The sequence below is a fragment of the Sporotomaculum syntrophicum genome, from assembly GCF_009932395.1.
In the GTDB taxonomy this organism is placed as follows: domain Bacteria; phylum Bacillota; class Desulfotomaculia; order Desulfotomaculales; family Desulfallaceae; genus Sporotomaculum; species Sporotomaculum syntrophicum.
In genome coordinates, this window is record NZ_LSRS01000002.1 from 86,199 (window position 1) to 142,158 (window position 55,960).

The following is a 55,960-nucleotide window of genomic DNA, read 5'->3' on the forward strand; positions in this document are numbered from 1 at the left end:
ATCAATAATGGGGCTAAGATCGAGGGTATGAAAAATCTTTTCTAACCGGGTTTCCGGTTGCAGTTTCATAATTTCGTCAAAGGAAAACAGGCACTGTTGTTGAATATACAAGTAACTTCACCTCTGGTTTTTGTCGTTTGTTATTAGGTGCTACTTGTAATATTCGGCAAAACAAGGGGTGAAGTCCTTTTTTGTGGCCTTGAAACCCTTGATTCTATTGGCTTATGGATTATGCAAAACACTTAAATAACTGAACGAAAGGAGAATTACATGAACCGCTCAATATTAAATTTTGGGGAAGTATTTCCTTTGATTATCATGCTGGTCTTGGGGAAGCAAAACCCGGAACCCTGGATGCGCCGGTTAATTGACCTAATTGATAGCATTCAACATACAGTCATTGATATGCAAAAGGGTATAGAAATGATGCAAACTGCTGTTTATCAACTTGTGATTGCCCCAAATAACAACCTACCGCAGGAACCATCCGAGAGCGAGCTGGATATTAATCTACCGTTAGAAAAGCAGCTTCCTCTCGAGCAGACCCTAAAACCAAACTATAAGAAGCCTGATTTAATTTACCCGGAACAGCCCCTAGACAATAATTCTGCTCAAGGTTCAGCAACTCCGGGAGATCTCGATAGCCCGCCATCTACGGGTATTAATAAAATAATCAGTTCAATAGAAATTACACAGCCTCCAGCAGTGCTCCCTGCCGGTGTGCGTCATTAGGCACCTATTAACCACTATCACCAAACACTGTCAGTCTAGCTAAGCCTGGATGCATTTACGTCATTTAACCAACCAGGACGGCCTTCTCGGCCGTCCTATCTATTTTTGAGTGCCATCAGTAGGTACCCTACCCTTATGGCCTCCGAACATACCCAAAAAAGGCACCATATCTTGGGAACGACTGGTACTGCTTCCCTGTACACCACCTTCTGCCCGCATCTCCAGCAGGTTGACAATACCAATTAAATTAATTAGGCTCATAAATAATAAAAATTTTTCATTATCCAGGTTATACTTATCTTTTATTTCTAAAAATTCGTTCATTCTTTTTTTCAGGTCATCGCCGGGCATAATACTATACCTTATTAGTTAAATCAAACCCGGCACAGTAGGTATGGCCAAACCACCCGTAATTTTAGATAATTGCTCTCGCACCATTTTCTTAGATTCACGCATACCTTCGTTAAAAGCGTTTGCAGTTAACTGGGCTAACTGGGCAGGATCTTGCAGCAAAGCGGGTTTGAAATACAGCTGCACTACCTCCTGGTTGCCGTTCATTACTAACTCCACCGAACCTTCACCCGCACTGACTTTTACCGTCATACTTTTCAGCTGTTCTTGTAACTCCTGAACAAGCGGCATGAAGTTACTCATATTGTTCATCATAGCTTTTCCCCCTTCGTTTTCTAACTCTAATCAAATATATGCTTAGCCAGTTGAAATAGTTAACAAAACAAATAACAATAAATCCCTATCAGGTTGAGCAGCATTCTATTAGCGAGAAATAGATATGCTGTGCCCAGCAGCCAATTAAGAAAAAAGAGATGGCCTTAAACCATCTCTTTTGTTAGCTTATTCACAACTTTTAATTACTGCTTAACCCTGGGTAAATTGCTCATAATACCGGTCCTGCACCCGCATGCACTCCAGTTTGACATTGTCAATGACCACAGCGCTGGTGTTTAAGGCATTTGGCTCAAAGGTAAATCTCACCAGTGCTTCCCGAGCTTCTTCAGGAGCAGTAGCATTGAAGCAGAAGTTTGAAAAATCACTATCCATAATTTGCCCCGCATTAAAGCTCCTGCTTTCACCGCTGATCAGGTTACCGTATAGATCATAGAACAACAACTCGGCCGTTAAATTAAAGGAAGCTGTGCCACCTAAAACTGTCCTAAAGTTTGGTATTTCTGAGGCATCAAAGCACAACCGGTACTCTCCTGTAGGCACAATATTGTTATTGTTGGCACCGTGCCGATTAACCGTTTGGAACAATGAAGCCGGCTCATTAGGGATATTGCCCATTAAAGCACCGTTATTATAACGTAACACATTACTAGCTCCCCAAAATACCGGGGTGGTATTGGTGCCCCAGGCCTCAAAGTTGCCGTCCTTAAGCAAATTGACACCACGAACGCACTTGCGGTCTAGCTGAGGGCATACCTGTACGAAAATCTGCCTTTCCTCTACTACCTTAACCTGGAAAATCATTATCCCTGTCTGGTGAACCCGGGAACCTCGCCGCAACTCCCAGCGCATATCTATTTTTTTGTGGTGCAATTGAACGTGTACATCGTCCTCATTCACCACAGGCTGTGCTACATCCAAAGTCACATCATCGGCAAAGGGGATATCCTCACCCACATGCTTGACGTGGTCATTCTTATCCACATAATAAATCTGCTTGTGCAGTGTACCACTGACTAACACCTTGCGCACTACCGGCATGCGGTGCATATCACAGTGCCAGCCAAAACGCTCCCAACCCTCTTCCTCAATTACACTAACCCAGCGATCACCATTTTCATGTAAAAATACCGGCCGGGCATCAAAGTCATCTAACCGGGCATCGATATGATCAATTTTCTGGGCAAGCTCGGGCAGTGCGGCTACGTTATCGACAATCACCTGCACTTCTTCTTCTGCCAAAACCACCGGAACCTTTATTTTTACGCATAAAACGTTATCAGGCTCGCTGTAAAAATATTGTATTGGCATATCAGAACCTCCTTTAGTAATTTATTAATTAACCTTTAGCTCCGCAGGGAATCCTAATTACCTGGCCAACTTGTAAATTTTTGGGGTTTATCCCCGGGTTTTCAGCCAATATCCTATTCACGGTGGTACTGTAGCGCCGGGCTAACTCGAAAAGAGTTTCACCAGACTTAATTGTGTAATCAATTACCTCGCCAACGGGGCATTCTTCCTCTTCCTCTTCCTCGTCTTCGTCTTCCACAAGGTCGGCACACACAGACCGGCGTAGTGTTTCGGTTACCCGAACCCTGATCTTGATGACAGCCTCGACATTGACATCGCAATCGTCCGCTGCTTCGGCATTAATGTATTCCACCATGGGCTTGACATCGACATCCATACCGTTAAGGGCTCCTTTAATTTCCACAAAGGTGCGGAAATTAAGCCGCTGGTGCATGGCATGCACCGCCTGATCAGGCTTAGCGGAAACGTAGACAATCTTAACGTCCACATATCCCTTGGTAATTACTTTGTCTCTTATAATTTTTTCTTCTGTTATTTTGATTTCTTCTATAGATATATTGAGAACCTTTTCCGGGCAGGGCTTGGGGTCCGGGGTTTCAAAAGTTTCCCGCACTACTACCTGTGCAGAATCATCGCCAACAACATGCTCCACATTTAATTCAACTGTTTTTACCGTAGAGCCTGTGCATTCGGTAACGACTCTGACTTCCCGCGGCTCAGTAACCCGGGCTTCCAGTTTTATCACACAGTTTGCGCTGAAGAATGGGTCTCCTTTAATCTCGACATCACAATCTTCTACTATGGCATCTACAACCACATCCATTTCCGGGTCAGCCCCAGGCACTTCTATAAAATCTGTGAATTTTATTGTTTTGTGCATATTATGCACAGATTGTTCCGGCACCGCACCTACATACATTATCTGTAGAGTTAATTCGCCATCAACAATTACCTTATCTGAGACAATACGGGTGTCTGTGATCTCGACAGTAGAATCCACATCCAAAATCTTAATCGGCTCAGGTTTTTCGTCTGGCTCATCAAACTCATCACTTACAATAACCTGCTTGGATTCACGTCCTACCACGTCATCAATATGAATAACGTCGTAGGTAGCATTGCTATTGTCCGGTGCCTGGGTAAGCACTTCTACTTCCTGGGTCTCGGTCACTTTGGCCGATATATCCAGCACCGCTATCACATCAAACTGCCGCACATCCCTACTGCTGGTATTAAGCTTAACATCCTCCACCACAACGTTTACTTTGACGTCCATGTCGGGCAGTGCACCCGGCAAATCAACGTAGGCGGTAAAAGGAACCTGCCCGTGCATATGGTGTACTGATTGATCTGGTTCGAAGGCCACATATACAATTTGCAAAGTTAGTATTCCTTCAACCACTACTTTATCAGGCAAAAGTCTGGTTTTTTTGACGCTAGCCGTCTTATCCGTGGAGATAATTTGTTCCACGTCCGGTTTGGGGTCAGGTATCATGAATTTCCCACGCACCACTGTTTGCTGGGAATTTTCGCTAACCACCTGGTTCACGGTAATAGTTTCCTTAACCGGTGTCTGGGCAGCAACCATACAATCTCCTCCTTTCATGAGAGTTCTATAATAATATATGAGGGAATGTCTAAAATGTGCAGACAATATTGTCTATGTAAATAAAAATAAAAAAAAGGACCTTAGAAATCCTTTTTCCATCCCAGGCATCCAATTCATGGACAGTTGATACTAATGATACAATATGAGTTATGTATAGTAATTTGGATAAACTAGGCTAGTTTTCCCATAAAATACGGTAAACAAATAGCATTTGTAATGAAAAATTTAGTTATCACAAATAACGGGCCAAATGGTATAATATTGTACCGGGTGTTGTTTCACCCGGTACTTTTGCTATTATTATTCCTCATCCCGGAGAATAAAGTACTGCGCCCACCCCTTCAGTAAGAGCAAGGCATACCACATTATCATCTTGATCGTTAAAAAAGCAGGTTAAAATGAATAATTTTGTTTTCAGTCCTTTTTTAAAACGCAGTAGCATCAACTCATCCAAATTACTCAGAGTCTCTAAAGCCATATCTGAACCCCTTAATATCAATGTATAAAGACCGTCAGTTTGCTTTAAAAAACTAATGCGGCAGCGCGGGTTACCCTTTTCCCCCCTGGCTAGCTTATCAATTAATTGCATGTAACTTTCCGCCACTTTAATGGCATCTTCCTTATTTGGTAAGCGGGGGCCAATAGCAGGAATATCATTAAAAAAAGAGAGGGCTACATCGCTACTCTGGTATACTATCACCTATCAAACCTCCTCCCTGCATTACTCCTTAGCCCCCGTTCCGTACTAAAGTTCAATCTCCAATAAATTAATTACATTTTGTATACGGTTGAATATACAATGAGAATTTGAACCGGCAAACAATAAGCCTACTGCTTTGTTTTCTTTATCTATAATCAACGAACCACTATCACCAGGCTGACAAAATAAGTCGGCTACGACCTGATCACTAAACCAGCCTGACTCTTCATCCGATAGGCTTACTTTTAATGTAACACCCATAGCAGTAACATGCCCGGAGGTAACTCCCGTAGTCCGTCCGCTTTTTTGCACCCACATATTTTCCTGAACAACCCCTACCCCGGACACCGCACCTAACTCAACTATATCCTCGCCAATTAATTCGTCATTTATCGGCTTAGCCACTGCGCAATCCACTATGTTAGTTGTACTGCTATATTTATAAAAGCGCATTTCATATGCCGGCCGTACCAGCTTAATAAACCAGTTACCAATATTGGCAATTCCAGCTGCTACCGGACAATCGGAGGGCTCGGCAGCTCTAATTAATGGAACAAATCTGACCAGTTCTGCAATCTTGTCACTTTGCCTTCCTCCGTCATAGGGTCCCGGCTGTAAGATTGCATCACCCAGATTTGCCCGGCCGTCGCTGCCATTTGAGCCATTAGCCAAGATATGATTGTTAGACAGAATTAGCTTTTCCCCGGATTTTTTATCTTTAACAATAACTCCGAATGTCCCGGCACTAATTTTATAATGACCTATACTGCTACCAGGAAGAGCAGGGCGCATTTTCATATTCCTTTCTAGCAATTTGACCCGGCCAATTTCGATAACATCAGTCTCCAAACCGTTTATCTTCTTAGGTAATTTTTTACTGCGACTTAATTCAGCCGCAGGTAATTTTTTTTCTACAAAAACAATGATCGCAGGTTTTTCAGTTCGTGTTAGGCCCACCTGTTTATAACCTACGCCTACACCAACAACATTAGGCATTCTTAAAATACGGCTCTGCACCTTATCAAGGACGCGATAATGCCTTTCCATGATTACACCTCCTTATTGATGGCATTTTATTCATGGCAGTGGAAAACGGTTACTGCTTAGTAAGGAGATCGAGGAACCCCCATACGGTACCTGCCTCTAGTTTCCATGCCACCAATACCATCAAATCCGGTTATGGTGCCTGTTATAATGTCCTTCAGTGATATTGGATCATAAATAGATGTGTAGGCGATTTTTTCCATAACAAACACCGGATCAAAGGCATGAATCAAAACCCGCTTGGGAGAACTGGCAAAATTGGCCCCTGCCTCAAGCAGCGATTCATAATGAGATTGACAAGCTCCGGCAAAAATGACCAGATCATCCCTGCTTTTTTCGTAACGACGCGCTTCTTTCACAGCAGTTACGAAATAACTGGAGCTATGATAATTATTTATATCTGAAAAATCCTTGGTGCCTTTTTTAAAACCGTCATGTCCGGTAAGCACCAGTAAATCAGGCCGGTGCTTTACAAGTAAGTCATATACTTTTTGTGCCTGCATATTTTCTGGAATGTTATAACCCTCAGCAGGTATTTGTAGCTGACGGTATGTGGTCATACACAAATCAAGATAGTCACCGTCACCATCGATATGCAGCACCCGGCCTGGAACATCAAAGCTTTCCAGTTCCTCTTTTTCTTTCCCAGGTACCGACCGCAATAATAAAGTTTCCCGGTCCTTCTGGCGTCGCATAAAAACTCGACGCATGGCATCGTGATTTTTGCTCATCGTCATCCGCCAGTAATCCGCCAATTTTCCTGGTTCAATTTTAACTAAATCGGAAAGCGGCCCATTCGCACAAAGCCTCATGTCCAGACCATTTAAACGAGCTATTTGGTTACCATTTTCATCCTCGTAAATATCCATTACCTTAAAATAAATATCCAATCCGTATGACATTCGCCCTACTACATCACCAACTTTTATATCCAGCTTTGCTCAGCCCCTCCATTGTTTTTCTACATCTTATGAATTAATAGGGCTAAGGTGTGAATTACCGGGCAAATAAAATGCCGTCCCATGGTTAAGAAACTTTAACCATAGGACGGCATACTCTAAATTACCATATAAAAACACTAGTGTTCTCTATGCTCATAAAGAGGAGGCAATACAATGTTTGTTGCAGTAATACCGGCTAAAAACGAAGCAAAAAGCCTGGCAAACGTTATAAACAATTTGCCTGTTGAGTATTTAGATTGCATTATGCCCGTGCTTAACGGCTGCACTGATAATTCTATGGATGTTTTAGAACAATTAAATTGCCCTCTCCTTGCCCCATTATATTTTGCCGAACCACTAGGTATAGATGTACCCCGTGCAGTAGGTGCAGTAGAAGCAGTACGGTTGGGGGCTGATGGGGTATTGTTTGTTGACGGTGATATGTACGGTGCCAATAAAGATATGCTGACCAAATTAGTTTTAGCTGTTCAGAAACAAGGACTGGATCTAGCCTTAACCAATTGTTACCCAATAAATGCAAAACTTGATATTAGCCCTCCAGCTGCACGTCTCCTTAAAGTGAGGGAAAGGCTAAATCGTAACTTGCAAATATTCAATATTATTGGTACGGCAACACCATCTCATGGTCCCCATGCCGTTTCCAGCAGACTGCTCCGGTTGACAAGCCCCGTTGATTTTGCTGTACCTCCTATGCTATTGGCCAAGGCAGCCCGGGCTGGCCTGCACATCGGGATAGCAGCGGAGATTATCCATACGCAGTTAGGTTCACCCCTGCGCAGCGCCGACCACACCATCAAAATTACGGAAACCATTATTGGTGATTGCCTGTCCGCTCTGCACGCTAATGACGGCCAAATTGGCCCCAGGTCTTTAGACGGCCATGTCTATATCGGCTATCACCGGGAACGGCGCTTAGACTTGATTGGAGGGTAGGCATTAACCTTATTTAGTATGCCTATCCGCCACAGAGGATGCACCGTAAGCATCGGGTTTAATTTTAGCTTGAAAGCCACTGCCAACAACCATACCCACAACCTCTTTAATTAAATCACGGGTTTCACCTTGAGCCCCCACGTCAATATGAACCTCAACCGGTAATTCAGCAAAACCACTTTCCGAGAAATATGCAGTAATTTTACCACCTAGTTCCAGACTGAGGGCTGTTTCATAAAATATTTTTTGACGCAGGCTCTTAATCTTGCGCTGTATTTTTTTTCGATAATAATACCTGGCCCCCTTACCCAAGCGATGCACCACAACGGCAGTTACAAAACAAGTTTCATTTTTTACCATAGAATCAGTGCCAATGATAATTTTGTATGATGAACTAGGCAGACCCTTGATATAAGTGATTACATCATCCATCATTTCAACAAAAGACAACTTCCCCCTGGAAGGACTGATGAAAAACAATTAGTCCATCTCCTTTATGTTTACCTGTTAATAGTATAGGCATCGGCTAAGCGGGCAAACTCCTGTATATTTAGCGTCTCACCTCGACGTACCGGGTCAATATCAGCCTGCTTAAAAATGTCAAGCCATCTGTCCTTCGGCAAGTCTTTATCCATGCTGCTCAATGCATTAAGCAGTGTTTTGCGTCTCTGTTGAAAGGTTGCCTTAACCAGGGCAAAATAAATATGCTGATTTTTAACATTTATCGCCGGAACTTCCCTTACCGTCATGCTTACTACTGCCGAATCCACTTCTGGCCGCGGCAAGAATACAGTGCGAGGCACCTTGAAAGCCATCTCTACCTCCGCATAATAATTTGCAGCAACAGTAAGAGCCCCGTAATCCTTAGTACCCGGGGAAGCCGTAAGCCGCCTGGCAACCTCCTCCTGAACCATTACAATTATTTTTCGAACGTTGGAATGTCGTTCTAGTAAATGCATAATTAAGGGGGTAGTAATATAATACGGCAAGTTTGCTACCACCTTATACCCTCCTGCTATATTACCGGTTCTTTCCTGTACTAACTGGTCGAAGTTAATTTTTAAAGCATCTGCCTCAATCAGCGCCACATTCTCCAGTCCATCCAATGTTTCGCTCAACAATGGCAGCACAGCGCGGTCAATTTCCACGGCAAACACCTGCTTGGCTACTTTAGAGAGTCTATAAGTAAGAGCACCCATCCCCGGGCCGATTTCCACCACTTTATCCATATTATTCAAATCAGCCGCATACAATATCTTATTTATAATATTACCGTCTATTAAAAAATTTTGCCCAAATTTTTTTTTAATTCTAAACTTGTGACGTTGCAATAAATCTCTTATGACACTTGGTGATGTAGGGTCGAACATACAATACCTCCGCAAATTTTTTATAACAAATTTACTTCTATCATATCAGTTTAGCCATGAAAATAAAAAAAAGAGGCATTAGCCTCCTTTTTATTCAAGTAAATATACTTTCACCGAACGCCTTCCCCAGCCTAATGCCTGACTTTGGGTATCCATAAAAACATCAATGCGATTCCCTTTAATGGCCGAACCTTTATCCATCGCCCTGCCGTAACCATACCCTTCCACATACAGTCGGCTGCCCATTGGAATAACCGACGGATCCACTGCCACAACCCCCACATAGGGACTTACCCCAGTAGAAGTATTATTGCCGGTATGGGTATAAGCAGTTGCTACCATGTCATAAGCGCGCGAGAACCTTAATGTATTGCCTCCCCTGGAAACAGTCCGCATAGTACCCACCTGAACCACCCGGTCTACAGGCTCATGCAACACACTGCTGGCCAAAAGCCGTTTTTCCATCATTATACCGTTTTTATACACTTTTTCCCAGACTTTTCTTTGCAATCCTTCTTTGCCGCTGTTAATTACCTTCATAGTTCCCCTAAGCAAAGTTTCATCACTTTTCCGCTGAACCTTGTAGGGGATAGCTACTTTTTCTTCAATTACCTGACTAGTAATCCGGTCAACTTGAATACGCGTTTCTTTTTCCAGCTTGGCAGTAAGGCCGGGGGTAACCATATCCCGCGCCCCAAGCACCACACCTTTTTCCTTAAGTAATTCTCCAACCGTCTCAGCAGAACTCATTAACCGGTACTTTTCATAACCCACTTGCAATTGCACCGGCACAGCCCGGCGCACTATAACCGTCATGCCATCCTCAAGAACCGCAGCCGCACCGGGAGTAACCCTGTCCTGTTCAGCAAGGACCACTCCCTCTTCCTGCAAAAGTCCATCAACATTGTTACTAAAAGTATGCACTTGCCATTGTTTGCCATCCACCAACAAGTTTATTTTCTTTTGAGCTCCCTGATATGCTGAAATGATAGTCACAACCAACAGTAAAACAGCTAGCAAGGCTGACGCAACCCTTCCATTAAAGAAGTTGTCGGATGTGGTACACTCCTCCGTTTGTTTAATAATTATCCCCTCCGTCAAATTATTGCAACTTGAATCTTTACCGGCACAAAGTCCTACAGTTACAATCTGTACTGTAAAAAATTTTATACTCTTATAAACTATGATTAAATATAGTTTAAAGTTAAAATAAGTGAGAGGCTATCACCGGTAATACTAGGATATATATATATTCTCTGCCTGTTGTCTTTTTCCTGCAATGATGATTAAATTGTTCAACACACTCACCTTTATTTATTCTATGCAAACTGTCCAATTATTTGTTACATTAATTTCATATATTTTTGTATCCTTAATTATTATAAGGCTAAAAAAACAGCTGCTAAAAGCAGCTGCAATTATTTTCCATCAATATTAAGCACTTAAAACTCAATACCCTTTTGAGCTTTAATACCTGCGGCCAATGGGTGTTTTACTTCTCTCATTTCGGTTACCAGATCAGCCAACCTTACCACCTCGTCATCTGCATAACGCCCGGTAAGCACTAAATGCAAACCAGGTGGTTTGCTTTGGATAATATCCAGAACAGACTCCACATCCACAAGGCCATAGTACATAGCGTAGTTTATTTCATCAAGTACTACCATATCGAACGAACCTTCACGTATAGCTTTTTTCGCATTTTCCAGTGCGTGTTGGGCAGCTGTGCAGTGCACCTCCCAATCCTCATCATTGGCACCGCAAATAAATCCTTCCCCCATCTGTAGCAAGACAAAGTTAGGACCTAGCTTTTCAGCAGCTTCTAGTTCACCGCATTTCCAGCCGCCCTTAATAAACTGTAAAACCAAAACTCTCATACCCTGACCCCATGCCCGCAACGCCATACCCAACGCTGCAGTGGTTTTTCCCTTGCCATTACCGGTAAATACGATCGTTAAACCTTTGGAGGCACCAGATATTTTTGCAAACAAAGCAGCCACCTCCTATTTACCCCGCAAACCATAATTTAGTACTTAATCCACACGAAAAAGCTTCTTAGCGTTATCCGTAGTCAACTGGGCAAGTTCCTCCAGCGTTATATCCCGTAGTGTCGCAATATGTTCCGCCACATAGCGCACATATGACGGCTCATTGCGCCGTCCCCTAAAGGGTTCCGGGGTCAAGAAAGGGCAATCGGTTTCTATCAACAAACGTTCTTTCGGTACTCGCACAGCAATTTCCTGTAATCTTGGGGCTTTTTTATAGGTTACCGGTCCGGCCAGGGAAATATAAAACCCCATTTCCATAGCCTCCTTGGCTACCTCCCAGCTGCCGCTAAAACAGTGAATCACTCCACCGGCCTGACTGATGCCATCCCGGCGTAAAATATTCATCAGGTCACCAAAGGCATCCCGAGCATGAATGATCACCGGCATTTCAAGCTCCCGAACCAGGGCCAGCTGTTCCCGAAATACCCGCTGTTGCACCGGCCGTGGTGAAAGATCCCGGTAATAATCAAGGCCGATTTCACCCACAGCCGCTACCCGGGGATGGCCGGCCATATCGGCCAGCAGGGATAGGTAATCCGGAGTTGCATCCTCAGCATCGTGCGGGTGCACACCCACTGCAGCCGCCACGCCAGGGCGGCTTTCCGCCATTATTACTGCTTGCTTAGAAGAATTCACATCAAAACCCACGCACATTACCCGTTTAACCCCAGCTGCGATCATTCGGCTAAATATCTGGTCAAGTTCTGCGGTAAATTGTTCATCGTACAGGTGAGCATGGGTATCAAACAGCTCGCCAGCTAACGTCTTACCCGTTTCCTGCTTTATTTGTTGAGTCTCTAAATCCATTATGCTTCCTCCAAAAGAGCTGTATCAATGCGCGGAAACAGTGGTTCTCCACGCTTAAGTTCTGTACCGTTTGGTAGTTGTCCCCATTGCAATGACCCCCAGGTGAAAAGGTGAGGCTGATTTTCAATGCCTAATAGTGGCCAAGCCCTTTTAGGCAACCCAGGCATAAACGGTGTTACCGCTACTGTGGCAAAGCGCAAAGCCTCTGCTACATTGTAAAGCACTGTATTTAAGCGGTCCTGCTTAGCCGGTTCCTTGGCTAGCGCCCAGGGCGTAGTTTCTTCCAGGTACTTATTGGCCCGGCCTACCAGGCGCAATATAGCCGCCAGAGCATTGGAAAATTCCCGGCGTTCCATAAACTCCTCCACCTCTAACGGCATTGACTGGGCTAACTGAATAAGTTCATTGTCCGGCCCCTCGGGAACAGATGGTGTTTGCAAGCGCCCTTTGAAATATTTGTTAACCATAGCGCAGGTACGGTTGAACAAATTGCCGAAATCATTGGCCAAGTCGACATTAATGCGGTGTACCAACGCTTCCTCTGAATAAATCACGTCAGCGCCTAAAGGCATTTCCCGAAGTAGGTAGTAGCGGATAGCATCGACACCGTACTTGTTAATCAGCACCAGTGGGTCTATTACATTGCCTTTAGACTTGCTCATCTTCCCACTATCCAGCAGCACCCAACCGTGCCCCACCACCTGCTTGGGCAGAGGCAGTTCCAAAGCCATCAGTATAATAGGCCAAATAATGGTATGAAAACGCACTATATCTTTACCCACCAGGTGAATATCAGCCGGCCAGAATTTTTGAAACAGCATATCGTCTTCCTCGCCGTACCCCAGGGCAGAAATATAATTGGTTAGGGCATCTACCCACACGTAAATGACATGCTTTTCGTCAAAGGGTACAGGTATACCCCAGTCAAAAGTAGTGCGGGATACGCATAAATCTTCGAGTCCGCTTTTAATAAAACTGACCATTTCATTACGCCGAGATGCAGGTTGAATAAAGTCTGGGTTATCCTCGATGTACTTAAGCATACGGTCGGCATACTTGGAAATCTTAAAGAAATAACTTTCCTCTTCCAGTTGTTCTACAGAGCGTCCGCAGTCGGGACAGCTGCCGTTTTCCAAGCGAGCCTCTGTCCAAAGTGTTTCGCAAGGCGTACAGTACCACCCTTTATAACTGGCCTTATAAATATCTCCCTGATCGTATAATTTTTGGAAAACTTTTTGTACTACAATTTTATGTCTGTCTTCAGTAGTGCGAATGAAATCATCGTAGCTGATGTTTAAACTATGCCAGAGATTTTTAAAACCTGCTACAATTTTGTCAACATATTCTTGTGGTGTCTCACCTCGCTCACGGGCAGAGCGTTCAATTTTCTGACCATGTTCATCGGAACCCGTCAAAAACCTAACTTCATAGCCGGTAAGTTTTTTAAACCGGGCCAGTGCGTCGGCCGCCACCGTGGTATAGGCATGGCCAATATGAAGGTTATCGCTAGGATAATAAATCGGTGTAGTTATGTAAAATGTTTTACTAGTTTGCATGTAATGCTCCTCCCTGAAAAATTAATTAATCGCAACTGTTTTCTAATAATAGCTATCTAGTATACGTAGCTTTAAAACAAATAACGCCCCCGGTTTACCCAGGGGCGAAAAATACTTCCGCGTTACCACCCTTATTCCACCTTTTTAATATAAAAAGGCCTCATTTTAGTATAGGGAAATTATTCCCAAATACCTCAAGCTGATAACGGCGCTTAACCGGTACGACCTACTATTGCATTCAGCCAACAGCTCCGGAGCCATGTTCAATACGGTTTCCCCGATGGGCTCACACCTACCCCACTCGCTGGGCGGTTATTCCGTATTTACTCCTCTCCATCATAACCTGTATCATTACAATGATTTTAAAGTAAAGCAGTCTATCTTGTCAAGTTTTCCCTAAATCAAGAGCTTTTATACAAAAAAAACCATTAATTATTAAAAATATGTTGACTTTTACTGCCATCACTGGTACCATTTACTTGTGGATTTAAATCAATAAATGTCGAATATGTTTTGTTGTTAAGGAGGGGAAGACATGAAATCAACTGGTATTGTAAGAAAAGTGGACGAGCTTGGCCGCGTGGTAATTCCCATTGAATTACGTCGAACACTAGGTATTGATGAAAAAGATGCTCTGGAAATTTACGTTGATGCAGAAAAAATTATCTTAAAGAAATATGAGCCAGCCTGTGTATTCTGCGGCAATGCTACTGATGTACAGCATTACAAAGGCAAACTGGTCTGCCGGAGTTGCGCTCTGGCTATGTTTGAAAATGTAAAAGAAGATGCAAAAGCGATGTAATGCTTGATACATAAGTAAGTGAATATTTTTTATTGGGAGCTATTTATTTCTTTGTACAATTCCCGTCGGGGGATATTCCTCAGGCGGGATACTATTTTTATCGCTTTACTGGGAGATACTCCTTCCTCCTTCAGCATATGGACGAACTCCTCCGGCGACAAGGCAGAATTTCTATATATTAATTGTTCTTGCTCATCTTTTACGGAACAGCCTTCGATAACCAACACAAACTCCCCCCTAAGCGACTGTCTTTTAAAGTGCTCTTGCAACCGGTCTAATGTACCACGCTGTACTTCCTCATGCATTTTAGTCAGTTCCCGGGCGGCACATGCTTGCCGCCTACCAAAAGCATCAATCAATTCACCTAACGTTTTCAACAACCGGTGAGGCGACTCATACACAACAATTGTTCTGGGTTCCTTGGCTAGTTCAGACAGCCGCTTGCTACGCTCTTTGTGCTTGGTAGGCAAAAAACCTTCAAATACAAACCTGTCCAGTGGCAGGCCGGATACAGTCAGTGCAGCCAACAAAGCACTGGGTCCTGGCAGCGGTGTCACCTCGATGCCATTTTCCAGAGCCGCCTTTACCAGTTCTTCACCCGGGTCGGAAATGCCTGGCGTTCCCGCATCACTAACCAAAGCCACATTTCGGCCACCGTTCAACTGTTCTATAATATAGCCACCCTTGGCCTGACGATTATGCTCATGATAGCTGGTTAGAGCAGTGTGAATACCATAATGGCTAAACAACTTGCGGGTACGACGTGTGTCTTCAGCCGCAACCAAGTCCACTTCCCGCAATACTTTAAGTGCTCGTAAGGTAATATCTTCTAAATTGCCGATCGGTGTTGCACAAAGGTACAAGACGCCACTGGTTTTCCCTGTCATGCTCAACCATCACCCCTGTTCGCGATGTAAAAAAGCGGCGCAAAATAAACACTCGCTTTCCCGCATTTGGCCAAAATATACATTACATATGTGAAAACCCTGGTTATGCAGATTAGTCAAATTTTGTTGCCCTGTTACCTTATGTGAGACACCCGATAAGACTTCATTCCTATCTTGCTTATACATCTGGATTAAGTGTTGTCGTAGCCTTGCATTTTCTGTTTCGAGCAATTCTACAACATCTTTCAGATTTTTGATTTCTGACAACAGATCTTGTGTCCTGGACTCCAGTGCTTTCATTTTTATCGTCAGGGGCTTCAACATGATCACCCTCCACGGATTCCATTTCGATTAGGCTGCATGGATACTCTTTGACCAGCTTACTTTCCCGTAGCTCAACATTAACCGTTTGCTTAATAATATTAATACTACTCACCCGGCCATTGCCATCGGGAGTAGTTACTTTTTTACCAAGTTCGGGAAAACCTTCTCTGGCCTGCTCGTAAACCTCATTTTCAAATTTTAGGCAGCACATTAATCGGCCACAGATACCCGAAATTTTAGTTGGATTTAGTGAAAGGTTTTGTTCTTTGGCCATTCTAATGGATACCGAAGCAAAATCGGCCAGCCAAGTAGCACAGCATAGCTCCCTACCACAGCAGCCCAACCCGCCAATCATTTTGGCCTCATCTCGCACACCAATCTGACGTAATTCAATACGGGTTCTGAAGATCGCAGCTAAATCTTTGACTAGTTCACGGAAATCTATTCGCCCATCAGCAGTGAAATAAAAGATAATTTTATTACCACCGAAGGTTTGCTCAACATCCACCAGCTTCATGGGCAGCCCATGACCTTCAATTTTTTCCAGGCAGATCTCCATAGCCCGGGCTTCTTTCTCGCGATTAGCCAGCAGCTGTTCCAAATCATCATCATTAGCTCTCCGCAGAACCATTTTTAACGCACCTACTACTTCTTCATCAGGCACTTCCCGAGGACCAATCACCACTGTTCCATACTCAATACCTCTTGACGTTTCCACAATAACCCCATCGTTTACCGATAAATTCAGCTCCCCGGGATCAAAATAATATATTTTACCCGCCGCTTTAAAACGTACCCCTACTACAGCATACGGCAATATCCACTACCCCCGATCATCATCCCACTGGCCGGTTATTTTAAATAATAAAGAGTCAAGCACAAGGCGCTGGTTTACATTGCTTGCTAGATAATCTGACGATTTTTCCGCCGTTATCAGTATATCCATTACCTCTGGCTTTACATAAGTACCAGCCAACTCGATAATATCTGAATGCCGGTCTACATTAATTAACAGTTCTGCAGAGCCGGTTAATTGCCAAATTAAGACGTCCCTAAAGATAAGAATCACACTATTGATGAACTCCCCCAAATCTTCCCGTTCTGTCAGTTTGTCCACCGGTAAAAATGCACTGCCTGGACGTCCGCGCACTATACGCATTAACAACTCTATCCTAGAAATACGCTTATTAGGATCCTCAAGCATTGCCAGCGCCCGCCCCGGACATCCTTCGGACAACTCTGCAGCCACCTGGGCACTTTCTACACTATAATACGCCCCGGAACCCTTATTAGCTAAAACCCGCAACACTTTTTCTCTAGACAGACGACTAAAGCGATACTGCTGGCAGCGGGATAGCACTGTTGGCAGCATACCGGCCGGCTCATCAGTAATCAGTATAAACACTACTCCGGCAGGAGGTTCTTCAAGCGTTTTCAAAAAACAGTTAGCGGCAGCTAGAGTCATTTTTTCAGCTTGTAATATCAAAAAAACCTGTCTGCCCATACCATAAGCGGTAATAGAGGCACTCTCCTGCACAGCCCGCAATTGGTGAATTTTAATGGAGTTTCCCTCCGGGCTGATAATGTGTAAATCAGGATGCAAGCCCCGTTCTGAACGGTTACAATCGTCACACTCACCGCAAGCATCTCCCTGGTTACAGCGACACAATAATGCCCGGGCAAAGGCAAAACCGACAGATTTTTTGCCCAACCCCGTCGGACCGCTAAAAGTATAGGCATGATTGACAAAATTATTAGCCAGGGCACTTTGTAGGCTTTTAACTACCTGTTCATGCCCCACTACGTCCCGCAGAGACAACATCTCTTTTATCCTCCAAACAACAAATGCCTATGTTCATTAGACCGGCCTATCTACTATAAATCGCTGAGCGTTTTCAAAATGTTCCTATGCACCATTTCAACCGCTCCATCTCCTCGTAATACTCGAAAAATTTTTGGCAACCTAGCGGCCTGCTCAAGATAACCTTCCCGCACCCGCTGGAAAAAAGCTTGTTGCTCAACCTCTAACCGATCAGGAGAGCGATGTTTTAATACCCTGCGTAAACCGACCAGCACTGGTATATCTAAAAGCACTACTGCATCCGGTAGCAACCCATCGGTAGCCAGTTCATTTATTTGCTGCAACAATGCTATTTCCATACCCCGCCCCCAACCTTGGTAGGCAACGGTAGAATAGATAAAACGGTCACAAAGCACCGTTACCCCGCTGTTTAACGCAGGCCTTACTATTTCTGCAACATGTTGAGCCCTATCCGCTGCGTAAAGAAAAGCCTCGGTACGGTGACTCATGTTATGGCAGGACCGGTCCAAGAGCACCTCGCGAAGTCTGCCCCCAATCTGAGTACCACCGGGTTCACGGGTACACAACACCGGTATGTCATTGTTATGGAGAAATTCAGCCAAAAGCTGCATCTGTGTGGTTTTCCCTGCTCCATCAATACCTTCAAATACAATAAATTTACCCGCTAACAATTGCCTTTAGCTCCCTTTTTATCGAATGGTTAATGTTGAATACCATAGAAACTTACACATCAACGACTAGCAATGATGTAAGCGTAGGATCCGTGGCACCCTGAATATGCACATCCATTTCCCGCACTTGTTGTAAGTATTCTATAATTTCAGGGGTAATTTCCTCCCCAGGATAAATTACCCCTATACCAGGTGGGTAAACTGCAATTAATTCTCCACTTACTAATCCCCGTGATTCATCAAGCAAAACTTTTTTTTGCCCCGCCAGCCAAGCTTGTCGCGGTGTCATAACCTGTGGCGGCAACAATTGGCTCCAATCAAGTCCCTGCTGTCCTTGACAATTCTGGCCAATATGATGTCCAGCCCCCATTGACCGGCTAATTTCGGCTAAAGCATTCACCAATTTTAGCACACCCGCCTGACTTGTGCCCAGTGATAAAACTGCCACCAGGTTATAATAATCGGACATTTCCAGGTATATACCATATAAAGAGGCCAACTGCCGGGCTATCTCATACCCGCTTGCTCCCAGCCCCCGAACCGAAATAACCAGACGGGTAGGGTCATACCCAAAGGCACCTGGCCAAACTAAGTGTTCATTACCCAGCACAGCCAGGCCCGGAATTTCGTTGAGCCTCCACGCTGCCTCACTAGCTATGTTTAATAATTCATCAAGCTTATTCCGGCCATTTAAAGCCAGCTGGCGCCTAGCCGCGTCCAGTGAGGCCATTAAAATATATGAAGGGCTGCTTGTCTGCAGCAAGCGTAGCGCATTCGCTACTTTTTCCTGAGCTATTCGATCACTGCCCAGGTGCAACCAGGATGCCTGCGTCAGCGCGCCCCCAGTCTTATGCACACTCTGCACCACAGCATCAGCGCCCAGAGACAGTGCGTCAGCAGGCAGATCAGGGTGCAGACGCAGGTGTGTGCCATGGGCCTCATCCACCAGCAAAGGCACCCCGTACTGCCGGCAAAGTTTAACTACGCCGGCTAAATCACCCACCACCCCATAATAACAGGGATGTACAGCTAAAACTGCGCCTGCCTCAAAGTTTTGTTGCAAGGCGTCCTCCAGTTTGTCCGGCAAAAATCCAGCCGCAAAATTAAATCCAGGTACAATAACCGGCGCTATAAACACTGGACGGGCACCACTAAGCACCAAACCGCCTAGCACCGACCGGTGCACGTTACGCGGTAAGATTAGCGCCCGAGCTTCACTGCAAGTAGCTGCAATCAAAGCCTGCAAACCAACCGTAGTGCCATTCACTAAAAAAAAAGTATATCGGGCGCTGTATAGCTCTGCAGCTTCTCGTTGAGCTGCAGCGATCACTCCCGCCGGGTTGTGCAAGTCATCCAACCCGGCTAGTTCAGTAACATCCCAGCCCGGCAGATTACCTTGCTGCATTGCTAGTGGCAGTCCCGGTCCACCGCCGTGGCCGGGTACATGTAAACGTACAGCCTCATTTTGGTTATATTTTTTTAATGCATCTACTAAAGGAGTGTGTACCTGCTTGCTCGACAATGATCTACTCCTGTAAAATTAATAACATATTATTTTATCATATAGTCAACTAACGAGCCACAAGTTATACCTTTTTTGGCCCTCAATTTCATTACATTTACATCATAAAGCTGCTGACAACGGCTAAAATAAGAATATGAAAGGAGTGTGAAAATGGTGTGAAGGCAACAAATATCAACACAGCCAAACTTTCTCAAAAGTACCGAACTAATGTTCCAAGCTTAATCCGGGCCTGGAAAAAGGGTAGCTCTGATATGGAAATTTCATTTCGCACAGGGATTAATTTAGCTACCCTTAGTCAAATTAAATACGACCTAGAAATGGCGCACCTCAGAGCCCGGCTGGCTCAAAAACAGGAATTACCGGAAGCTGAACAGTTCTCCAACAAACACCATATTCTTTTAAACCCATTTCTATAAAACTCATAATTTAAACTGTCCACAGTTAAATGACAAATTTTATCCTCACAGTTCGAGCAAATATAGTATCCCCGAAAATAGATACCTTGTTCCACAACCAGGTCAGATCCGCAAAAAAAACATACGCACTTGCTCATCACATCACCCTTATCAGTATATGTAATGAACTAGGTACCGGTCCCTGCCATATAAAAAAGCTGCTGGGGAATTGCTCCCCCTGCAGCTTTCATATATTACTATCTCTTTTTTTCCACTACTATAGCGCAGTCCGGGCAGAAATTCTGGCAAATACCGCAGGCAATGCACTCATCGTTTATCTCCACCGAAGGCGTACCATATACCCCCAGTACATCGGACCAGCTCATGCATTTTTTGGGACACTTTTCAATGCACAGGCCGCATCCTTTACAAAGGCCTGGAAACAGTGTCCAAAAAGTCTTTTTCACTTCCAAGGTTCGTCCAATAAAGGTTTGAACCATTTAACATACCCTCCTCTACAATATGCTGGCCTACCAATTCAACACCGCGCTCAAGAGCCCGGTAATTCAGTTCGCGGAGCTTAGGATCCTTTTCGAATTTATAACCTAGCAGTTGCTCCAGAGCCACCTTAGCGTTCTTTACAGTTACCACTCCAGAAGCTTTTAGCACCGCACCCATGATAACGATGTTAAAAACACGAGGATGCAGCTCTTTCTTAGATACCTCAATAGCTGGAATACCCAATACTTTTTTGGCGTTCTTGGGTAGTTCATTTTCAATATTCTTTATACTGGTATCGTAAACAAACAAGGTATCAGGTCCTGCATACTGCTTGGTACGGCGAACCGCTCGGTCACTGAGTGCTATAACAATATCACCGGTCAAAAACTTGGGGGCTCCAATGGGCTCATCGCCAATTTGCAGGTAAGCCACGGATACACCACCCCGCTGCTCTACACCAAAATTAGGTATATATAACGCCTCGCGACCTTCTTCATTAGCCGCCTCGGCAATAATTTCAGCCACTGATTGTACTCCCTGACCGCCCTCACCAGCCAGAATAATTTTTACCGGCTTAGCCATTTATTAATGAACCTCCCTTAACTTACTATTAATACCAATTACTTAAACCAGCCTTTTATCTAGATTCCGTCTCATCATCCGGGTGTTTATATCATAATCAGAAACATTAACAATCTGTCCATGCTTACCTTAACCTTTTATCCCTTTCACTTGAGCAACTACTTCCTCGGTAGTTACACCCACACCTGGTTTAAACAAGGAGAACATCTTCGCTGTACTGCCATAAATAGCTTCTTTAACCAACCTGTCCAGCTGACCATTGGAGGATTCAACCACCAGCAGCTGTTTGGTTTGCCCGGCTACCTCCCGCAGCTGCTCTACCGGCAGCGGGCGCAGGGTGATGGGACGGAAATGCCCCACTCTGTAACCTTCTTCACGCAGCTCTTTAACTGCTGCTTTACAGGCCCGGGAAACTACACCATGTGAAATCACTACCAGATCAGCATCCTTGATATCAAAGGCCTCGTATTCTGCAATTTTCGGTGCTACCCTGGCGTAATCTGCCAGATATTTCTCAAGCACCTCGTAAAGCTCTTCTTCCACATTATATGTATTTCTTAAATGGACCGGCTCCCTGTCCACTCCCGGTATGCCATCCCGTCCTACAAATGGTTCAGTAGGCACCATGGTAATGCCCCTTAGTTCCGGCTCATATATGGTTAGCGACTCTCTCATCTTAGCCTGGTAGCCGTCGCCTAACACAAAGGTGGGAAAGCGGTATTTCCAGGCGGTATTAAAAGCTTTAATGGTATAATCAAAAAGCTCCTGGTGAGTGGCCGTAGAGTAAACTACTCTTAACCCCTCACCGTTGCCGCCCAGAGTAGTCAGGGTAACTTCCTGTTGGGAGTAGATTACCGTAGCCGTGGAGGGACCACCGCGCTGCTGAACAATCACTACTACAGGCAGCCGCATGGCTTCAGCCATGCTCAAAGGCTCTTGCATTAAAGTGTTACCCGGCCCGGCAGTAGCCGTAAAGGCTCTCCTACCCGCCAACACACCTCCCGCCGTGGTAAATCCCGCCGACAACTCATCCTCGGTCTGTAAAAACTTAAGGCCATACTTGGGTACCAGCCTGGTCCAGTAATGCATAATTTCATTCTGGGGTGTTATGGGGTAACCGTACATGATTTCAGCCTGCGCCGCAACCGCAGCCCAGGCAACCACTTCGTTACCGGTCATAAACACCTTTTTTTCACCCTGAATCAGTTTTTCCGGCATTCACTTGACACCTCCTGAATCTTAACTCCTCTGAGTTACTTAACTTACCAAAAAGTACGCGGCATATACCTAGCCAATTTTCTTACCGGGTTTCCAGTCATATCCACCGGCCCAATCAACGACGCTATTTCCGTAACTGCCGTTGTAGCCACCACCGGCAATTGCAGCTGCCGAGCCGCTTCATATACCATCTGAGCCCCCTGCTGAACAATGTCCAAATCAGTTTCGTTTCCCAGATGGCTGTTGTTTATAATACCGTGCACTTTACCCAACTCCCGGGTGTAATCCACTATCTCCGGGACACTGCCCGTCATTGGCCTAGTAATGTTTATCACAACATATATCTTTAAATCAGGATCAGAATTCGCCCCTTCCAACAGGTTTAAGGTTTTAGCTCCTTCTGCCCCATAACCAATATCCAGCACAATATCCCCGGTCCTGCGTAAAGCCCAGCGATTTTCAGCTCGGAGAACATTGCCTGCTTCACCTAACCCTATAGTATCTCTGGTTTCCCAGGCCAGCACGGTTACCCCTTTTTGCCGCAGCCCGTTTTTTATGGGTCGCAACGTATAACACGGTTCAACAATATCTAAATCCACCAGGGTAACCTTCCGGCCAATGGCAGCCAAATCAACCGCTCTGTTGACGGCCACTTCGCTTTTCCCGCTGGCATATTCCCCAACGTAAGCTTCAACCAACCGAGAGCTTATTATATTCACCCCCGCGAAATCGAATTTTTTATATCTTTGCTATAGTTTTTATTATCTAGAAACGTTTTATGAATTTTTTATTAAGCAAATCGGAAATAATCTGGCCTCAACCTTTGTTATCTTTAAGAGCAAAAAAAGAGCATAAAAAAACTTCCTCATTATCTTGAGGAAGAGCATCTCATAGTTCGAATTTATTATTTATTTTCATGCAAACCACTGGCTCATAAAAACTAACACTACTAGGCCGGGTAATCGCAGAATACCAGCCACTAGCACAGTAAAGGGGTTATAAGCCACATGCATCTCCAAATACCCCAGTCCCCAATTAAGCAATACTAACAGTACTGTACCGATAAACAAGTACCCGACCAAACTAAAAAGCCATCTCAACGTTTTAGAAATTATTGTTGCATTAACATACAACCCCAGTATAAGCAACCCAATAACTAATAAGAACCATTCCACGTTTAACACCCCAATCATTATAATAAATAATATATGGGGTAATAATGGAAAAAATTACTTTTATTCTATTTCCCGCCGTCCTTCAATTGCCTTACCCAGGGTTACCTCATCAGCGTATTCCAAGTGTGCACCTACCGGCAGACCATGGGCTATTCTGGTCACTTTTATACCCAGTGGTTTAATCAACCGGGCCAAATACAGTGCCGTAGCATCCCCTTCCACATCTGGATTAGTAGCCAAAATAACTTCTTGCACAACACCATTAGCCAGACGAGCTAATAAACTTTGAATGTTTAGTTCCTGCGGCCCTACACCCGCCAAAGGGGAAAGAACTCCGTGCAGCACATGGTAAACGCCCTTATAACCGCGATATTTTTCTATGGCCGCTACATCTCGGGGATCCTGCACCACGCAAATTACGTTCTTGTTGCGCATATCGCTTGCGCATACAGCGCAGGGCTCTACATCAGTAAGGTTACCGCACTCAGAACAGCGTCGCACCTTTTCACGAGCCTCCCTGATAGCCTCAGCCAGATTGACGGCTACCTCCGGGGGAGCGCTCAATAAAAAAAAGGCCAGACGTTGTGCAGTTTTTGACCCAATCCCGGGTAACCTTGCCAATTCACCGATTAAGCGTGTCAATGCACTAGCGTACTGCAATCGTTTCACTTTTAAAATAACCCGGGTATATTAAGCCCACCGGTTAATTTGCCCATTTCCTTGGTCATCATATCCTGAGCAAGTTTTAAAGCTTCATTGACTGCTGTTAAAACCAGATCCTGAAGCATTTCTACATCTTCCGGATCTACCGCTTCGGGCTTAATTTCAACAGAAACGATTTCCTGGCGACCATTGGCCACTACCCGTACCACACCGCCGCCAGCAGTGCTTTCTACTGTCCGGTTAGCTAGTTCTTCCTGCATTTTAGCCATGTCCGCCTGCATCTTTTGTACTTGCTTCATCATTTTAGCCATATTTCCACCCATATCAAGTACCTCCTTATTTATTATCTAATCCTTTTCCAGGGATACCACTTCTCCCTGAAACAGGCTTATCGCTTCTTTTGCATCCAATTGCTCAGCACTTTTTAGCCAGTCCTGCGGCGGTTTATCATAAAAACGACAGCGTATTTGCCAAGACAAATGGGTTACTGAATTTAGCGTTTGGGTTAATAATTGTCTAATGTCTGGGTCCTCAATCATATTTTTGATAAATACATCTCCCCGGGGCACACCAAGCACTAAACAATGCTCGTTAATTTCTGCTGGCCAAGTCTGACATAAACAGGTAAAAGCAACCGGGTTGGTCTTTTTAACCACCGCCATTATTTCCGGCCACCATTTCATAACTTGTTCCATATTATAATCAAAGTCATTAGGCGTATTATTGCCAGCAATTTTGACGGGAACAGATGCAGCACCACAAGATTCAAACGGAGCTATTGGAATTTCTGGAAACGATGGTTCAAATGCCTGCTTTGTGGTAGCCGTTATCAAACTCGGGGTTTCACTATCTGGTTTTTCTAAACTTGACACAGAGGGATTAACCTTAGTATTACCCATTTTGGTCTGCTGACCATCATCCCGGGAGTTGAGCTGGTTATTTTTTTCAACCACCGTAGATTTAAGCGTTGGTTTGATGTTTTGCCTATAATCGTCACTTGGTTCCGGCGCGGTATTTCTTGGCTGTTTCTCATTGGCTAGCATTTGTTCAAGACGCTCAATTCTGGGCAACAATTCATCTGCAGCTAAATTATAGCTATCGTCCATAACTCGCACTAGTGCCAACTCCAGCACAACCCTCGGAGAAGCACTGCGGCGCATGACCTGTTCTGCTTCTACCAGGCAATCTATTGCTTTAATTAATTGTTGGCGCGTAAATAACTTTGATAATCCTGCCGGGGGCATGCCAAATCCTGTTTCCCCCGTCCCTTCCGGTGACAACATAGCTATTAGCAACCTGCGCAGGTATTCCGTCAATTCCCTGGTTAATTGTCTTAAATCTTTACCCTCGGCAACAATATCAGCCACCTGCTTTATTACTGAAGCCGCTCTTTTTCCTGCCAACCCTGTAGTCAGTTCAAGAAGTACATCATCAGCTACCGTACCCAAAATATTATGCACCGTATCAGTGGTAACGGCAGTTTCTCCGCAGAGTATAAGCGCCTGCTCCAATACACTTAAGGCATCACGCAAACTGCCTCCGGCAGCCCGGGCGATCACCCGCACCGCTTCTCCGCTTACCTTAAAATTGCTTTTCTCCGCTACCATCTCCAGATGCTGAGCAATAAGTTCATCCGATATAGGATGAAAATCAAAACGCTGACAGCGGGATAGTATAGTAAGAGGTACCTTGTGCGACTCCGTTGTAGCCAGTACGAATACAACATGCTCCGGCGGCTCTTCCAATGTTTTTAACAGCGCATTGAACGCTTCATTGGTGAGCATATGCACCTCATCCACTATGTATATCCGTTTACCGCCAAGCGAGGGATAAAATTTTATATTCTCTTTCAACTCCCGTATTTCATCAATGCCACGGTTGGACGCAGCATCAATTTCAATTACATCCATAGTTGCGCCTGACAATATCTCCTGACAATTTCGGCACTGGTTGCATGGTTCTCCATTTTGTTGTTCAAGGCAGTTTATCGCCCTCGCCAGCACCTTGGCCGTACTTGTTTTGCCTGTGCCCCGGGGCCCGCAAAATAAATAGGCGTGGCTCACTTTGCCTGCCATCAATGCATTGCGCAGCGTCTCTGTAACATGCAGTTGTCCAACAATATCAACCAGCTGCTGCGGTCGCCATTTCCGGTACAAGGCTTGGTAACTCACCATCCACACCCCCTACATAAATTAACCAATATATTAATTTCGCCGCTGTACCCGCTATTTCCTTTCATATAAACCTTCACTGGTTTACTTCTTCAATAAACAAATCAGGAAACCGACCTAATAGCCGGTTTCCTGATTAAAATAATAAAATTAATGGCCGTGCACCCGCCGTCGAATATTAGCTTCCAAGCGTTACTTCTGCAGGTAGCTCGGACCAGGCACCCTTGCGGCACCCGGATAAACTTTCTTAGTGCTGCTTCCGTCAGGACCTGACACGGTTCAAAAGCCTCCGTCGCGCAAGACCCAATCGTCAACACCCCTTACAAAAGCCAGACCTCACAAGCCAAACCCTCGGGTAGGAATTCAACCCCGCTACAGCGGATTGCGGGTACAGGGCACCGCTACCTCCCCATCTAGCACGGCCAAGAATAAAATCGTCTGTTTAGGAACAAGGACAGACCCGTTATAACAGCCAAGTCCGTCCTTATACCTAATTAATGGCGGAGAGAGAGGGATTCGAACCCTCGAGACGGGGTCAAACCGTCTACACGATTTCCAGTCGTGCGCCTTCGACCAACTCAGCCATCTCTCCATGATCTACATTATGCATTGTATTAAATTATAGCGCTTTCAACCGCGCATTAATTATTATACATATCTTTTAGTTTAACCGCAAGACCTTTTAATTATAATTATACGCTAAACCATCAATATAATATTGGTAGGCTTGGCAACTACCTGTACATAATATGAGAGAAGGCGTCGGACCTTCTCTCATCAGCAACCATCCTTACAGGTTTTCGCAAACAATCAAACAATATAATTCTCCACTTGTTTATTCTTACGTTCATATGCAGGTAATAACCTTGCTTAACCAAATTTACAGAATGCCTAATCAAAACTTCACCGAACAAGTAACCGACATAAAATTAATTTCCACTTACTTTAGCAACACACCTAAAACAAAATACACTACCCATAGACTGGCTTACTTATCGCAATGAACCCGAACCACAAAATCCGACGCTTCTTGCATACCGTACAACCTGAGTCACTGTATGGATGGTGCTTAATGAAATTATAGCAAAGTAATTAATATTTCGCAATAGTTAACTTATATCATTATCTGGTAACTTTAGGTTATTGGTGTTGAGGGTTCTAAAATGACCGGCTACTTGATCGTTTTTTTCTCCTGAAACCATCACCGGCTCCTGTATTGTTTTTCTTTCTATTAGGAACGCCATAATAGCCCCTTTGACCGGCGTGTAAATTTTTGTTCTTCTTCATTTTTATAGGTACTTCCTCTGTTAATGCCACAGGGGTCTGATCCGGTTCCTTAGTGAGTACTTTTAATGCCGCTGAGAGTAGAGTAACCGAATCGGTCTCTTCCAATAATCCCTCGGCTAGAGCCCTGTAGTTCTCGATATTCTCTTTTTCCACAGCCGTCATCAACCTTTCCACCGCAATGCGCTGTTGCCCTTCTATAGCATCTTTTAACGTTGGCATGGGACGGCGTGTAATTTTGCCCCTGGTCATATTTTCAATAACTCTTAAGTGGTGAATTTCCCTGGGTGTCACTAAAGTAATGGCTACGCCCGCTTTGCCTGCTCGCCCGGTTCGTCCTATACGGTGCACATAACCCTCCGGATCCTGAGGAATATCAAAATTATATATATGGGTCACACCGGTTATATCCAGCCCCCTGGCGGCAACATCAGTGGCCACCAACACTTCGATAGTACCTTCTTTAAATTGGCGCATTACCTGGTCACGCCTGGCCTGGGATAAATCTCCGTGGATACCTTCAGCCGAGTAACCGCGTTTATTCAAGCCTTCAAACAGTTCATCAACACGACGCTTGGTTCGGCCAAAAATAATCGCACGTTCAGGGGCTTGGGTGTCCAATAAGCGGCACAGCACTTCAAATTTTTGTTTCTCCTGCACCTCAATATAGCTCTGCTCGATTATCGGCACAGTCATTTGCCGGGATTCTACCTTAATAACCTCCGGACTGTTCATAAACCGCTCGGCCAATGCACGGATTGGAGCAGGTATGGTAGCTGAAAAAAGCATTGTCTGCCTTTCCTCGGGAATATCTTTAAGGATATTCTCGATATCCTCGATAAAACCCATATTTAACATTTCATCTGCCTCATCTAAAACCACCATGTTAACCTGGTTCAGGCGTATCGTTTTACGCCCCATGTGGTCCATTAAACGCCCCGGCGTACCTACGATAATATGAGGCTTTTTTTTAAGTGCTCTAATCTGGCGGTTAATATCCTGACCACCGTATATAGGTAATGTGCGAATACCCTTGTATTGCCCAAGTTTATTTAGCTCTTCAGCCACCTGGACAGCTAATTCACGGGTGGGTGTTAATACAATTGCCTGGATATATTCTCGTCCAACATGTAAAAGCTCCATCAAGGGTATACCAAAGGCCGCTGTTTTACCAGTACCGGTGTGAGCCTGCCCAATTAGGTCATATCCTTGTAAACCCACGGGTATAGCCAGCTCTTGTATCGGCGTTGCCTCCTCAAAACCCAAGTTATTAAGCGCCTTTATCACAGGCTCGGTTAAATTAAAATCAGTGAAAACTGCCATACTACTATTCCCCTTTACTGCTTGATTTATTATTTATAGCATACCCACGGCATTAAAAGTAAAAACAAATGAATGGATTGGCCGGACTATCCTACGTAATAAACACCTAATCTCAGTGCTATTTTTTTATCATAACACAAGTAGACCTTACTTTGGAAATTTTTACGTTTCATATCCATTAGCCCAGATTCTTTGCAGTAATCTCCGATTGATATTTATTTAATTGGACTTTTTATCCAATAATAGTATTATTAAATTGCTACTTGGGATCTCGTACTTTTTATTAAATCGGAAGGCGGAACAGCAATGGATTACGATTTGATAGTCATTGGAGGCGGTCCTGCAGGCATGCTAAGCGCAGCTACTGCTGCAGCTAAAGGACTGAACGTTATTTTGTTGGAAAAAAACGAAAAACTTGGTAAAAAGCTCTATCTAACAGGCAAGGGACGCTGTAATGTTACAAATTACGGGGACATAAATGATTTTTTCGATAACGTCACAACCAATCCCAAATTTTTATACAGCGCTTTTAAATCTTTTGATAACTACGGCCTGGTTGAACTACTGAACTCATTGGGCGTGCCAACCAAAGTCGAGCAAGGCAATAGAGTTTTTCCCGCCTCAGACAAATCAAGCGATGTTATTAAAGCGCTACAAAAACACCTGCAAAAGAACAAAGTAGAGATAGAATTGCTTATAAAAGTTAAAAAAATAACGTTTCAGAATAAACAGGTAACAGGCGTGTTTTTAAACAGCGGCGAACAAATAACAGCACCAAAAGTAATTATTGCCACGGGTGGTATGTCCTACCCTCAAACAGGATCTACCGGAGACGGCTATAGTATGGCCCGTCAGCTAGGCCATACTATAAAAGCGCCTAAACCGGCTTTAATTCCATTAGTAATTAAAGAAAACTGGGTTAAAAAGTTGCAAGGCTTATCCTTGAAAAATGTGTCCATTAAAGCACTGCTCAATAACAAGGTCAAAGCAGAACAATTCGGAGAAATGATATTTACTCATTTCGGCGTATCCGGCCCCATAATTTTGACTCTAAGCAGCCTCATTAGAGATTATATTGCTGAATCGACCAATAAGCCGGTGCAGTTATTTATTGATTTAAAACCAGCATTGACCTTAGAGCAGCTAGATGCCCGATTACAAAGAGATTTTAATAAATTCAGTGGTAAGCAACTTAAGAATGCCCTGGATGATCTGCTGCCACAGAAAATGATTTCCGTTGTTTTATATTTATCTGGTATTAATATACACAAGCAGGTAAACCAGATTAATAGAAATGAGCGGTTACTATTGGCACACACGTTAAAAAATATCCCTATGACCGTTACCGGCACCCGCCCACTAAGTGAAGCAATTGTGACTAGTGGCGGCATAAACGTGAAAGAAATCAACCCTTCAACCCTGGAGTCCAAAATTATAAAAGGGCTATATTTTGCAGGTGAAGTAATTGATGTTGATGCTTTAACAGGAGGGTATAATTTACAAATCGCTTTCTCCACAGGTTTCCTGAGTGGAGTTAGCGCCGCTGAAGCATGATAGACTCGTGCTGTTACGGAAAAAATAAACATATTGTCAATTATTTTAACATAAATTTGTACATTGCTTTTTTTATTGCGAAAAATTTGATATTTTCGCCTTTTTCAACAAATAAATAAAGGATATTATTCCCCGGCATAGAATTTTTTACATTAGAATTAAATATTTTTTAAGGGGATAAAAGATGGCTAGAATAAAAATTTTACTGCCGGGTTTGCTGCTCTTGCTTTTTTTAAATAACAATCTAGCTTGTGCAGCCAGCCATACTGTGGTGCAAGGAGATACACTATGGCAACTTGCCAAAAAATATGGTAGTAGTGTAGATAAATTAAAAGCAATTAATAATTTAAAAAATGATAATTTAGCTATAGGTCAAATAATCCAGCTCGACAATATATACCGATCGTCAAATATTACAGAAACAACCACAAGTTTAACTACCAATTATACACCTCCGGGCTCTTACCTGGTAAAAGCAGGTGATACACTTGGGGGCATTTCCCAAAGGTTTGGGGTTAGCATTGATGTCATGCGTAATTTAAACAATATTCAGGGCGATATGATTTTCGCCGGGCAAACTCTGGTCTTAAACAGCAGCAGCGTTTCTAGAAGTTATGTTGACCGCCCACAGGCAATGCAGGCGCAGGTAGCAGATAGTTCAACAAGACATGGCCGGTTAGTCGATTGGTTTAAAGAAGGTATAAATTTATTAAAACCAGGCCAAAAATTTACAGCTATTGACACTCAAACCGGTAAATCCATGCGTTTAGCAGTTTTGGGCGGGTCCAATCACTGCGATATTGAGCCGTTAACCAAAGCGGACACCGACACCATGTTAGCCCTTTTTACCAAGTGGACCTGGACACCCAGACCAGTATGTATCCAGGTTGATGGACAAGCCATCGCTGCCTCACTGTCCGGTATGCCCCACACAAATATAGAAAATATCACCGATAACGGTGTAACCGGACATTTTGATATGTATTTGTATAATAGCCAGCCTCACGGCTCCGGCATATCTGTATCCTATGTACAGCAACATCATGATGCTGTCTTAAAAGCTGCAAATTAAGTAGTTAAATAACACTCGCATTTAGATCCAGGTGAGTTTGTAATACAAAAAGGCTGCTGCAACGAGTTCTATAGCCCGGTTTGCAGCAGCTCTTTTAAGCCTTAGATTTAATCATCATATCCTTATAAGCAATTTACATTTGCCTTATCTCTGATAAGGTGTGACGATCCATTTCAAGCAGTTATCCTTCTTATTACCAAACACATCATAACCGGTGACAATATCATTTAAGGGAGCTCTATGGGTAATCAGAAAGTCGGTGCTGATTTTCCCTGCCTGAATTAGTTTGATTAATTCCGGAATGCGATTGGCATTAAGCAAGCCCATGCTAATTTTAATATTCTTGATCCATAACGTATTCATAGCAAGTTCCTGGGGTTTTTCAAATACACCGATAAAGGAAACGTTACCGCCCGGCCTTACAGCATCTATGGCCATATCATAGGTGGCTTTAAAACCATTGGCTTCAATAGTTCTGTCAGCGCCCATACCGCCGGTCATTTCTTTGATTTGCTCGACGGCATCTCCATTCAATGGATTAACTGCAACATCCGCTATACCCTGGGCTAACGCGACATCCAATCTTTGCTGGTTGATATCAACAGCGATTATTTTGGAAGGGCCCCATAACCTGGCTGTAGTCATGGCGCACATACCCACAGGCCCACAACCCATCACCGCTACAGTATCCCCTGGTTCAATCTCGGCATTTTCCGCACCGAAATATCCGGTGGATAAAATATCGCCTACAAATAAAACGTTTTCTTCGGTCAACCCTTCCGGGATAGAGAACATTCCTAGATTAGCGTGAGGAACTCTTACATATTCGGCCTGGCAGCCATCAATCATATAGCCAAAAATCCAGCTGCCGGTGGTGCAATGAGAATAAATGCCGCGAACGCAATAGAAGCACTCACCACACTGCGTAACACAGGAAACAGCAACCTTATCTCCAACCTTCGCGTTTCTGACTGCCGGACCTATTTCAACAACTTCTCCCACAAACTCATGACCAATTACTCTCCCGGGTTCTACTTCCGGCATGCCTCCATGCCAAATATGAATATCTGTCCCACAGATAGTAGATGTAGTAACCCTAACAATGGCGTCATCCGGCTCGATAATTTTTGGTACCGGCACATCCTCTAAGCCAATTTTTTCTGGACCGCGATAAACCAATGCTTTCATAGTGTCACTCATTTTATTACCTCCTCTTTATATTTTTAACCCTATAGGTTATTACTGCCAACCATATAACAATTTCCAAAGTCAAAAGCCTATTATCTTTCTAATCATAAATTAAATAAGACCAATATTATAAAGGGAACACTTTTCCGAGTTTCCCCTAATAACATTGGTCTTCCGCGAACTACCCGAAGGTCTTTCTTAAGCCTACCAAACATTATATATTCAATTAGGCGTAATTATCTATCAAAAAAATTACGGTCAAAAACTACAGCATGCATCCAAAAGTCGTTTTCCGGTTCTATGTCATAAATATGATGAATAACTTTGGCGTTTAATTTTTCTTCAATATATTTTTTGTTATCATGCCAGTGTTGCAATACTACGTGAGTCCTAGCTGCCCTGATGGTTTTCCTACCGGATGAGGTCTGGGCAATAAATTTTTCCGGCTCCGTTAAAAAACCTTCCCCCCTGATAATAAGCATATCTTCAAAAATAGTAATTTTAGTATAGTCAACGCCTTTACCTAATTTCTGTTTAAAATACTGCTGCATATATATTTTAATTTCATGTTGCAGCTGCTTACGTTGTTGCTCGCTAAACCTTGATTCAATTTTTTCCCTACTACATGCATTAACTAGCTTACCCTCCATCCACTTCGCCCCCAGAAGTTGCTTCAAGTAGCCATATTGTTTTACAATTAGGCGATGCTTTGGCAACATAACTATAATTTGAATAATTTATCCTGCCAAAAAAACCCACTAAATTATGATTCCAAGTTACATAAATTTATATTAATTTGTTAGTTGATATCCGTACTATACAGCAAACATATAAAAATTCTAACAAATAAGTTTAAATTAAATAGTGCTTTTGCTAAAGAATAATATATTGTAAGTTGCATGTCAATAAATTACTATAAAACAAAAAAAGACCTTTATCTCCTTAAAATTATTAATTTCAATCTAATTTTGTCAGGTCTTATCGAAAATTAATCATTTACCTCGGTCAGATTAAATATATCTACAAAAACAGCCTATCATGTCACATAAAAAAACAAAAAAAGAAGGGTCTACCAATAGGTACTACCCTTCTTTAACAGTATCAATTTGTGGCTGTATATTACTTTTGAACATTCGCAGCTTGAGGACCACGATTGCCTTCAACTACGTCAAAAGTAACAAATTGTCCTTCATCAAGAGTCTTAAATCCTTCCCCAAGGATTGCGGAAAAGTGAACAAATACATCATTTCCTTCACTTGTTTCAATAAAACCAAACCCTTTATCGGCATTAAACCATTTGACCTTTCCTTCCAATTTTTTAAAACCTCCTTTACTATAAAATCGATCAAAAAGCTTTGAACCAAAAACCCTGACCAATAATATAAATCAGAGGCCTCAAAAAAACGGTTTCTCAACTTTTTAACGCAATAACAATCATACCATGATTTATAATAAATAGCAAATTTTATAGGAAAATATTAATTATCTCACTCTTCATAGAATTTATCTAATATTTATTTACTAGCTGATTAATAAATCGACAACTTTCAATCAAATCATTACCTTGCTTAAATAAACCTCCACCTACTAGAAATATAACTTCCCTTCCATAAACCTCTAATAGCTTCTCAATTCGGTCCAGGCTAATGCCCCCTCCCGGACTTGGGAAGATGCTTTTAATATGTTCCATTGCTACACTTGTACCCATTACTATGGCTTCACATTCTTCACGATTGAAGGAAAACCTCCCGCCATAATTGGGATAAATGATTGCATCAGCTCCGGCTAATCGGGTAATTTGCCCAAATAGAGCAAAGTGAGAAATACCGTTGTTTTTAGCTAGTACATAGCTTCCCTGAAAAGCCGGATGACTAAAGATCGGCAGAGCAATTTCATCGTTATTAGCTAAAAACCGCATTGCGTCCAACCCAACAATGGCAGGTGAAACCACCAACCCTTTAGCCCCCATTGCCTTAGCTGTCTTGGCACGAGCTAAAAGCTTATCCATGGGTGCTGTTATATTAGGAACATAAATGCAGCGCAAACCAGTTTCCCGGTTGGCTTTCTCCACTGCCTCAACGCAGCGATAGACCCGCTCATTAAAGGGTGCAAATACTTGATCCGTTAAGCCATGGTCGTCCTTAATAATATCAATGCCACCTAAAGCGCATTTGTAAGCCATATCAGCAAATTGTTCGGGGTTTAACCCCAATGGCTTTAATGCAGTAAATAATAGCGGCCGGTCTTTAACGCCAAGATATTCTCGCAGACCTGCACGTCCATACCGAGGTCCCTGGAATTGGCTCAACATACTATGAGGCAATTCTAGCCGTTCAACCCGATAACCCGGTTTAATACTTATATTTCCAAATACAACATTAATTAGTTGAGTAAATTCATTTGCAGTTAGTTCGTTTGCATAACTTATCGTAACCTCATAAACGTTGTTGCTCACAGGCAAAAAGTTCTCAATCCGGCCAACTATTTCATCTTTAATCATCCCATCGGGGATAAGTTCTTCCGGAAACTCCACTGTCTGCTCTAAGCAGATATCCCGTGCCTTGCGATAAGCTTCCTTCTCTTTTCCTACCAGACGGTAGATTACTGAAAATCGTTCTCCTGATATCATTACAGAGCCTCCACCTTAGCATTGCTGTGTATGGGCGCAACGTAAGCACGAGCCAGCTCATCTTCATCTATGTTGAGATCATGACCGATCAACTTGCCCACCTCTTCAATCAGCGCCGCCGCATCCAAATGATATTCGCGCATCAAGTAAGACCTGCTGGCTCCATGAATAAATGTATCCTTCAAACCAATCCGCACCAGTTTCTTGCCTATCCCGGATTCAGCCATTTGTTCGCCAATAATTGTACCTAGCCCACCTATAATAGAATGATTCTCCATAGTGATAACACCATAATGAGAATTAGCTATTGCTTCCAATACTTGATCATCACTAAAAGGCTTAAGGGTTGTAATATGCATATGTTGTATGGATAGCCCCACCCTTTGCATGGCTTGTATGGCATACATCGCCTCTTCTGTACATATACCGGATGATAATACCGTTATATCATTTCCTCTGCTGATAGTTCTTGCTTGGTTAAGCTGCATCTTGTCTTGTTGAGCAAACAACCGAGGTATTTCCCCCCGCAGCATACGAACATAAACCGGTCCATTAATACTATGGGCTAAATCCAACACACTTTCCACATCTGTAGCATCACCACACTCAAGTATAGTCATATTTGGCAAAGAGCGCATTATGGAAATATCTTCAATTGATTGGTGTGTCGCACCACCAGGAGTAGTTACTCCTGGCAAAAAACCAAACATTCGCACCGGGAGGTTTGGATATGCTACGGAAATAGCAATTTGGTCATATGCCCGCCGGTATATAAAAACAGCAAAAGTATGGATGAAGGGATATAATCCTTCCCGTGTCATACCCCCTGCAAAACTTATCATGTTTTGTTCTGCTACCCCCATGGATAAAAAACGGTCTGGATAAGTGTCGCGGAAAAGATCAATTTCTGTTGAATTTGTTAAGTCAGCCGAAAGAACGTAAACGTCCGGTTTATTTTTAGCCCACTCTACCAAGTTTCGCGCGTGAACTTTTGATAGTATTTCCATCTAGTTAAACTCCTTTTTAACCTATAAGCTTTTTAATATGGCAGCGTATTGTTCGCGTTCTTGTTCGGTAAAAAAACGCACGTAATGTAACTTTGGATATCTCTCTTTTAAAATTTCTATACCTCTCCATGGAATGGTATCAGCTATTACGATCAGTGGCTTACCTTGCTGAACAGGTTCTAGAATAGGTTTCACAAGCATATCCAAATCATGGCCATCAACTCTGTATACCTTGGCTCCAAATGCAGTTAAGCGATCAGCAAAAGGTTCTATATTCATGACCTCGCACATGGCACCATCACATTGCTGGCCGTTTGCATCTATATAAATACCCAGGTTATCTAGTTTGTAAAAGGATATTGCTTGCAGGGCCTCCCAATTTTGGCCAGATTGCCATTCACCATCGGACATAAAAACCCATACCTTACCTGTATCTCCCCTTAATTTTCTAGCCATAGCTATACCGGCCGCCTGGCTTAAACCCTGTCCCAGGGAGCCTGTCATAACCTCCATACCAGGTGAGTGCATCGCACCAATCATTTCCACTGTATAACCGTCTACATTAAATTGATGCAGTCCCTCCGGTGCCATTCTGTTCACCTCAATTAATAAAGCATATAATACCAATGCATACTGAGATGGTGATAATATAAAACGGTCATATTGAGGTCCTTTAGGGCCATTAAATATAGCACCCGTAAATGCGTTAGGGTTATTCGGACCAGGTACACCGGTAAACGGTAGGGGCATAAGAGGTTCATCAGTTTTTCCTAAGTTCATAATACGTATATACATCGTGGCAAGTATTTCAGCAGCGGAACAGGCTTGACTTAAATACCCGCCTTTATTTATGACGGTATGCTCCAGCACTCGGCGACGAATGCCATAAGCAACTTGCTTAACTTCTTCCTGCCAACTTGGTTGGATACCTATCATTAACGTATCACTCCTTACTTTTCAGCGCATAAAACGATGGAAATATGTACTACTCATTAAATGCTTTGCTGCGTAGAAACGGAGGACAATAATGTCCTCCGTTTCTTAGCTAATTAATAATTTAACAGCAAATTTTAGCGTTCTGCCTGCTTCTTGTAGAACTCATATCTCTCCCTGGCATCTGCTTCCGTTTTAGCAAAGAGCTGTTCTGCTTGTTCCGGGAACAGTTTAGCCAGTGAACTGTAACGCACTTCGCTCATAATGAAATCTCTGAAAGAATCCAAATTTGGCTCTTTTGAGTCAAGAGTAAATGGATTCTTGCCTTCTTTTTTGAGTTCGGGGTTAAACCTGTATAGGTGCCAGTATCCCGATTTAACAGCCCGATCCATTTCAAGCTGGCTCTTAGCCATATCAATACCGTGGTTAATACAGGGAGCGTACGCGATAATCAAGGATGGACCGGGATATGCTTCAGCTTCCTTAAAAGCTTTAACGCATTGATCCGGGTCAGCTCCCATAGCCACCTGCGCTACATATACATAGCCATACATCATGGCCATGGCGCCGAGGTCTTTCTTTTTCGTCTTTTTGCCGGAGGAAGCAAACTTCGCTACAGCGGCCGCAGGGGTCGCTTTAGAAGACTGACCACCGGTATTTGAATATACTTCGGTATCCAACACCAGGATATTGATATCTTCACCTGATGCTAGCACATGGTCAATGCCGCCGTAACCGATGTCATAACCCCAACCATCTCCGCCGAAGGCCCAGTTTGATTTCTTAATTAGGAAATCTTTCCGATCAGCAATCGCCTTTAGCACAGGATTGGTCTGGCCTTCTAATAGGGACAGTACTTTTGCTGCAGCAACCTTAGATGCTTCAGCACTGTTCATGCCATCCAACCATTCCTTCATAGCTCCCTTTAATTCTGGTGAAATATCCAGCGATAAAGCTTCCTGCATCAGTTCGGCAATTTTATTTCTGATCTTCTTAGTTCCCAGATACAGACCAAAGCCGAATTCCGCACTGTCTTCAAACAGAGAATTAGACCAAGCCGGACCCTTGCCTTCTGCATTCTTCGTGTAAGGCATTGAAGGAGCTGCAGCAGCCCAGATAGAGGAACAACCAGTGGCATTTGCTATCATCATTCTGTCTCCGTATAACTGGGTAAGCAGCTTGATATACGGTGTTTCTCCGCAACCTGCGCAGGCACCGGAGAATTCCAACAGCGGCTGGCAGAACTGACTTCCTTTTACGCTGTATTTATTTACTAGATTATCTTTTACGGGAATTGTCATTGCAAATTCCCAGTTGGCTGCTTCCACATTTACCTGACTTTCAATGCTTTCCATAACCAGAGCTTTTTCCTTCGCAGGACAGACATTAACACAAGATTCACACCCCATGCAGTCTAAGGGCGTAATCTGCATGCGGTATTCCAATCCTTTCAATTGCGATCCATTAGCCGGCTTGGTTTCAAATCCTGCCGGAGCGTTCTTTAGTTCAACTTCAGTTAACAGGACAGGTCTTATGGCAGCGTGTGGGCACACCAGCGAACATCTGTTACACTGAATACAATTCTCTTTGATCCACCGGGGAACAAACGCTGCAACACCGCGTTTTTCGTATTTAGCAGTGCCGGGCGGGAAGGTACCGTCTTCAACACCATTAAAGGCGCTTACGGGCAGTTTATCTCCCTCCTGCTTGGCCATAGGTCTTAAGATGTTGGTGATGAATTCAGGTTCTTCCATTGTAACGACCTCATCATCGGGAACATCGGCCCAATCAGCCGGAATATCAATTTTAACCAATTTATCGATACCTGCGTCAACTGATGCATTGTTCATATTAACAAGCTTCTCACCTTTTCTACCGTAAGCCTTTTGGATCTGCTCCTTCATGTAACCTACAGCTTCTTCAAGAGGAATAACTTTAGCCAATTTGAAGAAAGCAGACTGCATAATCATATTGGTACGATTACCCAAGCCAAGCTCTCTAGCAATGCCAACAGCATTTATGGTATAGAAATTAATATTATTTTTTGCCAGGTATCTCTTCATTTTAGCCGGTAACTTCTCGTTTAATTCATCCGGTGTCCAAGTGCAATTCAGCAAAAAGCTACCGCCAGGCTTTAAGCCGGCTGTTAAATCATACATATTTACATATTGTTGGTTACTGCACGAAATAAAATTCGCGGAGCTAATCAAATAAGGCGCTTTGATCGGTTTTTTCCCAAAACGCAAGTGGGAAATGGTGATACCACCTGATTTCTTGGAGTCATAAGCGAAATAAGCCTGTGCGTAAAGATCTGTGTTGTCGCCAATAATTTCCACTGCTTGCTTATTAGCACCTACTGTACCATCAGAACCAAGTCCAAAGAACTTGCACTGGATTGTTCCTTCCGGAGTAACGTCAATGTCTTCGCCCCTTGGCAGAGAAGTTAAACTAACATCGTCAATAATGCTGATGGTAAACCCGTTTTTAGGCTGATCCGCTTTAAGATTTTCAAATACCGCCACAACATCTGAAGGTAGCGTGTCCTTAGAACCAAGGCCGTAGCGCCCTCCAACGATAAGAGGCTTCATTTCGGAATTAAAGAATAAGTTACAAACATCTTTATATAAAGGTTCTCCGGCAGCACCGGGAACTTTAACTCGATCAAGCACAGCAATCTTCTTCACTGTTTTCGGGAAAACATCAAAGAAATATTTAGCGGAAAATGGCCTATATAAATGTACTTTAATTATACCTACTTTTTCTCCCTTGGCCATTAAATAATTAATTGTTTCCTCGGCAGCATCACAAATAGATCCCATGGCTACAATAATATATTCAGCGTCTGGTGCTCCATAATAATCAAAGGGCTTATATTGTCTGCCGGTAATCTTGCCAATTTCCCGCATATACTCTGCAACGATATCGGGTACTTTTTCGAAAAACGGGCTGCATGCTTCCCTGGCCTGGAAGAAAATATCCGGGTTCTGATTGGAGCCCCTGATAACCGGGCGGTCAGGATTCAAGCTGTTGTCTCTGAAAGCTTTGACAGCATCCATATCAACTAGCTTGGCAAAATCATCGTAATCAATCGTTTCAATTTTCTGTTGTTCATGAGAAGTTCTAAAACCATCAAAAAAATGCTGGAAAGGTACCCTGGATTTAATTGCTGCCAAATGTGCTACACCAGCTAAATCCATAACTTCCTGAACACTGTTAGAGCACAGCTGTGCCCAACCTGTTTGAGAGGTAGCCATTACATCAGAATGGTCGCCAAAAATATTCAAGGCATGAGTAGACAGGCTGCGCGCAGTTACATGCATAACACCGGGCAGAAGCTCGCCGGCAATTTTGTACATATTCGGGATCATCAGAAGTAAACCTTGTGATGCAGTATAGGTGGTTGACAAAGCACCAGCACTCAGCGCACCGTGCAACGCTCCAGCAGCGCCGGCTTCAGACTGCATTTCAGTTACGTCAACTGTTTGTCCAAAAATGTTTTTCTTTCCCTGAGCGCTCCATTCATCAACATACTCCGCCATAGGAGAGGATGGAGTAATTGGGTAAATGCAGGCACATTCGGTAAAAGCATAAGAAACATATGCTGCTGCCTTAGTCCCATCCATCGTTTTCATCTTACGTTTTTCCATTAACTAGTTAACCTCCTCTTATTTAAAAAGCTTCATTCTATCTAACACTCAGGCAATTTAAGCCTATGCGATTTCCAACTTAATAATATAAGCCTACAACATTTAAAGTTAGATAAAGTGCTTTCATAAAGCTAATATTTACCCGCTGTTATTTACTGCTTTTAATTCTTGAACAATCGAACTTACTATTAATACTAGCATGCTTGTTAACATTGCTTATTTACAAATATAGTATTCTAGGTGAACCTCTTGTTAGTATATAACATATTTAATTTATGAGTCAACATTAATCGCATATATGAGGTATATTTATAGATATTTTGCCAAATATTACTCACATTGAACTAAAAGTACTAATCTATTTTGTTCTTCAAACCTTTATTAGCTACATTAGCGTTGCATAATGAGAATTATAAACAGCTAAAATTGGTCACATTCAGTCAAATAGGTATACAAAAACTTTCCTTGTTAAAAGTCCCATTAACATAGTCTAAGTGCAAAAAGGACTACTAAAGCACTAAACAATAGTTACTTATCGTCATGCCCAATGGTACAATATGGTGGTTTGACTCTTTTAGGCTTAATAGAAATCACTCAGATATGTTATGTATTTCATTTAATGCTCAAATCTAGCCAGAAAATAAAGAGGCCCCCGAAGGCACCTCTTTTAACATTGTATAATCAGTCAAAACTCTCTTTACCATAATATAAACTATTAGAATAAAATTAACCAAGTATTTTTTTCTGGTTGGGTAAGCTCTATTAGTAAAACTAACAAAGTAAATGGGTATAATTACGTTGTTGAGTCACAGGGATTATATACCAGAACATCGTTATCTTGTAATAGTTAAATATGCAGTATCGATTTTTTTAATGTCGGGGCTCTGTAGTCCTGCGCTACAGAACCCTAATTTACATCCGGATTCACGCTCTATAGAGTTATATCAGTCAGGCCTGTTTAGTTTTTTATCGTTATTTTTAGGCATAATTTTTTCGTAAAGCATAACTTAAAAGTTATGTATACACCAAACTAGGATCAGCAAAGGCCTTAATTTAAATGGGCTTTTACCCATTTATATCTAATAAAATGCCATGGTCCCGGTAATAGTGTTTCTTTTGTAGTAGCCTAAAATTTTCTCCTTTTTTCTTATTTAATTTGTGAATACCCTATCGCAATGATATTTATAAGTTATATCTGGGATGTCCTCTAACCAGCGGTAGAGATATGTCGGGGCTATTTTCCGAAACAGCACCAGCATAATTAATTGTAAATGAACCCCGAACGCGTTTCACCTTCCTATCTTCACAGGTTAATAATCTCGAGCATTGATCAGATAAATATTTCTCATTGATATAGTTGACTGCATTGTACGCCATTAAGCAATACCTCCAATGGTAGTATTAAGCGCGCGCTAATTAATAACTGTTTTAAGTTTAATACTAACATAGTAGCACAAATACCAAATTTTGTAATTATTGCCAATGCAATCAAAATACATTACACATACTCATGCACTCTCTTTCTAAAACAGATTTACTGGTTGGAAATAACTATATATTTAAGTTTTTCAATTTTGCTATTAATGATTGCATAATGTTGTATCATAACATGACAACATAAAATCTTTGGTTGATAAAATAAACCATGTAAATTAACCAAGACATAAAAAAGAAAGAAACTACAAAATTTGTGGTTCCCTTCTTTATTACTGTTTAACATTAAAAGTGTTCAGTTTTATAAATTTTTATATATTGAAGATTAATGTAAATACTTACTGGACTCTCCGTATAGGTTTTCCAGCTCAAAGCCAGGCAGCTTGCCCCGTGGAGTGTAGTAAGTGTGTAATAACTCCCTGGCCCGATCGCTTAAGGGGTGACCTAAGTATTCCTCGTACAACTTTTTAACTGACGGGTTTTCATGGGCCCGGCGGAGTTCCTTGGAATAATCAATACGGTCCAGGGCATCTGCCCGGTTGTGCCGGTAGTTTAGGGAAATCTCCTTGTGATCCCTAGTACCAAATATGGGCTGACCACCGCCCCCAACACAACCACCAGGACAGGCCATGATTTCCGCATAATGGAATTTTTCCCCGGCTCTTAGACGATCCAGCAATCTTCTGGCATTACCGGTGCCGTGGGCAATGGCTACCTTGATTGTCTGCCCTTTAAGCTCTACTTCCATTTCCTTAAGACCGCTGATACCGCGAAATTCATAATAATCCAGTAAATCCATTTCCTTACCTGTGGTCAGATAATAGGCTGTGCGTACGGCTGCTTCAATTACACCCCCTGTGGATCCGAAAATTGCCCCGGCTCCGCTAGCGATACCTAATGGTGTGTCATAGTCCTCATCCGGGAGGTCATGGAACTTGATCCCGGCCTGGCGGATCATCCTGGCCAGTTCCCTGGTTGTCAGCACCCAATCTACATCTTTATAGTGTTTAGTACCAAATTCCGGCCGGGCAGCTTCGAACTTTTTAGCAGTGCAGGGCATGATGGCCACGACAACGATTTTCTCCGGGTCCAACCCTTGTTTTTCCGCAAAATAAGTCTTAGTCAGTGCTCCAAACATCTCATGTGGGGATTTACACGAGGATAAATTTTCGATAAATTCCGGATAAAAATGCTCACAGAATTTTACCCAGCCCGGGCTGCAGGAGGATAGTAGAGGTAGTTTACCGTGCCCATCCAGCCGTTCCAGCAGCTCATTAGCCTCTTCCATTATGGTTAAATCGGCGCTGAAATCAGTGGCAAAGACCTGATCAAACCCCAGCCGGCGAAGGGCTGCTACTAATTTACCGGTCACAATGGTTCCCACCGGGTAACCAAAGGATTCACCCAGGGTGACCTGAATGGAAGGGGCAGTCTGTACTACAACATATTTATCTTTGTCCTCCAGGGCTTCCCATACCGATTCAATACATTCCTTTTCCACCAGGGAGCCGGTGGGACATGCAATCACACATTGGCCGCAGGTAATGCAGGCCACTTTGGAAAGATCTTGCATAAAGGCTGGTGCCACCTTCATTTCGAAGCCCCGCCCGAGACCGGAATAAACATTAACTTCTTGTACCTTGCTGCAGATAGCCTCGCAGCGGCGGCACTTGATGCACTTGTTATAATCCCGTATGATAAAGGGATTGTCGTTAAAGATAGGAATGTCGTTCATTTCACCAGTATATTTGATATTTCTGATCCCAAGATCATCAGCTACGTTCTGCAGCTCACAGTTTAAGTTACGTACACAGGTGGTACACTCACGGTGGTGATCCGACAGTAGCAATTCCACCATCGTGCGTCTTACCCTTCTTGCCCTGGGCGAGTTAGTATATACCGTTAGTCCTTCGAAAACCGGGTAGACACAAGAAGCCTGTAGGGTCCTAACCCCTTTAATCTCAACCTCTACTAGGCAAACCCGGCAGGAGCCTATTTCATTTATACCTTTTAGATAACATAAGCTTGGTATTTCTATTCCCACTGACCGGGAGGCTTCCAGTATGGATGTACCCTCTGGTGCCTTGACCTCACGCCCGTCTATGGTTAGTTTTACTGTTTTCATTTTTATTTCATCGTGTTCAAATAGATTGCCGGGCTTTTTGATTTCAGGCGTTGGTGTAAATTCCGGAACTATGGGCATGATTGTTCACCCCTTCTTGTACAGCAGCGGTAGCAGCGGGTATCCGCCGTCCGCCTCTAATAATTGCTTCTTTGGGACACTTAGCTAAACAGACACCACAGCGGACACATTTTTTTGGGTCAATTTTGTAGGGCGGCTTTTTCTTTTCTCCGCTAATAGCATCCACACCACAGGCTTTGGCACAGATGCCGCAACCGATACATTTGCTTTCAACCACCTGGTAATGCAGCAGTTCCTTACATACCCCTGCCGGGCAGTGCTTGTCCCTGATGTGGGCTAAATATTCATCACGGAAATAACGCAATGTTGACAGTACCGGGTTGGGTGCAGTTTGCCCCAGGCCGCATAAAGAGGCGTCCCGGATATCATAAGCTAGTTCTTCCAGAAGTTCCAAGTCTTCCATTTCTGCCTGGCCCTTGGTGATGCGCTGAAGTATCTCTAATAATCTCTTGGTGCCAACCCGACAGGGGGTGCAGCGCCCGCAGGACTCGTCCTGGGCAAATTCGACATAAAAGCGGGCTATATCTACCATGCAATCCCGTTCGTCCATCACAATAAGCCCACCGGATCCCATCATGGAACCTATCTCTTTAAGTGAATCGTAATCCACAGGTTTATCTAAATAATCTTCTGGTATGCACCCTCCAGAAGGGCCACCTGTTTGCACCGCCTTAAAGCTTCGCTCTCCCTGTATGCCACCACCTATATCATAGATAATTGTGCGCAAGCTGGTACCCATAGGCACTTCAATAAGCCCGGTATTGTTAATTTTCCCAGCCATGGAGAACACCTTGGTCCCAGTGCTGGTAGCTACGCCCTGCCCCATATACCACTGCCAACCCTTTCTAAAAATAAGGGGGACATTAGCCAGGGTCTCTACATTGTTAATAATAGTCGGTTTGCCCCAAAGACCCTCTTGAGCAGGGTAGGGCGGTCGTGGTCGTGGCTCTCCTCGGGCACCCATAGCTGAGTGCAGAAGAGCAGTCTCCTCACCGCACACAAAAGCTCCTGCTCCTAATTTGATACCTATATCAAAGGAAAAATCTGTACTAAGGATTTGTTTACCCAATAATCCAACTTCCTGGGCCTGCCGGATAGCCACCTCCAGCCTATCAACCGCAATAGGGTATTCAGCTCGTACGTAGATATAACCTTGTGATGCGCCTATAGCGTAAGCGGCGATAGTCATGCCTTCTAATACCGCATGGGGGTCTCCCTCAAGGATGCTGCGATCCATAAAGGCTCCGGGATCTCCCTCATCAGCGTTACATACTACATATTTTGAAGTAACCTCTTGTTGAGAGGCAATTTCCCACTTCTTACCGGCTGGAAATCCACCACCACCACGACCGCGTAAACCTGACTTGAGGACTTGATCAATTACATCCGCCGGTCGCTGATTAAGAGCGCCGGCCAAGGCAAAATAGCCGTCTCGGGCAATATACTCGTTAATATCTTCCGGATTAATTAGTCCGCAGTTTTGCAGCAATACCCGCTGTTGGTTATGAAAAAAGCGGATATCCTCCATTTTTTGGTGACGCTCTCCCGTATCTGGTTCATGAAACAGCAACTCTTCTACTACTTGCCCTTCCATAAGGTGTTTCTCTACTAGCTTATTAACATCATTTCTCTCAACCTGACAGTAAAAAATATTATCTGGTTCAACCAGAACAATGGGACCCTTCTGGCAAAAACCAAAACAGCCGGTTTTAATTACTTTTACCTGTTTCTCAAGGTTATGCTTTTGCAATTGGTGTAGCAATTCTTCTCGAACTGCCTGGCTGGCTGATGAAGTACAGGCAGTACCGGAACAGACCAACACATGAGTTTCAGTCTTATTAGTAGCTTCACCCAGTCTAAGTTGAATAGAGGGCAGGTATTTTTCTCTAACGGCCTCCAAATCTTTAATTGACTTGATCATGCTCATACTTTTCACCTGCATCCTGTTCCTGGTATTTTTTTAATATGCCGGTTAAATCAGCTGGGTTTAATCTGCCATGTACCTCTTCGTCTACAGTCATTACCGGAGCCATGCCGCAGGCACCAATACAGCGAGTGCTTCTTACCGTAAACAGACCATCAGTACTGGTTTCCTGTGCATCCAGCTTTAATTCCTCTTTAAGCTTATCAATAATCTCACTGGCACCCTTAACATAACAGGCGGTTCCCATGCAGACATTAACAGAGTGTTTGCCCTTAGGTTCGGTAACAAAAAGGGTGTAAAAAGTGACCACCCCGTTAACTTCGCTTACCGGGATATCCATTTTCAAAGCTACGTAGGCCTGTACTTCCTGGGGCAGGTAGCCAAATATTTTTTGGGCGCTGTGTAATACCCTGATTAACTCACCCTTTTGGCCTCGGTAACGCTCTAGTACCTTGTCAAGTTCAATATATTTGTGGTCTTTGGTTTTTTCCGTACTCCTCTTCTTGTGCTTTATTTCGGTTTCAGTCATCGGAGGAATTATTATCTGTTCGTCGTGGAATTGTTCTTGTTTGGTCGCTTCTTCCATATAGTCACCTCCGGATAAAACATATTTGAAACATCATTGCATGATAAAGGTAATAGATCATCATGCATGTAAAGATTATTATATGTAAATTTGACCTTAATATCCCGTGCTTAAAACCCTAATAATTGGCTGTAATCACTTTATGATTTTTTGCTCTCGGAATTATAGAAAAAACTAAAGGCTGGATAAGAATAAGAAGTAATAAACTCTGGATTTGCATAAGAGAGGAGGTAAATTGTTTAATAAAAGTCGGTATATATCAATACTTATAGGTCTTTTGGGAATACCGGTGGAACTTAGTGGGGAATAGTCAGGCGACAGATAGTTAAAGAAATATTGGCCACATAATAAGATTTATTAATCTCTACCAGTCCTTTAGGTTCTGTGGTCCTGCGCCACAGAACCTAATTTTATCATACAAACATAAACATTGTGTTAAAATCATATGTCAAATTTCTTTGCTGTTATGTCTAATTAACACATGTTCTGCTAGTTGGACCTAAACTCTTGCGCTAACGATCAGGCTAAAAGTAATACATAACACGCTTAACTGGGTGCAATTTGGCTCTTTTTATTATAATGGATTTTCCATTAATTATAATTATTTATATAGCCTGTTCTCCCAGTAAATAGCGAATGTTATCTATTACGCCCCCGGTCCAAACTCTACTTGTTATAACTTATAAACCATTGTTTTTTTATTATGATCCGTCTTTAGGGTCCCCCCTTCCAAGCGGCAACATCAAACCTGGACAATCCTCCAATACACCGCCCAGTTCACCAGGTATCACCGAACCCCGGGATTGTTTCATCAATCCTTGACTGCTCTCAGGTATCACCACCCCTTCACGGTATATCAAAGGCCATGAGCTTTGGTTACCACCGGGCAAATATTTCTCGCTGATATAATCATAAACAATGTATTCCATACCTAAGCACCCCCAGTGATTATTTGTTTAAATGCGCGCGCTAAATTTAAAGCTTATTTTAGGTTTAATAATAGCATAACGGTGCAAATGTTAAATATTGTCATAATAGTCCTTCTCTATAAACTAGAGCTTCATATCTCTTAATAACATCGTTTTAAATAGCTTATCTGGTAATAATACCCAATTTAATATAAAATGATATTTCTGTTTATAGTCATTAATTCAAAACCTTACACTTTAAAATAATGGGATATATTTTTTGTTTCTGCTTTCTCGTAATGTCCGAACGATTAGACCTTCAGTGCAAATTACCCCACTTAGACAGAGCTCAAGTAAAGGAATATATTTATCAGCACCCGGCTTATGCCGGTGCCAAACACGATATCTTTTCAGATAATGCGATTGATAAAATTTACCGGTTCTCTAGCAGTGCGGCGAGGCTTGTTAATAAAGCCTGCATGCATTGTATGCTTGACGGAGCGCAGAACGGCCGCCGAATTATTGATGAACACATGTTGGGCATCATTAGGCAGCAGTAACAAGATAGTTTATTCTGCAAGGACATTTAACGTTATGGTCTTACAAATTTCATGGCTGTTCCTAATAATTGAAGGTTTCATACCGGGTTTTGAACATAAAAAAACCAAGAAGTTACTATTTAAAAACTCCTTGGTTTCATGATTATATGGCGGAGAGACAGGGATTCGAACCCTGGAGACCGCTCATCACAGTCTACTCGATTTCGAGTCGAGCGCCTTCGACCAACTCAGCCATCTCTCCATTATTAAAAGAATTAACTTTTATTTTTTCTTAATTTCTTAAAAAAACGCTTAAGTATATCCCGGCATTCATCTTCAAGTACACCGGAAACCACCGCTACCTGATGGTTAAATCGAGGTTCTCTTAGTACATCCATTATAGAATCCACAGCACCAGCTTTGGGGTCCTGAGCACCATATACCAGAGTTTGCACCCGAAATTGAATCATTGCCCCGGCACACATGGGACACGGTTCCAGTGTAACATATAGTACTGCCCCGTTTAGCCGCCAATCACCTATATGGCGGGCTGCCTCCCTCATCGCCATAATCTCAGCATGAGCAGTGCTGTCTACTAGTGTTTCTCGCAAATTGTGACCCCGACCTATAATTTTATCGCCCAGTGTCACCACCGCACCAATGGGAACTTCACCTAATGCATAAGCTTTCTCAGCTTCCTCTAGGGCTTCACGCATGTATATGGCCTGGTTCAACAAAGATTCTCCTTAAAATATTGGTGCGCCTGGAGAGACTCGAACTCCCGACACGCGGTTTAGGAAACCGCTGCTCTATCCTCTGAGCTACAGGCGCTGAATAGTTTCTTTTGTGTATAGGTTATTAATAAAATGCAGCGACACTACTAGTATATAGTTTTGTGTCGCCGTAAAAAAATATGGCGTGCCTGGAGGGACTCGAACCCCCAACCTTCTGATCCGTAGTCAGATGCTCTATCCAATTGAGCCACAGGCACATATTATTTTCTTCCTCAACATCGCAGGTTTAATTTTAACAAAAGCAGTCCTAAAAGTCAACTAACAAACATATCCCTTATATTTTTAATAATGATATAACGTAACATTAGAAAACCACGGTTTAATATCCGTGGTTTTCTAAACTGGCGGAGAGACAGGGATTCGAACCCTGGATACGAGTTTTAGCTCGTATAATCGCTTAGCAGGCGACCGCCTTCGACCTACTCGGCCATCTCTCCATGCTGTATCAGTTAATTAAAATGGCGGAGGAGGTGGGATTCGAACCCACGGAACCCGTGAAGGTTCAACGGTTTTCAAGACCGCCTCCTTAAACCGCTCGGACACCCCTCCAGTCAATTTCAATCAACCAGAGACAATAAGAAGTATAACATAGTAAGAGTACCATGTCAATAAATCCATGCCTCATTACTAGTGTTAATTTATCTCTTTTATGCCACCCATATAAGGTTGTAATACGGCTGGTATTTTTACAGTGCCGGTATCAGTCTGATAGTTTTCCAATATGGCGGCCACCGTTCGCCCAACGGCTAGGCCGGAACCGTTTAAAGTGTGTACAAAACGTGGTTTGGCTTTACCTTCCCGATACCTAATATTTGCCCGCCGGGCTTGAAAATCTAAAAAGTTGCTACAGGAAGAAATTTCTTTGTAACTGTTGTAACTGGGTAGCCAGACCTCTAGATCATATGTCTTTGACGAGCTAAAACCCAGGTCACCTGTACTAAGGATAACTACCCTGTAAGGAAGCTCTAACAACTGCAATATTTTCTCGGCATTTAGCGTCAATTTTTCCAATTCATCGAATGAATCCTCAGGGCGAACAAATTTAACCAGTTCTACTTTATTAAACTGGTGTTGTCTGATCAGACCACGAGTGTCACGACCGGCTGCCCCCGCTTCGGCCCTAAAACAAGCACTGAAGGCACAATGATAAATCGGTAGTTTGTCGCCATCTAATATTTCATTATTATAAAGATTAGTTACCGGTACTTCAGCGGTGGGTATTAGATAATAATCTGTATTCTCCACCTTAAACATATCTTCAGCAAATTTGGGTAGTTGGCCTGTACCGAGCATGCTGTTGCTGTTAACCATATAAGGAGGTATTATCTCCACATAACCATGTTCCCGTGTATGTACATCCAACATAAAATTATATACAGCGCGTTCTAGAGCTGCACCGGCACCCTTATAAAAAGTAAATCTAGCACCGGATACCTTGCCAGCCCTTTCAAAATCCAATATGTCCAGCATCTCTCCAATATCCCAGTGGGGTTTGGGGTTAAAATTAAATTTTCTGGGTTCACCCCAGTGCCGCAATTCCACGTTATCACTTTCGTCAATTCCAATAGGTACGCTTTCATCAGGAATATTAGGAATAGCCAGTAATATTTGCTGCAATTGTTGTTCTAAAGCGCGAATTTCATCATCTAAATTTTTAATGGCGTCGGAAACTTGACGCATTTCCAATACCATATCCTCAGCCAACTGGCCCGCCTTTTTCAACCGTCCGATTTTCTCGGAAACAACATTGCGCTTGTTTTTAAGTTTTTCTACCTCAACCAGTTTTCCCCTCCGGCGCTCATCAAGCTCCAAAAAAAAATCCAGTGAAATACTAGCTCCTCTTTTTTGCAATGCCTTTTTAACAATATCAGGATTGTTTCGCACAAATTTTATATCAAGCATTTTCAGAAAGCCTCCACAAAACAATAACAGTTTACATACTATAGTCCGTTTATTCAAATATTATAAATAAAAAAATCAAGTTGACTGATACCTATCGTTTAATAATGACAAGCTTTATTACTATTATAACTGTTCAATGTTTAGATAAAACAAAAATGTCGGCTTAAGCCGACATAATTGTACCATATTTATGCATCCAAGTAAAACTACAGGCTAATAAACTTAATATCCAACACACCGTCTATCTCAGTAATAGCTTTTAAAACTTCATCAGGAACTGGACAATCAACAGAAAGCATCATCACGGCTTTGCCTCCGATTTCCTTACGTCCCACCTGCATACTAGCAATATTAATATTATGTTCACCAATTATTGTACCCACAGGACCAATGATCCTGGGTTTATCCATATGAGGTATATAAAGCATATTTCCTTCGGGTATAGCATCAATCCTGTAACCATCGATCATAACAATTCGTGGGTCATTATCCTGGAATAGGGTTCCGCATACCGCCTTCTCTCCCTTATCCGATATCACTTTCAAAGTGATTAAACTAGCATACCCTTCAGCCTCGCCACCAACGGTTTGTTCAACAGTGATACCGCGGTTTTTAGCAAGCAAAGGTGCATTAACATAGTTCACTGATTCTTGTAAAATGGGATCCAGGAAACCCTTCAACACCGCAGTAGTAACTGGCTTAACATCTTCCTGAGCCAAGTCCCCATTATATATAATTTCTAACTTATTTACCCGACCTTCTACAAGCTGAGCCTGGAATTTGCCAAGCCTTTCAGCCAGCTTTAAATAAGGCTGAATCTTAACCATTACCTCAGGATTAACTGACGGAACGTTTACTGTATTATGCACTACATCATCATGAAGCGCATTCACAATTTCCTTGGCTACATCTATAGCCACGTTAAGCTGAGCTTCTTCAGTTGACGCACCCAAGTGAGGAGTAGCAATAAAATTATTCAATTCAAATAAGGGACTTTCTGTGGTTGGTTCTTTTTCAAAAACGTCCAGTGCCGCACCAGCAACTTTACCAGACTTCATGTACTTATATAGGACAGCCTCATCAATAATACCACCACGAGCACAATTAATAATCCGCACACCGTCCTTCATGACAGCAAAGGCTTGTTCATTCAACATATTGCTGGTTTCTTTTGTTTTTGGCATATGCACGGTAATAAAATCAGCTGTTTTCAATAATTCTTCCAAGGTAGCCAGCTTAATCCCCATATCCGCTGCTTTTTCTGCAGAAATATACGGGTCGTAGCCTATAATATCCATTTCTAAAGCCTGTGCACGACGAGCAACTGCTGAGCCGATTCTGCCCAAACCGATAATTCCTAGTTTTTTACCCCGAAGCTCAACACCCACAAAGGAATTTTTATCCCAAGTACCATTTTTTAATTTAGTGGCTGCCTGGGGAATATTCCTAGCTAGGGACAGCATCAAAGCAACAGTTTGTTCAGTGGCAGCGATGGTATTACCGTCCGGTGCGTTAACCACCAGCACACCGTGCTGTGTAGCAGCATCAAGATCAATATTATCTACACCAACACCCGCCCGGCCTACTATTTTTAATTTAGATGCATTTTCCAACACCTTAGGTGTCACCTTGGTAGCGCTGCGCACAATCATAGCATCATATTCGCCGATTACAGCTGACAGCTCATCTTCAGTCATTTTAGTGCCAATAACCACTTCGATATCCGATTCTTTGTACAGTGGTTCTAAACCTTCTGGCGCAACATCATCCATCGCTAAGACTTTAAATTTTGCCATTTATTACACCTCCACCAAAACTTTCCGGGCAGTTTAACACCTGCACCAAATCAACAGAGTAACAATTTTTTATGCAAACTTATTTCAACCTACAATCGAGATAACAATACCCATTTTAGCGACAAACCCATACGAATAATCAGCAATATTACATTAGCCTCGGCTATCCTCATATTTGGAGAAGCAATTTAAGCTTCAATACTTTCCATGCCTATTCAACTTATACTTTGCATAGCCAATCGGAAACAGCATACAAAAATTTTGTGACCTAATAGTTGGTAATATCAACATGCCAATCGTCATTTTAAACTTGAATGCCACCTGAACTACTTACACCATCCACAACAAAAAACCTTTACTTAGGCGTCCAATCATGAGGATTGTCATACTACTACAACTACCGGCGATAGATACAGAAGCTGGCCAAGTAATCACTAGATAAGTTTGTTCTTCTTATATCTCCTCCTTTAATGATGTATTAGTAATATCAGGTATCTACTGAATAAGCTTAGGATAACCAATAATTATATAAAAAATAAACCCCCCATCCCTAATATTAAATCAAAGGGACGAGAGGTTATTCTCCCGCGGTACCACCCATATTGATTTGTTTAACATGTAATAACATACTAAACAAATCCTCTTCGTTCAAATAACGGAACTATCCGTGCCCGCCTACTGCTTTTTTCAGCGGACCCCCTGCGGGGAGCCTTTTCACCAAATACAACACCGATTTACACCTAACACCGGCTCTCTGTAGAATGCAGTTGGTTACTTTACCCCTTCATCGGGTTTATTTAAATTTATAATTTAATGGTTATTATACTATAATCAACTTTTTTTGCAATAGGATTATGTAATTTATTTAACAATATTCTCGATAAAATACCTGTGCATGCGTAAATCATTTGTTAATTCTGGATGAAAAGCGGTTACAAGAAAACGACCCTGACTTACACATACTATTTTATTAACGCAACGTGCCAGGACATTAACACCTTTAGAAACCTCTGTTATATAAGGAGCCCTAATAAATATCGCCCGGTATGGCTCTTCACCTAAAACAGGTATGTCTAAATCCGTTTCAAAACTATCCACTTGTCTACCATAAGCATTACGTTCTACCTCTATATCTATTAAGGCTATCGTTTCCTGCTGAGAATTTCTTATATGTTTAGCTAGCATAATCAAACCAGCACAAGTACCAAAGATTGGCATCCCCTGGTTGGCTAAATCTTTTATTGGTTTCATTAAATTAAAACTGTTTATTAATTTACTTATGGTAGTACTCTCACCACCTGGAATCACCAAAGCGTCAATACCATCAAGTTCAGATGGTTTCCTTATCTGACGAGTTGAAACACCACATTTATCCAGAATATACTGATGTTCTCGAAAGGCGCCTTGTAAGGCAAGTACTCCTATTAACATAGCTTATCTCCCTTTACCAACCTCTGTCTTGCATACGCTGTTCCGGGATAATAGTAGAAATTTCTAAACCAGGCATAGCTTCACCTAAGTCACGGGAAATCTCTGCTAATATTTTAGCATCATTGTAATGAGTGGTAGCAGCAACAATAGCCTTAGCCCTAGCCTGCGGGTCCTTGGATTTAAATATCCCTGAGCCAACAAAAATACCATCGCAGCCTAATTGCATCATTAAAGCAGCATCTGCTGGAGTTGCAATACCTCCGGCAGCAAAATTAACCACCGGCAATTTGCCATTATTTGCTACATCTAAAAGTAACTCATAGGGTGCACCTATATTTTTAGCTGCGCTAATCAATTCTTCCTTAGGTAAATTTTGCACCCGGCGTATTTCCCCCATCACCATACGCATATGTCGAACAGCTTCCACCACGTTGCCCGTACCTGGTTCGCCCTTGGTACGAATCATGGCCGCCCCTTCGGCAATACGCCTGAGTGCTTCACCAAGATTACGAGCACCACATACAAATGGTACTTTAAATGCATTTTTTTCTATATGATACTGGTCATCTGCCGGAGTAAGCACTTCACTCTCATCTATATAATCAACACCCAAAGCTTCTAATATTTGTGCCTCTACAAAATGACCAATTCTTGCTTTGGCCATTACCGGTATAGTCACCGCATCCATAATGCGCATAATAATAGCAGGATCAGCCATCCTTGCTACACCACCAGCCGCACGTATATCAGCAGGCACCCTTTCCAATGCCATTACTGCACAGGCACCTGCGTCTTCAGCTATTTTAGCTTGCTCAGGGGTAGTAACATCCATAATTACTCCACCCTTAAGCATTTCCGCTAAACCTTTCTTAACTGTCCATGTCCCCTTTTCAGTCACGGCTTCAGCCATATAATTCTCCTCCAATCAACAACAATCACTAAAATATTTTACAGTATTCCAATAGCAAATTCAAGTTAGTTTTGAACTAGCATGAAATGACGTATTATTAAATAAAACGCCACAGTTTATAAACGTGGCGTTTTATTTAATAATTAATTCCGGCAACTACCTACTCTCCCAGGGACAAGCCCAAGTACCATCGGCCTCGAAGAGCTTAACTTCCGTGTTCGGGATGGGAACGGGTGTATCCTCTCCAGTATGGTCACCGGAAAACTTTATATACTATTGTATAAGGTAAATAAGTTAATTTAACGGTGCCAGGCACCTTGTGTTTAACTTATTATTGTTCCCTCAAAACTGTACAGCCAAGCAAGTAGTAGTTTAGCTAAGGTAACTCTATCACCGACTACCGA

General features: G+C 42.9%; 51 protein-coding genes, 6 tRNA genes, 1 rRNA gene, 1 other RNA gene, 1 pseudogene and 2 other annotated features. Of the genes and pseudogenes, 6 read left to right on the top strand and 54 right to left on the bottom strand.

Annotated elements, in window-relative coordinates; translation table 11 throughout:
* Positions 1-270 precede the first annotated feature (270 nt).
* Positions 271-732, top strand: coding sequence for a hypothetical protein (locus SPSYN_RS02840; RefSeq protein ID WP_161821012.1), 462 nt, complete (start codon positions 271-273; stop codon positions 730-732).
* Positions 733-831: 99 nt separating this feature from the next.
* Here SPSYN_RS02840 and SPSYN_RS02845 read toward each other — a convergent pair whose 3' ends face one another.
* From SPSYN_RS02845 to yabG, 7 genes are all read right to left on the bottom strand, one after another.
* A complete protein-coding gene (locus tag SPSYN_RS02845; protein WP_161821013.1) occupies positions 832-1,083 on the bottom strand; it encodes a hypothetical protein in 252 nt (83 codons plus the stop codon).
* Between the two features lie 18 nt (positions 1,084-1,101).
* Entirely contained in the window at positions 1,102-1,398 is a 297-nt protein-coding gene (locus SPSYN_RS02850; RefSeq protein ID WP_161821014.1) for a YbaB/EbfC family nucleoid-associated protein, read from the bottom strand.
* A 210-nt stretch (positions 1,399-1,608) separates the two neighbouring features.
* Positions 1,609-2,727 carry an SPOCS domain-containing protein gene (locus tag SPSYN_RS02855; protein ID WP_161821015.1) on the bottom strand — a complete coding sequence of 373 codons (1,119 nt, stop codon included), beginning with the start codon at positions 2,725-2,727 and terminating at the stop codon, positions 1,609-1,611.
* Positions 2,728-2,755: 28 nt separating this feature from the next.
* Complete coding sequence (locus tag SPSYN_RS02860) at positions 2,756-4,315, bottom strand: DUF3794 and LysM peptidoglycan-binding domain-containing protein (RefSeq protein ID WP_161821016.1); 1,560 nt, start codon at positions 4,313-4,315, stop codon at positions 2,756-2,758.
* 328 nt (positions 4,316-4,643) lie between these two features.
* The gene (locus tag SPSYN_RS02865) at positions 4,644-5,036 is read right to left on the bottom strand and encodes a hypothetical protein (protein ID WP_161821017.1); all 393 of its coding nucleotides are present in this window, start codon (positions 5,034-5,036) and stop codon (positions 4,644-4,646) included.
* Between the two features lie 45 nt (positions 5,037-5,081).
* Positions 5,082-6,083, bottom strand: a complete 1,002-nt coding sequence (locus tag SPSYN_RS02870) for a chymotrypsin family serine protease (protein ID WP_161821018.1) — start codon at positions 6,081-6,083, stop codon at positions 5,082-5,084.
* Positions 6,084-6,139: 56 nt separating this feature from the next.
* Positions 6,140-7,015 (bottom strand): sporulation peptidase YabG, encoded by an 876-nt coding sequence (gene yabG / locus SPSYN_RS02875; protein ID WP_161821395.1) that lies wholly within the window; start codon positions 7,013-7,015, stop codon positions 6,140-6,142.
* A 180-nt stretch (positions 7,016-7,195) separates the two neighbouring features.
* Between yabG and SPSYN_RS02880 the strand changes: the two genes are divergently transcribed.
* Positions 7,196-7,975, top strand: a complete 780-nt coding sequence (locus SPSYN_RS02880; RefSeq protein ID WP_161821019.1) for a glycosyltransferase family protein — start codon at positions 7,196-7,198, stop codon at positions 7,973-7,975.
* A gap of 9 nt (positions 7,976-7,984) precedes the next feature.
* Here the strand turns inward: SPSYN_RS02880 and SPSYN_RS02885 are convergent, their stop codons facing one another.
* The 6 genes from SPSYN_RS02885 to metG all read right to left on the bottom strand — a co-directional run bounded on the left by SPSYN_RS02885 (position 7,985) and on the right by metG (position 13,756).
* The gene (locus SPSYN_RS02885; protein ID WP_161821020.1) at positions 7,985-8,455 is read right to left on the bottom strand and encodes a ribonuclease H-like YkuK family protein; all 471 of its coding nucleotides are present in this window, start codon (positions 8,453-8,455) and stop codon (positions 7,985-7,987) included.
* Between the two features lie 20 nt (positions 8,456-8,475).
* Positions 8,476-9,345, bottom strand: a complete 870-nt coding sequence (rsmA, locus tag SPSYN_RS02890; protein ID WP_161821021.1) for a 16S rRNA (adenine(1518)-N(6)/adenine(1519)-N(6))-dimethyltransferase RsmA — start codon at positions 9,343-9,345, stop codon at positions 8,476-8,478.
* A gap of 90 nt (positions 9,346-9,435) precedes the next feature.
* Positions 9,436-10,365 carry a 3D domain-containing protein gene (locus tag SPSYN_RS02895; protein WP_161821022.1) on the bottom strand — a complete coding sequence of 310 codons (930 nt, stop codon included), beginning with the start codon at positions 10,363-10,365 and terminating at the stop codon, positions 9,436-9,438.
* A 422-nt stretch (positions 10,366-10,787) separates the two neighbouring features.
* Positions 10,788-11,336 carry a cob(I)yrinic acid a,c-diamide adenosyltransferase gene (gene cobO, locus SPSYN_RS02900; RefSeq protein WP_243152886.1) on the bottom strand — a complete coding sequence of 183 codons (549 nt, stop codon included), beginning with the start codon at positions 11,334-11,336 and terminating at the stop codon, positions 10,788-10,790.
* Between the two features lie 42 nt (positions 11,337-11,378).
* On the bottom strand, positions 11,379-12,200 hold the full coding sequence (locus SPSYN_RS02905) for a TatD family hydrolase (protein WP_161821023.1): 822 nt from the start codon (positions 12,198-12,200) through the stop codon (positions 11,379-11,381).
* Positions 12,200-13,756, bottom strand: a complete 1,557-nt coding sequence (metG, locus tag SPSYN_RS02910; RefSeq protein ID WP_161821024.1) for a methionine--tRNA ligase — start codon at positions 13,754-13,756, stop codon at positions 12,200-12,202. Before metG ends, SPSYN_RS02905 begins: the two co-directional genes overlap by 1 nt.
* Positions 13,757-13,853: 97 nt before the next feature.
* Positions 13,854-14,105 (bottom strand) — a binding site (T-box leader).
* Between the two features lie 186 nt (positions 14,106-14,291).
* Between metG and SPSYN_RS02915 the strand changes: the two genes are divergently transcribed.
* Positions 14,292-14,558, top strand: a complete 267-nt coding sequence (locus tag SPSYN_RS02915) for an AbrB/MazE/SpoVT family DNA-binding domain-containing protein (RefSeq protein WP_161821025.1) — start codon at positions 14,292-14,294, stop codon at positions 14,556-14,558.
* A gap of 29 nt (positions 14,559-14,587) precedes the next feature.
* Here SPSYN_RS02915 and rsmI read toward each other — a convergent pair whose 3' ends face one another.
* The 6 genes from rsmI to SPSYN_RS02945 are packed head-to-tail and all read right to left on the bottom strand — an operon-like array spanning position 14,588 to position 19,784.
* Positions 14,588-15,445, bottom strand: coding sequence for a 16S rRNA (cytidine(1402)-2'-O)-methyltransferase (gene rsmI / locus SPSYN_RS02920; RefSeq protein WP_161821026.1), 858 nt, complete (start codon positions 15,443-15,445; stop codon positions 14,588-14,590).
* Positions 15,446-15,454: 9 nt separating this feature from the next.
* Entirely contained in the window at positions 15,455-15,712 is a 258-nt protein-coding gene (locus SPSYN_RS16405) for an initiation control protein YabA (protein ID WP_423828273.1), read from the bottom strand.
* Positions 15,624-16,586 (bottom strand): PSP1 domain-containing protein, encoded by a 963-nt coding sequence (locus SPSYN_RS02930; protein ID WP_161821028.1) that lies wholly within the window; start codon positions 16,584-16,586, stop codon positions 15,624-15,626. Before SPSYN_RS02930 ends, SPSYN_RS16405 begins: the two co-directional genes overlap by 89 nt.
* A 6-nt stretch (positions 16,587-16,592) precedes the next feature.
* Positions 16,593-17,591, bottom strand: a complete 999-nt coding sequence (gene holB, locus SPSYN_RS02935; protein WP_161821029.1) for a DNA polymerase III subunit delta' — start codon at positions 17,589-17,591, stop codon at positions 16,593-16,595.
* Positions 17,592-17,644: 53 nt separating this feature from the next.
* Complete coding sequence (gene tmk / locus SPSYN_RS02940; protein WP_161821030.1) at positions 17,645-18,262, bottom strand: dTMP kinase; 618 nt, start codon at positions 18,260-18,262, stop codon at positions 17,645-17,647.
* Between the two features lie 52 nt (positions 18,263-18,314).
* A complete protein-coding gene (locus SPSYN_RS02945) occupies positions 18,315-19,784 on the bottom strand; it encodes an aminotransferase class I/II-fold pyridoxal phosphate-dependent enzyme (RefSeq protein WP_161821031.1) in 1,470 nt (489 codons plus the stop codon).
* A 158-nt stretch (positions 19,785-19,942) separates the two neighbouring features.
* On the opposite strand from SPSYN_RS02945, the gene SPSYN_RS02950 reads away from it, so the two are divergent.
* Positions 19,943-20,203, top strand: coding sequence for a hypothetical protein (locus SPSYN_RS02950; protein WP_161821032.1), 261 nt, complete (start codon positions 19,943-19,945; stop codon positions 20,201-20,203).
* On the opposite strand, the gene SPSYN_RS02955 is transcribed toward SPSYN_RS02950, so the two are convergent.
* The 12 genes and pseudogenes from SPSYN_RS02955 to cshA form a co-directional block, all read right to left on the bottom strand.
* Positions 20,131-20,340: a sigma factor G inhibitor Gin gene (locus SPSYN_RS02955; protein ID WP_161821033.1), complete on the bottom strand. Its 210-nt coding sequence runs from the start codon at positions 20,338-20,340 to the stop codon at positions 20,131-20,133. The two genes, SPSYN_RS02950 and SPSYN_RS02955, sit on opposite strands and share 73 nt — an antisense overlap.
* 99 nt (positions 20,341-20,439) lie before the next feature.
* The gene (locus SPSYN_RS02960; protein ID WP_161821034.1) at positions 20,440-20,682 is read right to left on the bottom strand and encodes a 4Fe-4S dicluster domain-containing protein; all 243 of its coding nucleotides are present in this window, start codon (positions 20,680-20,682) and stop codon (positions 20,440-20,442) included.
* A gap of 31 nt (positions 20,683-20,713) precedes the next feature.
* Positions 20,714-21,265: pseudogene (locus SPSYN_RS02965) on the bottom strand (2-oxoacid:acceptor oxidoreductase family protein); the annotation flags it as partial.
* Between the two features lie 129 nt (positions 21,266-21,394).
* Positions 21,395-22,483 (bottom strand): transketolase C-terminal domain-containing protein, encoded by a 1,089-nt coding sequence (locus SPSYN_RS02970; protein WP_161821036.1) that lies wholly within the window; start codon positions 22,481-22,483, stop codon positions 21,395-21,397.
* Between the two features lie 44 nt (positions 22,484-22,527).
* Positions 22,528-23,202 carry an ATP-binding protein gene (locus SPSYN_RS02975; RefSeq protein WP_161821037.1) on the bottom strand — a complete coding sequence of 225 codons (675 nt, stop codon included), beginning with the start codon at positions 23,200-23,202 and terminating at the stop codon, positions 22,528-22,530.
* A gap of 195 nt (positions 23,203-23,397) precedes the next feature.
* Positions 23,398-23,658, bottom strand: a complete 261-nt coding sequence (locus tag SPSYN_RS02980; protein ID WP_161821038.1) for a pro-sigmaK processing inhibitor BofA family protein — start codon at positions 23,656-23,658, stop codon at positions 23,398-23,400.
* Between the two features lie 60 nt (positions 23,659-23,718).
* A complete protein-coding gene (gene recR, locus SPSYN_RS02985; protein WP_202623726.1) occupies positions 23,719-24,318 on the bottom strand; it encodes a recombination mediator RecR in 600 nt (199 codons plus the stop codon).
* Between the two features lie 11 nt (positions 24,319-24,329).
* On the bottom strand, positions 24,330-24,644 hold the full coding sequence (locus SPSYN_RS02990) for a YbaB/EbfC family nucleoid-associated protein (RefSeq protein WP_161821040.1): 315 nt from the start codon (positions 24,642-24,644) through the stop codon (positions 24,330-24,332).
* 24 nt (positions 24,645-24,668) lie between these two features.
* Positions 24,669-26,495, bottom strand: coding sequence for a DNA polymerase III subunit gamma/tau (gene dnaX, locus SPSYN_RS02995; RefSeq protein ID WP_161821041.1), 1,827 nt, complete (start codon positions 26,493-26,495; stop codon positions 24,669-24,671).
* 154 nt (positions 26,496-26,649) lie between these two features.
* Positions 26,650-26,914: signal recognition particle sRNA large type (ffs, locus tag SPSYN_RS03000), an RNA gene on the bottom strand.
* A gap of 76 nt (positions 26,915-26,990) precedes the next feature.
* Positions 26,991-27,084 (bottom strand) — tRNA-Ser (locus SPSYN_RS03005).
* A gap of 566 nt (positions 27,085-27,650) precedes the next feature.
* On the bottom strand, positions 27,651-29,099 hold the full coding sequence (gene cshA, locus SPSYN_RS03010; protein ID WP_161821042.1) for a degradosome RNA helicase CshA: 1,449 nt from the start codon (positions 29,097-29,099) through the stop codon (positions 27,651-27,653).
* A gap of 306 nt (positions 29,100-29,405) precedes the next feature.
* On the opposite strand from cshA, the gene SPSYN_RS03015 reads away from it, so the two are divergent.
* Both SPSYN_RS03015 and SPSYN_RS03020 read left to right on the top strand, forming a co-directional pair.
* On the top strand, positions 29,406-30,653 hold the full coding sequence (locus tag SPSYN_RS03015) for a BaiN/RdsA family NAD(P)/FAD-dependent oxidoreductase (RefSeq protein WP_161821043.1): 1,248 nt from the start codon (positions 29,406-29,408) through the stop codon (positions 30,651-30,653).
* A 184-nt stretch (positions 30,654-30,837) separates the two neighbouring features.
* Complete coding sequence (locus SPSYN_RS03020; RefSeq protein WP_161821044.1) at positions 30,838-31,725, top strand: LysM peptidoglycan-binding domain-containing protein; 888 nt, start codon at positions 30,838-30,840, stop codon at positions 31,723-31,725.
* Positions 31,726-31,869: 144 nt separating this feature from the next.
* Here the strand turns inward: SPSYN_RS03020 and SPSYN_RS03025 are convergent, their stop codons facing one another.
* From SPSYN_RS03025 to rrf, 23 genes are all read right to left on the bottom strand, one after another.
* Complete coding sequence (locus tag SPSYN_RS03025; protein WP_161821045.1) at positions 31,870-32,925, bottom strand: alcohol dehydrogenase; 1,056 nt, start codon at positions 32,923-32,925, stop codon at positions 31,870-31,872.
* A 224-nt stretch (positions 32,926-33,149) separates the two neighbouring features.
* Positions 33,150-33,563, bottom strand: a complete 414-nt coding sequence (locus SPSYN_RS03030) for a Na-translocating system protein MpsC family protein (RefSeq protein WP_161821046.1) — start codon at positions 33,561-33,563, stop codon at positions 33,150-33,152.
* A gap of 469 nt (positions 33,564-34,032) precedes the next feature.
* Positions 34,033-34,227, bottom strand: coding sequence for a cold shock domain-containing protein (locus SPSYN_RS03035; RefSeq protein ID WP_161821047.1), 195 nt, complete (start codon positions 34,225-34,227; stop codon positions 34,033-34,035).
* A 193-nt stretch (positions 34,228-34,420) separates the two neighbouring features.
* The gene (locus SPSYN_RS03040) at positions 34,421-35,542 is read right to left on the bottom strand and encodes a RuBisCO large subunit C-terminal-like domain-containing protein (RefSeq protein WP_161821048.1); all 1,122 of its coding nucleotides are present in this window, start codon (positions 35,540-35,542) and stop codon (positions 34,421-34,423) included.
* On the bottom strand, positions 35,542-36,549 hold the full coding sequence (locus SPSYN_RS03045; protein ID WP_161821049.1) for a transketolase family protein: 1,008 nt from the start codon (positions 36,547-36,549) through the stop codon (positions 35,542-35,544). Before SPSYN_RS03045 ends, SPSYN_RS03040 begins: the two co-directional genes overlap by 1 nt.
* Positions 36,550-36,570: 21 nt before the next feature.
* Positions 36,571-37,485: a transketolase gene (locus SPSYN_RS03050; RefSeq protein ID WP_161821050.1), complete on the bottom strand. Its 915-nt coding sequence runs from the start codon at positions 37,483-37,485 to the stop codon at positions 36,571-36,573.
* Between the two features lie 134 nt (positions 37,486-37,619).
* The gene (gene nifJ / locus SPSYN_RS03055) at positions 37,620-41,129 is read right to left on the bottom strand and encodes a pyruvate:ferredoxin (flavodoxin) oxidoreductase (RefSeq protein ID WP_161821051.1); all 3,510 of its coding nucleotides are present in this window, start codon (positions 41,127-41,129) and stop codon (positions 37,620-37,622) included.
* A gap of 1,182 nt (positions 41,130-42,311) precedes the next feature.
* Positions 42,312-42,506: a hypothetical protein gene (locus tag SPSYN_RS03060; RefSeq protein WP_161821052.1), complete on the bottom strand. Its 195-nt coding sequence runs from the start codon at positions 42,504-42,506 to the stop codon at positions 42,312-42,314.
* A gap of 382 nt (positions 42,507-42,888) precedes the next feature.
* Positions 42,889-44,766, bottom strand: a complete 1,878-nt coding sequence (locus SPSYN_RS03065) for an NADH-dependent [FeFe] hydrogenase, group A6 (protein WP_161821053.1) — start codon at positions 44,764-44,766, stop codon at positions 42,889-42,891.
* Positions 44,732-46,687, bottom strand: coding sequence for an NADH-quinone oxidoreductase subunit NuoF (locus tag SPSYN_RS03070; protein ID WP_161821397.1), 1,956 nt, complete (start codon positions 46,685-46,687; stop codon positions 44,732-44,734). The genes SPSYN_RS03065 and SPSYN_RS03070 overlap by 35 nt, the downstream gene beginning before the upstream one ends.
* Positions 46,671-47,276, bottom strand: a complete 606-nt coding sequence (locus SPSYN_RS03075; protein WP_243152887.1) for an NADH-quinone oxidoreductase subunit NuoE family protein — start codon at positions 47,274-47,276, stop codon at positions 46,671-46,673. The genes SPSYN_RS03070 and SPSYN_RS03075 overlap by 17 nt, the downstream gene beginning before the upstream one ends.
* A 701-nt stretch (positions 47,277-47,977) precedes the next feature.
* Entirely contained in the window at positions 47,978-48,205 is a 228-nt protein-coding gene (locus SPSYN_RS03080; protein ID WP_161821054.1) for a hypothetical protein, read from the bottom strand.
* 686 nt (positions 48,206-48,891) lie between these two features.
* A tRNA-Ser gene (locus SPSYN_RS03085) sits at positions 48,892-48,985 on the bottom strand.
* Between the two features lie 13 nt (positions 48,986-48,998).
* A complete protein-coding gene (gene tadA, locus SPSYN_RS03090; protein ID WP_161821399.1) occupies positions 48,999-49,439 on the bottom strand; it encodes a tRNA adenosine(34) deaminase TadA in 441 nt (146 codons plus the stop codon).
* A gap of 39 nt (positions 49,440-49,478) precedes the next feature.
* Positions 49,479-49,554, bottom strand: a tRNA-Arg gene (locus tag SPSYN_RS03095).
* A gap of 83 nt (positions 49,555-49,637) precedes the next feature.
* Positions 49,638-49,714: transfer RNA gene (locus tag SPSYN_RS03100), tRNA-Arg, on the bottom strand.
* A 145-nt stretch (positions 49,715-49,859) separates the two neighbouring features.
* Positions 49,860-49,954, bottom strand: a tRNA-Ser gene (locus SPSYN_RS03105).
* A 22-nt stretch (positions 49,955-49,976) separates the two neighbouring features.
* Positions 49,977-50,066, bottom strand: a tRNA-Ser gene (locus SPSYN_RS03110).
* Between the two features lie 84 nt (positions 50,067-50,150).
* Positions 50,151-51,419, bottom strand: coding sequence for a serine--tRNA ligase (serS, locus tag SPSYN_RS03115; RefSeq protein WP_161821055.1), 1,269 nt, complete (start codon positions 51,417-51,419; stop codon positions 50,151-50,153).
* A 206-nt stretch (positions 51,420-51,625) separates the two neighbouring features.
* Positions 51,626-53,215: a phosphoglycerate dehydrogenase gene (gene serA / locus SPSYN_RS03120; RefSeq protein WP_161821056.1), complete on the bottom strand. Its 1,590-nt coding sequence runs from the start codon at positions 53,213-53,215 to the stop codon at positions 51,626-51,628.
* Positions 53,216-53,777: 562 nt separating this feature from the next.
* Positions 53,778-54,012, bottom strand: a binding site (T-box leader).
* 64 nt (positions 54,013-54,076) lie between these two features.
* Positions 54,077-54,646 carry a pyridoxal 5'-phosphate synthase glutaminase subunit PdxT gene (pdxT, locus tag SPSYN_RS03125; RefSeq protein WP_161821057.1) on the bottom strand — a complete coding sequence of 190 codons (570 nt, stop codon included), beginning with the start codon at positions 54,644-54,646 and terminating at the stop codon, positions 54,077-54,079.
* Between the two features lie 13 nt (positions 54,647-54,659).
* The gene (pdxS, locus tag SPSYN_RS03130; RefSeq protein WP_423828274.1) at positions 54,660-55,556 is read right to left on the bottom strand and encodes a pyridoxal 5'-phosphate synthase lyase subunit PdxS; all 897 of its coding nucleotides are present in this window, start codon (positions 55,554-55,556) and stop codon (positions 54,660-54,662) included.
* A gap of 147 nt (positions 55,557-55,703) precedes the next feature.
* A 5S ribosomal RNA gene (gene rrf / locus SPSYN_RS03135) occupies positions 55,704-55,817 on the bottom strand.
* Positions 55,818-55,960: the final 143 nt, after the last annotated feature.

Excerpts from the sequence above, each read along its gene's own strand:
- SPSYN_RS02840 (WP_161821012.1), top strand. The coding sequence starts at position 271 with ATGAACCGCTCAATATTAAATTTTGGGGAAGTATTTCCTTTGATTATC.
- SPSYN_RS02845 (WP_161821013.1), bottom strand. The coding sequence starts at position 1,083 with ATGCCCGGCGATGACCTGAAAAAAAGAATGAACGAATTTTTAGAAATA.
- SPSYN_RS02850 (WP_161821014.1), bottom strand. The coding sequence starts at position 1,398 with ATGATGAACAATATGAGTAACTTCATGCCGCTTGTTCAGGAGTTACAA.
- SPSYN_RS02855 (WP_161821015.1), bottom strand. The coding sequence starts at position 2,727 with ATGCCAATACAATATTTTTACAGCGAGCCTGATAACGTTTTATGCGTA.
- SPSYN_RS02860 (WP_161821016.1), bottom strand. The coding sequence starts at position 4,315 with ATGGTTGCTGCCCAGACACCGGTTAAGGAAACTATTACCGTGAACCAG.
- SPSYN_RS02870 (WP_161821018.1), bottom strand. The coding sequence starts at position 6,083 with ATGGAAAGGCATTATCGCGTCCTTGATAAGGTGCAGAGCCGTATTTTA.
- SPSYN_RS02880 (WP_161821019.1), top strand. The coding sequence starts at position 7,196 with ATGTTTGTTGCAGTAATACCGGCTAAAAACGAAGCAAAAAGCCTGGCA.
- rsmA (WP_161821021.1), bottom strand. The coding sequence starts at position 9,345 with ATGTTCGACCCTACATCACCAAGTGTCATAAGAGATTTATTGCAACGT.
- SPSYN_RS02905 (WP_161821023.1), bottom strand. The coding sequence starts at position 12,200 with ATGGATTTAGAGACTCAACAAATAAAGCAGGAAACGGGTAAGACGTTA.
- metG (WP_161821024.1), bottom strand. The coding sequence starts at position 13,756 with ATGCAAACTAGTAAAACATTTTACATAACTACACCGATTTATTATCCT.
- SPSYN_RS02915 (WP_161821025.1), top strand. The coding sequence starts at position 14,292 with ATGAAATCAACTGGTATTGTAAGAAAAGTGGACGAGCTTGGCCGCGTG.
- rsmI (WP_161821026.1), bottom strand. The coding sequence starts at position 15,445 with ATGACAGGGAAAACCAGTGGCGTCTTGTACCTTTGTGCAACACCGATC.
- holB (WP_161821029.1), bottom strand. The coding sequence starts at position 17,591 with ATGTTGTCTCTGCGGGACGTAGTGGGGCATGAACAGGTAGTTAAAAGC.
- SPSYN_RS02955 (WP_161821033.1), bottom strand. The coding sequence starts at position 20,340 with ATGAGCAAGTGCGTATGTTTTTTTTGCGGATCTGACCTGGTTGTGGAA.
- SPSYN_RS02960 (WP_161821034.1), bottom strand. The coding sequence starts at position 20,682 with ATGGTTCAAACCTTTATTGGACGAACCTTGGAAGTGAAAAAGACTTTT.
- SPSYN_RS02970 (WP_161821036.1), bottom strand. The coding sequence starts at position 22,483 with ATGCCGGAAAAACTGATTCAGGGTGAAAAAAAGGTGTTTATGACCGGT.
- SPSYN_RS02990 (WP_161821040.1), bottom strand. The coding sequence starts at position 24,644 with ATGGGTGGAAATATGGCTAAAATGATGAAGCAAGTACAAAAGATGCAG.
- dnaX (WP_161821041.1), bottom strand. The coding sequence starts at position 26,495 with ATGGTGAGTTACCAAGCCTTGTACCGGAAATGGCGACCGCAGCAGCTG.
- cshA (WP_161821042.1), bottom strand. The coding sequence starts at position 29,099 with ATGGCAGTTTTCACTGATTTTAATTTAACCGAGCCTGTGATAAAGGCG.
- SPSYN_RS03015 (WP_161821043.1), top strand. The coding sequence starts at position 29,406 with ATGGATTACGATTTGATAGTCATTGGAGGCGGTCCTGCAGGCATGCTA.
- SPSYN_RS03020 (WP_161821044.1), top strand. The coding sequence starts at position 30,838 with ATGGCTAGAATAAAAATTTTACTGCCGGGTTTGCTGCTCTTGCTTTTT.
- SPSYN_RS03025 (WP_161821045.1), bottom strand. The coding sequence starts at position 32,925 with ATGAGTGACACTATGAAAGCATTGGTTTATCGCGGTCCAGAAAAAATT.
- SPSYN_RS03030 (WP_161821046.1), bottom strand. The coding sequence starts at position 33,563 with ATGGAGGGTAAGCTAGTTAATGCATGTAGTAGGGAAAAAATTGAATCA.
- SPSYN_RS03040 (WP_161821048.1), bottom strand. The coding sequence starts at position 35,542 with ATGATATCAGGAGAACGATTTTCAGTAATCTACCGTCTGGTAGGAAAA.
- SPSYN_RS03045 (WP_161821049.1), bottom strand. The coding sequence starts at position 36,549 with ATGGAAATACTATCAAAAGTTCACGCGCGAAACTTGGTAGAGTGGGCT.
- SPSYN_RS03050 (WP_161821050.1), bottom strand. The coding sequence starts at position 37,485 with ATGATAGGTATCCAACCAAGTTGGCAGGAAGAAGTTAAGCAAGTTGCT.
- nifJ (WP_161821051.1), bottom strand. The coding sequence starts at position 41,129 with ATGGAAAAACGTAAGATGAAAACGATGGATGGGACTAAGGCAGCAGCA.
- SPSYN_RS03060 (WP_161821052.1), bottom strand. The coding sequence starts at position 42,506 with ATGGCGTACAATGCAGTCAACTATATCAATGAGAAATATTTATCTGAT.
- SPSYN_RS03065 (WP_161821053.1), bottom strand. The coding sequence starts at position 44,766 with ATGCCCATAGTTCCGGAATTTACACCAACGCCTGAAATCAAAAAGCCC.
- SPSYN_RS03070 (WP_161821397.1), bottom strand. The coding sequence starts at position 46,687 with ATGATCAAGTCAATTAAAGATTTGGAGGCCGTTAGAGAAAAATACCTG.
- SPSYN_RS03075 (WP_243152887.1), bottom strand. The coding sequence starts at position 47,276 with ATGGAAGAAGCGACCAAACAAGAACAATTCCACGACGAACAGATAATA.
- SPSYN_RS03080 (WP_161821054.1), bottom strand. The coding sequence starts at position 48,205 with ATGGAATACATTGTTTATGATTATATCAGCGAGAAATATTTGCCCGGT.
- tadA (WP_161821399.1), bottom strand. The coding sequence starts at position 49,439 with ATGCGTGAAGCCCTAGAGGAAGCTGAGAAAGCTTATGCATTAGGTGAA.
- serS (WP_161821055.1), bottom strand. The coding sequence starts at position 51,419 with ATGCTTGATATAAAATTTGTGCGAAACAATCCTGATATTGTTAAAAAG.
- serA (WP_161821056.1), bottom strand. The coding sequence starts at position 53,215 with ATGGCAAAATTTAAAGTCTTAGCGATGGATGATGTTGCGCCAGAAGGT.
- pdxT (WP_161821057.1), bottom strand. The coding sequence starts at position 54,646 with ATGTTAATAGGAGTACTTGCCTTACAAGGCGCCTTTCGAGAACATCAG.
- pdxS (WP_423828274.1), bottom strand. The coding sequence starts at position 55,556 with ATGGCTGAAGCCGTGACTGAAAAGGGGACATGGACAGTTAAGAAAGGT.